36 protein-coding genes and 1 other RNA gene (1 of these 37 running past the window's edge) are annotated in these 44,100 nt (G+C 61.6%); 19 read left to right on the top strand and 18 right to left on the bottom strand.

The genetic code is table 11. From position 1 onward, the window contains the following. Nucleotides 1-197: 197 nt before the first annotated feature. Both ald and JNK74_11405 read right to left on the bottom strand, forming a co-directional pair. Complete coding sequence (gene ald, locus JNK74_11410) at nt 198-1,301, bottom strand: alanine dehydrogenase (protein ID MBL7646786.1); 1,104 nt, start codon at nt 1,299-1,301, stop codon at nt 198-200. A gap of 45 nt (nt 1,302-1,346) precedes the next feature. Beyond that, entirely contained in the window at nt 1,347-1,733 is a 387-nt protein-coding gene (locus tag JNK74_11405; GenBank protein ID MBL7646785.1) for a diacylglycerol kinase, read from the bottom strand. A 205-nt stretch (nt 1,734-1,938) separates the two neighbouring features. On the opposite strand from JNK74_11405, the gene JNK74_11400 reads away from it, so the two are divergent. The 9 genes from JNK74_11400 to JNK74_11360 all read left to right on the top strand — a co-directional run bounded on the left by JNK74_11400 (nt 1,939) and on the right by JNK74_11360 (nt 10,858). Beyond that, nucleotides 1,939-2,334: a type II secretion system protein GspG gene (locus JNK74_11400; protein MBL7646784.1), complete on the top strand. Its 396-nt coding sequence runs from the start codon at nt 1,939-1,941 to the stop codon at nt 2,332-2,334. Nucleotides 2,335-2,336: 2 nt separating this feature from the next. Then, nucleotides 2,337-2,849: a type II secretion system protein gene (locus JNK74_11395; protein ID MBL7646783.1), complete on the top strand. Its 513-nt coding sequence runs from the start codon at nt 2,337-2,339 to the stop codon at nt 2,847-2,849. Continuing rightward, nucleotides 2,846-3,310 (top strand): hypothetical protein, encoded by a 465-nt coding sequence (locus tag JNK74_11390; GenBank protein ID MBL7646782.1) that lies wholly within the window; start codon nt 2,846-2,848, stop codon nt 3,308-3,310. Before JNK74_11395 ends, JNK74_11390 begins: the two co-directional genes overlap by 4 nt. Further along, complete coding sequence (locus JNK74_11385) at nt 3,307-4,044, top strand: prepilin-type N-terminal cleavage/methylation domain-containing protein (protein MBL7646781.1); 738 nt, start codon at nt 3,307-3,309, stop codon at nt 4,042-4,044. The genes JNK74_11390 and JNK74_11385 overlap by 4 nt, the downstream gene beginning before the upstream one ends. Further along, complete coding sequence (locus tag JNK74_11380) at nt 4,041-5,018, top strand: general secretion pathway protein GspK (GenBank protein ID MBL7646780.1); 978 nt, start codon at nt 4,041-4,043, stop codon at nt 5,016-5,018. The genes JNK74_11385 and JNK74_11380 overlap by 4 nt, the downstream gene beginning before the upstream one ends. Then, nucleotides 5,005-6,471: a hypothetical protein gene (locus JNK74_11375; protein ID MBL7646779.1), complete on the top strand. Its 1,467-nt coding sequence runs from the start codon at nt 5,005-5,007 to the stop codon at nt 6,469-6,471. The genes JNK74_11380 and JNK74_11375 overlap by 14 nt, the downstream gene beginning before the upstream one ends. Next, on the top strand, nt 6,446-7,498 hold the full coding sequence (locus JNK74_11370; protein ID MBL7646778.1) for a hypothetical protein: 1,053 nt from the start codon (nt 6,446-6,448) through the stop codon (nt 7,496-7,498). The genes JNK74_11375 and JNK74_11370 overlap by 26 nt, the downstream gene beginning before the upstream one ends. Next, a complete protein-coding gene (locus JNK74_11365; GenBank protein MBL7646777.1) occupies nt 7,488-7,988 on the top strand; it encodes a hypothetical protein in 501 nt (166 codons plus the stop codon). The genes JNK74_11370 and JNK74_11365 overlap by 11 nt, the downstream gene beginning before the upstream one ends. Nucleotides 7,989-8,125: 137 nt before the next feature. Next, on the top strand, nt 8,126-10,858 hold the full coding sequence (locus JNK74_11360) for a hypothetical protein (GenBank protein ID MBL7646776.1): 2,733 nt from the start codon (nt 8,126-8,128) through the stop codon (nt 10,856-10,858). Between the two features lie 159 nt (nt 10,859-11,017). Here the strand turns inward: JNK74_11360 and rpmB are convergent, their stop codons facing one another. Further along, nucleotides 11,018-11,290, bottom strand: coding sequence for a 50S ribosomal protein L28 (gene rpmB / locus JNK74_11355; protein ID MBL7646775.1), 273 nt, complete (start codon nt 11,288-11,290; stop codon nt 11,018-11,020). Nucleotides 11,291-11,588: 298 nt separating this feature from the next. Between rpmB and JNK74_11350 the strand changes: the two genes are divergently transcribed. The 4 genes from JNK74_11350 (at nt 11,589) to JNK74_11335 (ending at nt 14,606) form a co-directional block, all read left to right on the top strand. Continuing rightward, on the top strand, nt 11,589-12,443 hold the full coding sequence (locus JNK74_11350; GenBank protein ID MBL7646774.1) for a hypothetical protein: 855 nt from the start codon (nt 11,589-11,591) through the stop codon (nt 12,441-12,443). After that, nucleotides 12,440-13,468 carry a 23S rRNA (adenine(2503)-C(2))-methyltransferase RlmN gene (gene rlmN, locus JNK74_11345; GenBank protein ID MBL7646773.1) on the top strand — a complete coding sequence of 343 codons (1,029 nt, stop codon included), beginning with the start codon at nt 12,440-12,442 and terminating at the stop codon, nt 13,466-13,468. Before JNK74_11350 ends, rlmN begins: the two co-directional genes overlap by 4 nt. Nucleotides 13,469-13,635: 167 nt before the next feature. Next, on the top strand, nt 13,636-14,175 hold the full coding sequence (locus JNK74_11340) for a hypothetical protein (protein ID MBL7646772.1): 540 nt from the start codon (nt 13,636-13,638) through the stop codon (nt 14,173-14,175). Between the two features lie 56 nt (nt 14,176-14,231). Beyond that, nucleotides 14,232-14,606, top strand: coding sequence for a hypothetical protein (locus tag JNK74_11335; GenBank protein ID MBL7646771.1), 375 nt, complete (start codon nt 14,232-14,234; stop codon nt 14,604-14,606). 238 nt (nt 14,607-14,844) lie between these two features. Here the strand turns inward: JNK74_11335 and JNK74_11330 are convergent, their stop codons facing one another. The 6 genes from JNK74_11330 to JNK74_11305 form a co-directional block, all read right to left on the bottom strand. Further along, nucleotides 14,845-17,178: a family 78 glycoside hydrolase catalytic domain gene (locus tag JNK74_11330; GenBank protein ID MBL7646770.1), complete on the bottom strand. Its 2,334-nt coding sequence runs from the start codon at nt 17,176-17,178 to the stop codon at nt 14,845-14,847. 77 nt (nt 17,179-17,255) lie between these two features. After that, entirely contained in the window at nt 17,256-18,674 is a 1,419-nt protein-coding gene (locus JNK74_11325) for an L-fucose/L-arabinose isomerase family protein (protein ID MBL7646769.1), read from the bottom strand. Nucleotides 18,675-18,693: 19 nt separating this feature from the next. After that, nucleotides 18,694-19,740, bottom strand: a complete 1,047-nt coding sequence (locus JNK74_11320; GenBank protein MBL7646768.1) for an L-rhamnose/proton symporter RhaT — start codon at nt 19,738-19,740, stop codon at nt 18,694-18,696. 231 nt (nt 19,741-19,971) lie between these two features. Continuing rightward, on the bottom strand, nt 19,972-20,331 hold the full coding sequence (locus JNK74_11315) for a hypothetical protein (protein MBL7646767.1): 360 nt from the start codon (nt 20,329-20,331) through the stop codon (nt 19,972-19,974). 307 nt (nt 20,332-20,638) lie between these two features. Beyond that, a complete protein-coding gene (locus JNK74_11310; GenBank protein MBL7646766.1) occupies nt 20,639-21,817 on the bottom strand; it encodes a DUF1016 family protein in 1,179 nt (392 codons plus the stop codon). Between the two features lie 102 nt (nt 21,818-21,919). Continuing rightward, nucleotides 21,920-22,108, bottom strand: coding sequence for a hypothetical protein (locus JNK74_11305; GenBank protein MBL7646765.1), 189 nt, complete (start codon nt 22,106-22,108; stop codon nt 21,920-21,922). A gap of 887 nt (nt 22,109-22,995) precedes the next feature. On the opposite strand from JNK74_11305, the gene JNK74_11300 reads away from it, so the two are divergent. Beyond that, the gene (locus JNK74_11300) at nt 22,996-26,235 is read left to right on the top strand and encodes a glycoside hydrolase family 78 protein (protein MBL7646764.1); all 3,240 of its coding nucleotides are present in this window, start codon (nt 22,996-22,998) and stop codon (nt 26,233-26,235) included. Nucleotides 26,236-26,291: 56 nt separating this feature from the next. Here JNK74_11300 and JNK74_11295 read toward each other — a convergent pair whose 3' ends face one another. The 7 genes from JNK74_11295 to recA all read right to left on the bottom strand — a co-directional run bounded on the left by JNK74_11295 (nt 26,292) and on the right by recA (nt 35,507). Next, entirely contained in the window at nt 26,292-27,416 is a 1,125-nt protein-coding gene (locus JNK74_11295; protein ID MBL7646763.1) for a DUF5009 domain-containing protein, read from the bottom strand. Between the two features lie 205 nt (nt 27,417-27,621). Next, nucleotides 27,622-28,329, bottom strand: coding sequence for a lysophospholipid acyltransferase family protein (locus JNK74_11290; GenBank protein ID MBL7646762.1), 708 nt, complete (start codon nt 28,327-28,329; stop codon nt 27,622-27,624). After that, entirely contained in the window at nt 28,326-29,204 is an 879-nt protein-coding gene (locus tag JNK74_11285) for a 2-dehydropantoate 2-reductase (protein MBL7646761.1), read from the bottom strand. Before JNK74_11285 ends, JNK74_11290 begins: the two co-directional genes overlap by 4 nt. Nucleotides 29,205-29,321: 117 nt before the next feature. Then, nucleotides 29,322-30,395, bottom strand: coding sequence for an SPOR domain-containing protein (locus JNK74_11280; GenBank protein ID MBL7646760.1), 1,074 nt, complete (start codon nt 30,393-30,395; stop codon nt 29,322-29,324). Next, nucleotides 30,382-31,182, bottom strand: coding sequence for a hypothetical protein (locus tag JNK74_11275; protein MBL7646759.1), 801 nt, complete (start codon nt 31,180-31,182; stop codon nt 30,382-30,384). The genes JNK74_11280 and JNK74_11275 overlap by 14 nt, the downstream gene beginning before the upstream one ends. Nucleotides 31,183-31,402: 220 nt before the next feature. Next, nucleotides 31,403-34,453, bottom strand: a complete 3,051-nt coding sequence (locus JNK74_11270; protein MBL7646758.1) for a hypothetical protein — start codon at nt 34,451-34,453, stop codon at nt 31,403-31,405. Continuing rightward, entirely contained in the window at nt 34,440-35,507 is a 1,068-nt protein-coding gene (recA, locus tag JNK74_11265; GenBank protein MBL7646757.1) for a recombinase RecA, read from the bottom strand. Before recA ends, JNK74_11270 begins: the two co-directional genes overlap by 14 nt. Before the next feature lie 321 nt (nt 35,508-35,828). Here recA and ssrA point away from each other — a divergent pair. The 3 genes from ssrA (at nt 35,829) to JNK74_11250 (ending at nt 40,146) form a co-directional block, all read left to right on the top strand. Then, nucleotides 35,829-36,186, top strand: a transfer-messenger RNA (tmRNA) gene (gene ssrA / locus JNK74_11260). Between the two features lie 277 nt (nt 36,187-36,463). Then, entirely contained in the window at nt 36,464-36,892 is a 429-nt protein-coding gene (locus JNK74_11255; protein ID MBL7646756.1) for a nuclear transport factor 2 family protein, read from the top strand. Between the two features lie 869 nt (nt 36,893-37,761). Then, nucleotides 37,762-40,146 (top strand): phospholipase C, phosphocholine-specific, encoded by a 2,385-nt coding sequence (locus tag JNK74_11250; GenBank protein ID MBL7646755.1) that lies wholly within the window; start codon nt 37,762-37,764, stop codon nt 40,144-40,146. A 63-nt stretch (nt 40,147-40,209) separates the two neighbouring features. On the opposite strand, the gene JNK74_11245 is transcribed toward JNK74_11250, so the two are convergent. Next, nucleotides 40,210-41,265 carry an NAD(P)-dependent alcohol dehydrogenase gene (locus JNK74_11245; protein ID MBL7646754.1) on the bottom strand — a complete coding sequence of 352 codons (1,056 nt, stop codon included), beginning with the start codon at nt 41,263-41,265 and terminating at the stop codon, nt 40,210-40,212. Between the two features lie 251 nt (nt 41,266-41,516). On the opposite strand from JNK74_11245, the gene JNK74_11240 reads away from it, so the two are divergent. After that, complete coding sequence (locus tag JNK74_11240) at nt 41,517-42,467, top strand: AraC family transcriptional regulator (protein MBL7646753.1); 951 nt, start codon at nt 41,517-41,519, stop codon at nt 42,465-42,467. Then, nucleotides 42,464-43,726, top strand: a complete 1,263-nt coding sequence (locus tag JNK74_11235; protein MBL7646752.1) for a hypothetical protein — start codon at nt 42,464-42,466, stop codon at nt 43,724-43,726. Before JNK74_11240 ends, JNK74_11235 begins: the two co-directional genes overlap by 4 nt. 32 nt (nt 43,727-43,758) lie before the next feature. On the opposite strand, the gene JNK74_11230 is transcribed toward JNK74_11235, so the two are convergent. Next, nucleotides 43,759-44,100, bottom strand: the final stretch of a protein-coding gene (locus tag JNK74_11230; GenBank protein ID MBL7646751.1) for a hypothetical protein. It continues 1,401 nt past the right edge of the window; only the last 342 of its 1,743 coding nucleotides appear in the window; the start codon falls outside the window, past its right edge; its stop codon occupies nt 43,759-43,761.

Raw genomic sequence — 44,100 nt, 5'->3', positions numbered from 1 at the left:
CTGGATCGCGTTTGCAGTATCTCCTATGTCACCCCTTGCGGGATTAGTCAATCCTCGTTCCCTATCCCAGGACTCGCTTCGCTCGCCCCTGGGCTACGATATGCCGTCCCTGCGGGACTAAAATCAACGTGACCTTACATTCAATCCACCGCGGCCCCTTTCAGGGGCCTTCCTCATACCACCGGTTCTACCGGTGGTTACTGATTTCCGTGGCATTCCATCCCAAAAGTCGCCGCCACTGCGGGATGCGTCACCTTCCCGTCACAGGTATTCAAACCAAGCGCGAGGGCCGGATCCTTTGCGATGGCCTTTTCAACGCCCTGGTCGGCGAGCACGAGACCGTAGTTCAGCGTCGCGTTGGTCAGGGCGTAAGTCGCCGTCTTCGGTACTGCCCCGGGCATGTTGGCAACGCAGTAATGGACCACGTCGTGGACGATAAACGTGGGGTCCTGGTGCGTGGTGGGGCGGGAGGTTTCGCAGCAGCCGCCCTGGTCGATGGCGATGTCCACAATCGCGGAGCCGGGGCGCATCTCGCGGATGAGTTTCTTGCTGATGAGCTTCGGCGCGAGCGCCCCAGGGCGGAGGGCCGCCGTGATGACGAGATCGGCCTGCACCACCTCCTCGGCGATGTTGGCCGTATTGGCCATGACGGTGGTGACGTGCCCGCCCATGATGTCGTGGATGTAGCGGAGGCGCGCGGGATTGATGTCGAGGATAGACACCTGAGCCCCCATGCCCACCGCCACCTGGCAGGCGTTGCACCCGGCGATGCCCGCGCCCAGGATAACCACACTGGCGGGGCGCACCCCGGAAACGCCGCTGAGGAGCATGCCCTGGCCGCCGGAGCCCGCTTCAAGGCAATGGGCGCCTTTTTGCACGGAAAGTCGCCCGGCCACTTCGCTCATGGGGATCAGGAGTGGGAGAGAGCCGTCTTCCAGTTGAATGGTCTCATACCCAATCGCCGTGACCTTCTTCTTCAGCAGGGCGCGGGTGAGGGCTTCGTTCGATGCGAGGTGGAGATAGGTGTAAATGATTTGACCCGCGCGCATCCAGTCGAGTTCGGGGCCGAGGGGCTCTTTCACCTTGACGATCATATCCGCGCGCGCCCAGATGGCGGCCGCACTCCTCACAAGGCGTGCCCCAGCCTTTCGATAGGCCCCATCGTCGATGCCGCTGCCCCGTCCCGCTCCGTGCTCCACCAGTACCGTGTGTCCGTGCTGCACGAAAGCGGCCACGCCGGAGGGGACCAGGGCCACACGATTTTCGTTGGATTTTATCTCCCTTGGAACACCGATGATCATGGGTGTGCTGCCTTTCGTCTCGTGATTGTTTTCCTTCGCGGCCTGCTAGCCCGCGCTTTGAAAAAACTGGACCAGTTCGGCGGCCAGGACGATGACCCAGACGACGATACTGATTCCCGCCGCCGCCGCCGCGATATCCTTGATGGCGCCGATGCGTTTGTCCTCCCGTGGCTCGATGAAGTCGCAGAGGGCCTCCGTGGTCGTGTTGAACATTTCGGCGATGAGCATCAGGGCCGTGGCCACGAAGACGATGAGGAAATCGACCCACTGATACAGGTAGCCGAAGAGGCCGAGGACGGCCAGGGAGAGGCCGAGTTTCCAGGCGACGCTGAAGTCGTAAAATACGGCATAGCGCAGGCCGGACACGCAGACCCGTAACTTTCGGATGGGGCTATAGCCGTGTTCGCCCGTGCCCAGAAACTTGTTTCGCATAGGAGGCCTCACATCGCGTAATTGCGTTCCAGTAGATTCTGCGCGACCCGCATTCGCGGGTCAAGTTGACCGGGAAATTTCTCCGCCCGCCCGGGCTTCGCGCGTTGTCTCCTTTTTCACCGGGGCGTGCGTATACTATAATGACGATTCAGGCGTTGTTCGCCTCCATTACAGGGCGACGCCCGGTCGGAGAGGGAAGAGGTTCATGCAGCAAAACAGTGGTTTTACGTTGATCGAACTCATTCTGGTGACCGTTATCATCGGCATACTGGCGGGCATGGTCGTGGTCACCTTTGGCGGGCGCGTCCAGGAGTCCCAGGTCCGTGCGGCCAAGGGCGACATCGCCAATTATTCGACCGCCGTGAGTCTTTACGCCCTGGATCACAACGACACCTACCCGGCCACCTTGGAGGGGTTGATGGTCAGTGGCGGAGCCGATCGGAACTATCTGAAAGAGTTTCGACCGGATCCCTGGGGCAATCCCTACAATTACAAGCCGGCCACCAGCGCCAAGCTGGCGGACTTTTCGATATGGTCATCGGGTCCCGACGGCGTTTCGGGCAACGAAGATGACGTGACCAGCACTTCCGCGACGGAGTGACCATGGGCTCGCCGAACGCCAGGCAGGGCGGCTTCACGTTCATTGAGATGATCGTGGTGATGACCGCGCTCGCGATTCTCACGGCGGTTGTCGTTCCCGTCTACGGCAAGTCCATCAGCGCAATGAAAGCCCGGACCGCCCGGGGAGACTTCGTGGCCGTGCTCCTCTTTGCCCAGGAGTTGGCGGTCCGGGAATCCCGGGAGATCCGACTCTGCCTGGATGAGGACGAAGGCACGTACTGGGTCGAGGGCTGGGTCTCGGGCTTCGGTGAGGACAAGCGGTTCGAGCCGTTGGTCGATGGGGCCCAGTCCGGCGTCCGCCAGTTCCCCGAATCGATCGAATTGGCGCGGGTGCGCGCGCGGGAAGATAGAAAGCGCGATGTCCATTTCATCGCCTGTTTCCCCAATGGCGCCTGTGATCGGGCCCAGCTCACGCTGAAGCGGGACGGGCGGGGCGAAGCGGACATTAGCATCGCCACAACCGGTAGCCTCGGCGGGGTGGAGGTGGGCACGTGAGACGCACCCGGGGCTATATCCTGGTGGAAGCGGTTACCGCGATGGCGGTGTTGAGCATCACGGCGCTGACCGTGCAGCGCGCCGTGCATACGGCGGTGCTGGCCCGGGGCCTGGCCCAGGACTACACGACGGCCCAGTTTCTTCTGGAGCGCATCGCGGCGGATCAGTCGCTCCAACCGCGGATTGCCGTTGGGGAAGAGCACGTCGGCGCCTTTCCAACACCCCATGATCGCTTTTCCTATCGATGGTCTCTGGAGAAAGTAGACGTTCCAATACCGGAACTCCCTCCCGGCCTGGCGCCAGCGCAGCGGACCGCTCTGAGCTCGGGACTGCTGACTCACATGGGCAGACTGCGCATCGAGGTGCACTGGAATCGGGGTGGCGAACCATTTTCCGCCATTGGAGAAACCCTCCTGGGCCCGGATCGGATTTGGATTGATCCGCAGGCGTCCCCGCCATGAGGATCACGCGCCAATCCAGGTCGGGCTTCACCCTGACGGAAGTACTCGTCGCTTCCATGCTGCTTTCCATCGTGATGACGGCGGTGTACACGCTGTTCTTTTCGGTGATCTCCACGTGGCGCTCGGAAGACAGCGACGAGGGACTCCACCGGCGCGCCCGCAGCCTGCTTGCCCTTCTGGAGCGGGACTATGGCAATCTGCACGCGGGCGGGAGCTACCTGTTCGCGGGGGAGAAGGACGAATTAACTTTGTATGTCGTAGCGCCTCCCATGGATGTGGAAGCGGGCGAGGGACGTCGTCTGATGCGGGTCCGCTATCGCTTTGACGCGGAGCAAGGCACCGTAACTCGGGCCGAAGCCGAGGTGGACGGCATGCTGCCCTCCACCGTCAACGCCGCCGGCGCCGGCGCGCCGATCGCGAGTCGAGTCCAAGTCGGGGAAGAGGCCGCTTTCGTCCTGGCGACGGGGGTGACGAAGTTTCAGATGAAGTACCTTTGGATTCAGCGTCCGGAGGGCGCCTACTGGCGGAGCAAGCCGGAGGCCGTGGTTCCCGTTTCACTGAATTATCATCGGTCCGGCTGGGGGCTGCCGCAGGCGCTGGAGGTGAATCTGACCTTGGCGGGAAGTGAACCGTCCCGGTCCCCGGTGGACGTTTCCGCGCGCTATCCCACCCGGGGTTTGAACCGCCAGCGGGATGCCTGGGAGCTGGCCCGCATGATGGAGAGCGGGCAATGAATCGCGCGCGCGAAGGATTCGTGCTCGTCAGCGTGCTCTGGGTTGTGGCGCTCCTGACGGTGATTACCCTTTCCTATCACCATAGGGCGCGGCTCGAAGTCCAGGCATCGCGCTACAGCCTGGATTCGAGCCAGGCGATGCTGGCGGCCCGCGGCGCGGTGGAGCGGGGTATTCTGGATTTGCGAAACAAATCTCTGCTTGATCAACTGGCCGCCCGCCCCGGCATGCCCGAAGGGGCCCCCCTGGTGTCGCTGGGGCAGCCCTGGGCGCGGGGCGGCGAACTCTACGGTGAGGATGGGCTGCTGGAGGCCGGGGAGACTTTTCGCGAAGATTCCGTGGGCTACACGATTAAAGATCTCGAGCGTTTCGTGAACATCAACACCGCCCCGGAGGCCGTGTTGGAAAAACTGCCGGGCATCAGCCGACCCGTGGCCCGCCAGATACAATTTCGCCGCAGTGGCGCGGATGACGCCGGGGCGCCATCCGGGGCCGGTCGCGTGTCTTTCCAGGATATCGCGGAGCTCAGGGGCTTACGCGGCATCAGCGACGAGGACTGGCTCGGCGGCGGGCGCGACGGGGCACTGCGGGACCTGATAACGACCTTTGGCGATGGCCGGGTCAACGTGAACACGGCGTCTCGTGACGTGCTCCGCGTATTGCCGGATGTCGACGAGAAGGCCGTGGAGGCGCTCGTGGCGGTGCGCAACGGGACCGATGGCCAGGCGGGGACGGCGGATGATCGGGGCTGGAGTGACTGGGATTCCTTTGCCACCGAGACGGGTATTCAAGGAGGGGCCCTCCAGTCCCTCAAGCAACTTTGCAAGTTCGATTCATCCTACTTTAAGATCGAAGGGGTGGCGACCCGGCGCGGGGGCAGGATCCGGTCGGCCTGTGCCGCGGTGGTTCACGTCACCGGTGAATCCGGTGTCGCAACGCTTATTTCCTGGACGGAGGAACCCCTTGGCGCGCAGTGAGTCAACCATCAGCGTTCTTCAACTCGAAGAGCACGCCGCGCGGCACGCGCGTTTCGCGGCGGATGAGGGCCTGCCCCGCCTTGAGCGGTCTTGCGCCTCCGAAATTCGGGACAAGGCGGCCCTGGTCGCCTTTGCCGGCGATTCGGAGTTGCCCAATCGGGACTTCGTCACAATCATCCCGCGCCATCAGGCCACCCTCAGAATTCTTACGCTGCCGTCGCGCGATCCCGCCGAAATTGCCTCCATGGTTTCCCTGGCCTCGGAAGAACTCGCCCCCTATCCCCGAGAGCAGCTTGTGGTGCGGCATCGCATCCTGGGCGCGATCGACACCGGGGAGTCGCGGGTGCTGGTGGCGCTGGTCCATCGGGACGTCATCGAGCAGCATGTGGAACGGCTTGGCGCGGCCGGCCTGGAGCCACGACACATATTTCTCAGTACCGCCTGCCTCCACGCCGCGGCATGCGCCTCGCCCGATGCGCCCGCCGGTTCCTATGCGCTCGCCTGCGTCTCCCCGGACGCCCTGGAGGTGCTCGTCATCCACCATGGCCTTCTGGCCTTCAGCCGGGGTGTGGCCCACCACGGCCCCTGGAACCTGGACGAGGCCGGCGACCGTGATGCGCTGGGCTACGAGATTCGCGACGCCCTGGCGGCCTGGCGCCGCGAGTCCGACACAGGCGAGGCCCTCGATCAGCTCTACGTGGTGGGAGACGGACTCGACGGTGATGCGCTGGCCACCACATTGAGTCCGGTCACCGGAAAGTCCTGTCGTCCCGCGCAGTTCCTTGCGGTATTCCCAGGAAATCGCCCGAATCAGGCGGGGGGGCCGGAAGACGCCGTCATTGCTTGCGGCGCGGCGTTGTGTGCGTGGGGTCGGGCCTCCCTGTCTTTCGATTTTCTCCCGCCCGCCATCGCGCAGTCGCGATCCGTGCGCGAGGTCCAGGCGGGAGTGCGCCGCGTTGCGGTCCTCGCGTGCGTGGTGCTGGGCCTGGCGCTGGCGGCCTTCGGCCAGTCGGTTTACCAGCGTCTGGCGCTCATCCATGAGCTTCGCGCACAGTTGGAATCCCTTTCGCCCGGTGAGGAGGATACAGCGGCGAGGCAGCGTGGGCTTCAGGCCATCGCGCGGCAACTGGAGCAGGGCGGGAACTTTCTGGCCCTGCTGGCCGCCGTGGCCGAGGCGGCTCCGGAAGAGGGACTTAACATCACGCGGGTGGAGTATGACCGGGAGACCGGCATGAACGTCTGGGGCCGCGCGCGCACGAAAGACCTGGTGCTCGGCGATTTCCTCGGTCGCTTGAGACAGATGGGCGAGGGCAGCCTGGCTCAACTGGCCCAGGCCCACAGCCAGTACGAGACGGCGGGCGAGGAACGGGGCCAGCAGATTGTGAATTACCATATCGCCATACCGGCGCTTTCCGAGGAGCCGTCCCGTGACGTTTCTTCACCGGCTCGTTGATGCGTGGTCGCGGCGCACCCCGCGCGAGCGCCGCCTGGCCGTGGCGGTGGCCGCTCTTGGGTGCGTCCTGAGCGGTGCGCTGGCGTGGAAAGCCGCCGCCGGGCTGCTGGACCGTCTGGATCGCGAAATAGGCCAATTGAGCAATGAGATCCTCAATGCTTCCCACCAGCAAGCGATTCGAGGGCGGGTTGAGGCGCGTTTCGCGCAGGTGGCCAACCAGCATTCCAGCGCCTGGACAGCGTCGGAGATCCGGGACCGGCTGCGCCAGGAGATTTATCGGCTGAGCAATCTGGAACCTCCGGCGCTCGATGCCGCGGGGATCCCCGCGAGCACGAACAACGAAAGCGGCTTTCTCGTGGAGGTGCCCGAGTTGGGCGCCGGGCGCTTGATCGACGGGGGCGAAGGCTATCGGGAGTATCAGATTGAGTTCTCCATTCCGCCGGTGCCCGTTCAGGACCTGACCGCCTATCTGGAGCGCCTGCTGGAGAGCCCCCAATCCCTGCGGATTGACCGTATCGACCTGCGCCGAGATCCGGGGCGCAGCGTATTCGCCTCCGATTTGGTCATCACCCGAACGGTGGTGGACGATCCGGGGGGCCTCGGTGCGACGGATGTGGTACTCAAGCCCGACGAATGGCGTTGTGACGGATGCACCGCGCAACTTGAGGAGCACCCGGGCGCGGAAACCGTGCTCGTGTTGACGGGCGGAAGCGGTGGGGGGAAGGCCACCCTGCCGCAGACGCTTCCCGCGCCCGGTCGTATCGACGTGGCGCTCGATCTCGCCTCAACGTCGGCGGGGCAACTCGGCGTGGCGGTCGATGGCGGGCCCCTGCCCGGCACGGGCGAAACGGCGCTGAAGGACGACGGACATTTCTATCGCTATCGTTTCCAGCTTGCCTTGCCGGCCGCTTCGGGCGGGCGTGCGGCGGTGTCGCTTCCCGTGCTCACCTGGACCCGGCCCGAAGGCGTCCTGCGAATCCGGCGCATGCGGGTGACGCCCGCGTCAGGGGGTGACCATGGTCGCTAAGCTGACCCGCGTGACCCTCGCCCTGTGCGCGCTCATCGTGCTGCGAATACTCTTTCAGTCTTTCGCGAACCCCATGGACGAAATTCGCGCCGATCTCGCGCGGGAGCTGGCCCAGGCCCCAGCGGGACTCGGGAGCGGGGGCGAAGGCCAGGACTTCGCCGCACTGCAGAACCGCATCGCCCGGCGCGCGTCGCTCTGGCGGGAACTGATTGCCGCGCCCGCCGAGCCGCAGAAAGCGCCCGAGGCCCCCGCGGGGCCCAAAGCGCCGAATCTAGCGGAACGATTGAAGGAGGTGTCAATAGGGCGGGGCCAGATCGGGACAAACAAGATTCGCGTTCATACGCCCGAAGCGCCCGATGGCCAGTGGATGGCGATTGGCGCGGCGATCAACGGGTGCACGCTGGAATCCTTCACGCGGGACGAGGCGATCTTCACGTATGATTGGAAAGCGGGCGGTAAGAAGTTGTCCATCGCCCTGCCGCGCCCCTGATTGCGCGGGTCGGATATTTGTGTTCCGGCCCCTGTGCCCATGTGTGTTAGAATCCCGAATCGAATCGGGTGGTTGGAGCGAGCCGGAATCGACCGTCGGGAGAGTGGCTCTTTGGTTGTGGAATCCCTATGAGTGTGATGCGCATTCGAATCGCGATGTGGGTGCTTGTTGGCGCGTTGTCTTGCGTCGGCGGGATTTCGGCCCAGGAACAATCCCCCACATCGCCCCGCCCGCGTCCGGGCATCCCCCTGGATGAGAATCTGGTGGAGACAGGCGCCACTCGTCCGGATGACGAATCAACCTCGCGGTTCGGCAACGATGGGGGCCGCTTCGGCTCGACACGGGATAAGAACTCCACCAGGGACGCGCAGCAGGACGGAAAGACGCCTGCAATTCGCCACACCCGCGAGAGCGAGACGGAGGTCCAGCCCGCGCCAGGAAAACGGGTGGTCACCGGACGAGCCCAAGCCGAGAAAGCCGCGCCGCGGGGGATCGTGAGCGGCGGCCCGAGCGCCACGCCGGCCAGTGGGGTTGCCCCCGAGGAGCTTTCGAGGCCGAAGGTCCCCGCAGGCAACCCGGCCGAACCCGCCACCGCCTTCGAACCCATCCTGGAACGCGAAGTCGAGTACGGGCCACTGCCCGAGGGCGGCGAAGTTCTGCTGGACCTGATGGGCCCCAAGACGGTTCCCGAATTCATGGAGGACATCCGAGTCGCCACGCTCTGGAACATCCTGATTTCGGAAGAAGTCCGGGAGAAGACCCTCGAGTTCTGGATCACCGAAGCGACGCCGCAGCAGGCCATGGAAATCCTTAAGTTCCACGATATTTACTACGAGTACGATCCTGAATCGAAGTATCTCTACATCATGTCCGTGGAAGAGTGGCAGCGCAAGCAGTTCGGCAAGGTCGAAGAACACAAGTTCGTCCTCGAGCACGCGGAGAACGCCACCATCGAGCCCCTGTTGGCGGCGATGCTTTCAAGCGCGGGAAGGCTCGTGGCGGATGCGCGGACGCGTCACATCTACGTGTGGGACACCCCGGACAACCTGGCGCTGATGGAAAAGGCGGTGGCCGAGCTGGACGTGCCCCTGCAGAAGCGTGAATATAAGGTTTCCTTCGCCGAATTCGCCGATCTGGAGGCGGCCTTCACATCCATGCTCAGCCCGGCCGGCAGCCTGCTCCCCGACAGCCGTACCAACACGATCATCGTCTGGGATCAGTCCAACGTCCTGGAGCGCATGGACGGAGCGCTCGAATCACTGGATGTGCCTGTGGCGTCGAAGACCTTCTATATGAACCATGTTCATGCGGACGATATGCTGGATTATCTCGAAGTGATGGTTTCCGATCGGGGCGTCATCCAGGTGGACCCCCGTTACAACGCGATTATCGTGAGCGATCTTCCGGGGCGTCTGGAGAAGATCGCGGAAACGCTTAAGACGCTGGATCAGGCCCTCGATACGCGTACCTGGGTCATCGACTATGCCGATCTGGAGTTCCTCGCGGAGCAGATCGAATCTAAGATCCCGGCGGAAATGGGGGAGATTGTGGTGCAGGAAGACGTGCACCAGATCACCGTTACCGGTATACCTTCGCGTCTGGACGAGATCGACAAGCTTATCACCGCGTGGGACGTGCAGCGTAAGCAAGTGCAGATCGAGGCCTTTATCGTGGAAGTGGGCAGCGATGTGGAGCGCGAGTTCAATATCAACTGGTCCTACTTCGGCTCGAATGGTCAGTCGCCCATCTTCTACGATGGCGGCGACGGCTTCAATCCCGAAGGGGGCAACCTGAATATCGGCCAATTGCCTTACACCGTGCCGCTCTATGGCGCGCTGGAGCTTGACGACAACGGCCAGATTGTGCGGCCGATTGTGACCAATACGGAAGGGGAGAACGTCATCGATCGGGTGGCGGGCAACAACCTCGCCGTCACGCTTGAATATCTCGATAAGCAGAACAAGGCGACCGTACTTTCGTCGCCCCGAGTCGCCGTGCAGGACGGCGAAGAAGCCTCCTTCGAAAACAAGACCGAAGTGCCCTTCGTCTCCGCCACGACATTCTTCAGCAGCAACTCCCTGAACAATTTCGGGAACACGAACAACACGAACCGCGTCGAGTTTATCGATGTGGGCACCATACTCCGGGTGCTGCCGCGCATTACCACGAAGGACAATATCCTCCTCGATATCAGCGCGGAGGACAGCACCTTTGTCGAAGTGCGCGTGCTGGCGAACGATCAGGAGTCCACCGTGCCGCAGAAGACCCTGCGCAAGGCCGAGACCCAGTTGCGCATTCAGTCGGGCGACACCGTGGTGCTTGGTGGCCTCCGCCGCGATCGCTCGGGAAAAACCGAGACCCGCACGCCCATCCTGGGTGACCTCCCGGGCATCGGGCGCATTTTCCGCTATCCCAACAAGAAATCCGAGAAGAGTTCGCTGCTCATCTTTATCACCCCCACCATCGTGGACGAGTTTACCGATCCCCAGGCGTCTATCCTGGCCTCGGTCGAAGAGTCCATCGCCGAAGAGCACCGCCACAACCAGAAAGACCTCTGGGGCCGGATCGCGGACACCGTTTCTAAAAAGGAAAATGAATTGATCATCGCCGTCGGTCAGAGTGGCGACATGCGGGTCGAAGGAGAACGGGCAACCGTGGAAGACCTGCGCACCCTCTTCGCAGAGGCCCCTGCGGATGTCACGGTGGTACTGCGCCGCCATCCCCGTGCGCCCGCCGAAATCACCACCGCAATCCGGGAACTCGCCCTTGAAATGGAGCGAAAGCTGGAAGACGATGACAACTTCATCCCCCTCGTGCCCCGCTATCCGGAGGAAACGAAGGAGTCAAACCTGGTCGGTGCAACGCCATAGGAAGGGTGGAGAATCCCCCCCTTTTTTCACCATAGAAATACACGTGATATCACGGGAGATTCCAGAAGAGCGAATCGGCTTACCACCAAATGCAACGCGCCCGGTATCTCCGAAGAGGTACCGGGCGCTGAATGTTTTCTACGTATCGGATTCCGCGGTTCAGGAACCGGAAGCGGCCAGAGCGGCCTTGCGGCTGCCACGGGGATACTTGGTGAACTTGCCGGCCTTGATGTAGCGCGCGCAAACCTTCACCTTGTGTACCCGGCCATTCTCATCGACCACGCGGATCGTCTGAAGATTCGGCTTCCAGCGGCGCTTGGAGATGCCGGTCACGTTAAGACCGATACCGCCGCCCTTCTTCGCCTTACCGCGACGGACGACCGTGTTGCCCGTGTGGGGGCGCTTTCCGCTGTATTCACAAACTCGTGCCATTGTTTTCTCCTTCTTGAACATGCTCCGCAGGTCAGTCTCGCCCTCGAAGGCGCTGTGCTGAGCCCGGATGTTCATGCACTGCGTCACACAGCGCGGTTTCAATACTCGTAAGAGCCCGTGCAGGACACGGCATACCCTGCACAGACCTGCAACTTTCGTAAATGCGTTGGGATTACCCCAATGGGCGTGGTATACTGCGCCCATCAAACCGGCACACTATACCATATGGCCCGGGGGATTTCAAACCTCGCGCGGCCTTTCCCATCCTGTCTATTTCCAACACGATAAAGAGCGGCGCATGCGTTCCATTATACTGCTTTTAATTCTAATTCTGCCGATTGCAGGCTGTGTTCACACCCGGCAGGGCGCCACCCAGGCCGCGCTACCGCCCGGTGCGCCCCAGCTGGAATCCATCCTGAAAGATCTGCAGGCGCCGGACCGCCATTTCGCCAACCTGGCCAGCAATGGCGAAATTCGCATGCGTCTGCCCGGCGAAGCCGGCATCCAGCGCTTCACTCAGGGCCGCCTGCACTTCGTCGAGCCTGCGCAGTTTTTCGCCCAGGGCCGAAAAGGGGCCGTGGTCCGGATCTACTGTGAAGGGGGACGTTTTCTTCTCGAACTGCCCTCGGAAAAGACCTTCTACCATGGGGCGGAGGGTGACCACTTCGAAGACATCGCCCTGGATATCGCCCCGTCCCAAATCTTCCGTGAACTCTTCCTTATCGGCCTCCTCGATGGCATCGCTCCTGAACGCATCGTTCTGGAGTCCTACGATTCCGGGACAGCCCAGGCGGTGCTGGCGGTGCACGGCGAGGGGCGTCGCAGGAAGGTGGAGCGCAGGCTGGTCGTCGCGCAATTGCCCGAAGGATGGTGCGTGATGGAAAGCCAGCTCTTCGACGACCAGGAGTCCCTGATCGGCCGCACAACCTGCGAGGCCTACCAGCGGCTGGGGGGGATCATCCTGCCGACGCGGTCCACGGTGACCTTCCCGGCCTACGAGGCCGAGATGAGTTTCTACATGAGCCCGCCCTCGGTCAAAGTGAATCAGGCGACCCCACCCGCGATGGAAAGTATCGACGCGAAGCGGGCGGAGTTGCTGGCGGCGGGTTTCAATGAAGTCAATGGAACGAAACAGAAAGCAGGTGTGGAATGAAACTGGCCCTCAGCGATCTTAGCAAGGCCGAACTGGCGGAACGCCTTGGCCTGAAACCCTTCCAGGGACGCCAGCTCTTTCAATGGATCCACCAGAAGCGGGTCTTCGACTTTGCCGCCATGACCAACCTCTCCAAGGAACTGCGCGAACGACTGGAGGCCGAAGCCGTCGCCTCCCAGTTGGAGCTCGTGGAGATGCAGGTCTCCAAATTGACCGGCACGAAAAAAGCCCTCTTCCGCCTCCACGACGGCGAGACCATCGAGTCCGTGCTTATCCGCGATAGAAAGCGCGCCACCATCTGCGTGTCGTCGCAGGTGGGCTGCGCCCTCAAGTGCGACTTCTGCGCCACGGGCCTCGCCGGCTTCACGCGCAACCTCAGCCCCGGCGAGATCGCCGAGCAGGTCCTCTACATGCTCCGCGACGAAAATATAGAAGAGCGCACGCCCAACATCGTTTACATGGGCATGGGCGAGCCCATGCGCAACTACGACAACGTGACCGCCAGTATTCGACTGCTCATGGACGAAGACGGCGTGGGCATCGGCGCGCGCAAGATCACCGTCTCCACCGCGGGCGAAGTGAAAGAGATCGAGCGCTTCACCGGCGAAGACTGGCAGGTCCGCCTCAGCGTGTCGCTCCATGCCGCCAACAACGAACTCCGTTCCCGCCTCGTTCCCCTCAACCGCAAATACCCTTTGGAACGGCTCCATCAGGCCCTGCGCACCTACACCGAGCGCGCCGAGCGCCAACTGACCTTCGAATGGACCATGCTTAATGGCGTCAATGATACCCCCGAATGCGCCCGCGAACTCCTCGAATACTGCATGGGGATCAAAGTTTCCATCAACCTCATTCCCTGGAACCCTGTCTCCGGACTGCCCTACACACCCTCGCCCATGGCCGCCTGCCTGCGCTTCCAGAAGATTCTGGAGCACGGCGGACTTACCGTCACGGTCCGCCGCGAAAAAGGTCAGGACATCGATGCCGCCTGCGGCCAACTCAGAAGAACCCACGGGGCGGCGTAGCACGCACGGGGACGGTCCAGTGCCAGACCTCCGCCCCGCGAAAGCGCAGCCAACGGGAATCGTATTGTGGCTCCAGTCGGCGACGGGCCGATAGGACTTTTCTTTCACGGGACGGTCCCTTTTCGGTCCTTTGGGGTGTACAATTCCAGAAGCTGGAGGGCTGTATCGTGTATCGTCCGAGTCGATCCTTCGTAAAGATAAGCGTTCTCCTTGCGGCGTTGATGCTTGTGGCGCTCTGGCTCTTCCGAATCGAACTGCAGCTTGGCGTATCCATTCCTGTCGCCGCAGTGAGGTGCTATGTGGAGATAGAAAACCAATCGGATTCAGAGCTTTTTCTCAGCGTCAGCCACGTCAACGACGTTACCTTTGGCACCTATAGTGCGCGCCAGGAATATGGGCGGCGAGTGCGTGGCTGGGTCCGCCGAACGGAGAAGATTCTGGCGCCGGGCGAAAAATGGCTGGCATGCCTGTTGTCGGAGAACGAGACAACGACCGGCATGATTCAGGTCGTGGCCTGCACAAGACTCCGAGAAGACGAGGAGCAAAAGATCGCGATGTGCCTGCTTCCGTGGAGTGCGGCACACTTTCTGGGAAGAAGCCATGTGGGCGCACCGCCCCAATTTTCAGCATTGAAAATTGATGATGCGGACTTGGGGCCAGGCAACTTGAGCGAGATTAAGAAGATCAGTATCGAGGCGTTGCCTTAAATCGCGTTCCGGCCTGTGTAACCGGCGAGGCAGTACATTACTGGGAGCGGCCGCAAATGAATGCAAAATGGGTAGGCGTGTTTATCCTGCTGGCCATAGTGCTTTTAAGCATCGTTGGCGGCGTGATGGCGATTGGCGCCCGCTGGCGAGCCAACATCCGTACCGCCGTTAATGCCACCATCGAATGTGCGAACAGGACAGAATGTGGTCTTACTGCGAAGGTGGCGGGGGCGGAGAGCCTGATCGGGTTTACGCCGGAGCAGATTCAGTCGGTCGATTTTTCCAATCCATACCGAATTATTGTGAATACGGATTCGGCGACTTTCTATTTGTTCGAGTTCCACTCTTCGGAGTCAAGCGCCGCATACCGATTTGATCGCGTCGAAAAGCACCGATGGGTCGGCGCAGAGAAGGGGGGCTTGTATGAATGAGTTATCCGATGGACGGTGTCCAGTCAAGCGGATTCAATGGGACTCAGGCATTCCTGCCTGAGAGATGGGCTACCCTAAAGTAGCCGCTATTCCTCCCGCCTCATCACCGATTCCAAAAGCGCGGGACGGTCCCGAACGCGCGGCGTGCCTCGACGTGTCTCGTCGATCTTTTGAATGCGAAGCTTCATTCCCGCCGTCAGCGTGACTCTGCGTTCAGGACAGTCCCGTAGTTCCGCATTCACTGGGTTCCACAGTCGATTGTATAATGGCCCGGTCCGGCGGAGAACACATTCGATGCGTTTTCAGTCCTTCGCGGGAGCTCGGGCGTGATGCCCGGCGCACCGAGGTGCTGGGGGATGATGAGATCGGCAGTGGTGTTTGGTGGAATCGTTACTTCCAGCAGGAAATGTCCGGGACTCCGCTCCCATCGCACATCGATGCGGCCTCGGGGTCCGTCGAAGTAGCCTTCGGCGTGGGCAAGATCGCCCACGGGGTTCGGGGCGATGCGCAGGTGCTCGAACCCGACGCTGGTGTCGGCCTGGCGGATGCCTAGGAGATGGCCCTGGAACCATTCCTGTACCTGGCCGAACATGCAGTGGTTGAGGGATTCGCCGGGCTTGTCCCAACGCTCGGAGAGGGTCTTCAGGTTGTATTTACGCAGCATGACGCCATAGCCCGGCGGGTCCGTGCGATTGAGAATCTTGAACAGCACATCGGAGCGCCCGCCCTCGGCCAGGCTCTGGACGAGGAAGCGAAAACTTACTTCGCCGATGGTGGGCCGGTACGCCATAGACTCCACCGCCGCGACGAGGTTATTCAACACGGCGGGCCGATCCTCGTCGGGCACCAGTCGAAAGAAGAGCCCCACGGCCAGCGCGGTCTGGCTGCCGGTCGATACGGAGTGGGTGGCGCTGTCGTAATACGCGGCCAGGAAATCCCGCCTCACTTCATTCGCGAGGGCGTTGAATTCGTCGGCGACATCGGGTCTGTCAAGCTGCGTCGCCACCGTCGCCATGATGCGCGCGTCGTCGAAAAGCATGGCCGTCGCAGTCAGTTCCGGCGGCGTCAGTTGGGCGGGACCCACGTGGCCCTTCTCCGGGGTCCAGTCGTACCAGTCGCCCAGGCCGGCCTTGGCGAGCCCTTTCCCGTCTCGGGTGCTCGCGAGATAGCGGGTGTAGCGAAGCATGGTGTCAAACTGCCGCGCCAGGATCTCCCGGTCGCCGTACCAGCGATAGAGGAACCAGGGCAGTTGCACCGAGGCGCTGCCCCATTCAGCGGACTCAAAGAATCCGCCTTGGAAGCGCGTGTATTCCGGCGCGATGTCCGGTACCAGGCCATTGTCGAGCTGGGACTCGGTGGTGTCGCGGCATATCTTGCGGTACAGCGCCGCGATGTCGAAATGGTAGGCGATGGAAGGCCCCATCAGGTGGGATACTTCGAGCCAGCCGAGTTTTTCGCGGTGGGGACAGTCGGTGAGCACGCTCTGGAGGTTGCTGCGGACCGACCGGTTGATCATGGATTCGATATCGTTCAAGAGCGCGTTGTCGCACTGAAACGCACCCACGGGCCGCGCCGAACTGGTGACGAAGTCCGCGCCGATATCGAGCAATATCGGTCGCGCGCCAGGCTCGGTAACCTCCTCTGTTCGATCGGCGCCCGAGACAAAGAGGTACTGAAAGCCGAAGTAGGTAAAGCGCGGCGCAAAGAACTCTTCCCCACCGCCTTTCAGGGTGTAGGTGTAGGCGTGGCCCTTCCAGGGGGCATCGGGAAGTTCGGAAACCTGAATGGTGACGGATTGCCCCGCCGCGCCTTTCACCCTCAAGATCGGACGGGCGGAGAGATTCTCGCCCAGATCGACAACATACTCGCCGGGGCTCTTGCGCGTGACGGTCACCGGCTTCAGCGTGCGCGCCACCTTGACGGGCGGGAAGTCCTGTTCGCGCAGTACCCCGCCGGGCCCTTCCACCACGCGGACCGCTTTCCAAGTTGCGTCGTCGAAGTCCGCTGTACTCCAGCCGGATTGTTCAAGGCGCGCGTCATAGTCCTCGCCGCCGTAAATGCAACTGAAGGTGATGGGGCTCGGCGCGCTCCGCCAGGTCGCATCGGATTGGAAGGTGTCGGCGCTCCCGTCCTCGTACTCCACTTTCAACTGGAGCATGAGTTTGGGCTCGCCGAAGGAACCGGTGAACTTCGTGTAGCGTCCGCCGGTGACGTTGTACATGCCGTTGCCCAGCATGACGCCAAGGGCATTGGCGCCCGGTTTCAGCAGCGCCGTGACATCGAAAGGCACGTAGAGACAGGTCTTCCGGTAGTTGGTCCAGCCGGGGTCCAGGAAGTGGTCGCCGCATTTCTGCCCGTTCAGGTAAAGCTCGAATTGGCCCAGCCCGCAGACCCACGCGGTCGCCCGGACAGTTTTCTTGTCCCGGATCTCGAAGGGTTTGCGCAGCAGAGGCAGTTCCGTGCCCGCGCCCGCGATCCATTGGCCCGTCCACTCGACCGGTGTAGTCTCGGCGGCCGGGGCGAACTGGGTCAAAAGCATCAAAGCGAGAATGCATTTGAAAAGGGTGGACATGGGCGAAACCTCCAGACGATGTTTTCCCCCGGATTTAACAATGCTTGAGCGGCCGTTGAGTCAACCGCGACGCCGGGTCAGCAGACCTGGTGGCAGTCCAGATTCAGGAGTCCCGCGAGTTTTTTCAGCCGTGGGGCGATGTGTCCCGTCCCGATGGCCATGTGGTGGGCCGGACCCTGCTCCGCCCAGGCATTCACGAAGGCTTTCGCGCCCAGGCTGAATCGGTAGCGGCTGTTGGTGTTGCCAATCTGCAGCACGGGGCCGGGCACGCTTTCGCCCTCGGCGATCAGCAGCCGCGCGCTTCCGCCCCGACCCTGCACAATAGAGAGTAGCGTCACGGGGCCATGTTTCACCGTCATCTGGATGGACAGGCCCGTCCCGGGCTTGCCGTGATACACCGGCAGGGGCACCAGGGCAACGCGGCCCTCGGCGATGGCGGGGTGGGCCGGGCCGTCGTGGCCGAGCAGGACGATATCATCGTCGAAGTCCATGGCGTAGAATTCGGAGAAGCTGCCGCCGGTGCCAAAGAGGTCCATGATCTTCATGGCGAGGGCGTTCTTGATTTCGCACTCGCCGGCCACGGGCACGCCGTGCATGGTCAGGAGCGTATTGCCCGCAATGACGGAGGTGACGATGTTCTCGTACTCGTTCGCCGGTTGGCCTTCGTAGTAGTAGGCCATGGCGTCGAGGCGATTGTGCATGACGAGGGCGTCGAGCGCCACGGAGGTCCGGGCCGCCCGCTCCAGTTCTACGGCGTTGCACGCGGGCTCCACATCAAAATCCCGCTGGAACTGATCCAGCTTGCTTTGAATCGCCGCGCCGTCCGCCGCTTCACGGTGGCGTCGCAGTTCGCACATCTCCAGCAGTTCGAAGTGAACGCCAAAGTCCACGGCCAACTGGGTCATGTCGGAGTAAACATCGAGCATGCCGCAGTAATAATGGCCCAGCACGCCCACGCGCGCATTACGCAGTCGTGAGGCGACTTTCGCCGCGGCGACCCAGTCCAGGATTTCCGTCCACGCTTCCGGATCGTCGAGGGTGCCGGTCACCAGGTGGTAGTCGATGCCGGCCCGGTTGAAGACCGAGGCGATCTCCGGCGCGGAGCAGGCCTGGCAGTGGGCGAGCCACTCGCCCGTCATTTTGCCGCGATCACCCAGGGCGTTGAAGGACGCATAGTCGATAGCGCGCACGGGCTGCAGATTCAGCACCAGGACCGGCACTTTCGCGCGCTGCACCACAGGCAGCACCGTGGAACTGAGGGCATAGGTGGAGACGTAGAGGAGGATGATTTCCACGCCTTCGCGGGCGAGCATGTCGCCCACCTCGCGGGCCCGATCGGGATTATCCACTACGCCGGTATTCACGACATCGAGTTCGGAGTCCGCGCTCGTCAGGCGCTCGGCGATGCCGCGCTGATAGCCCTGGAGTCGCTCAAAGAGCCCTTCAAACTGGGCCCAGTAGGTGTCCAGACCAATTCCGTACAATCCAATTTTCATGGGGAAGTCCGCTCCCTGATCAGCCGGCCAGATAGTTGCCCACGCCGACCACGATGGTGGACAGCACCAGCACGGCGATACCCGTCGCCAGAGTGACCCGGGTCGGCCGCTGGGTGCCCTTCCACTCGCCAAAGAGGAGGCCCCAGGCATTGCTGAAGGCAATGATAAAGGCCATGTGGATGGTCCAGCTTGAAAAGTCGTAGGCGCCCATCATCGTGGTCGCCATGCCATAGAAGAAGAACTGTAGATACCAGGTGCAACCTGCGATGGCGGAGAAAAGGTAGTTCCACAGAATCGGTGCGTCTCCGGCATTTCCGTAGTCGCGGTAACTCTGGTTGCGAACATTCAGGTAGATGCACCACACCAGATTCGTGGTGAGGCCGCCGCCGAGGGACACAATGAGCACGGGCAGGTTGACGAAGGTGGGGGAGACGCCCGAAGCCAAAGCGGCATCGGAAATGGGTTTGCCCGCAGCGAAGGCAAAGGCCATGCAGGCGCTCATGACACCGGCGAACACCGCCACCCAGAGGCCATGGATCAGATTAAACTCGACGGCGCCTTCTTCCTTCTTGCCCAGGTCCACTTCACGTTCGCGGCGGATGCCGGCTCGGCCGCAGACGGCAATACCCGCCAGGCAGACGATCACACCGAAGAGGGTGGTGAGCCCGGACGAGGTGACGATGAGATCCATGAAGGTGCCGAGAAAAAGAGGTGGGATGACCGTACCGAAGGCGGCGCAGAAACCCAGCGCCACGGCGTAGCCCAGGGAGAGGCCCAGATAGCGCACGGACAGGCCGAAGGTGAGTCCGCCAATGCCCCACAGGAGGCCAAAGAGATAGGTGCGGAAGATCGCTCCGCCCGGCGCATTCAGTAGCGCGTCAAAGCCGGAAGGCGCCAGGATGGCCACGCCAATCAGGGGCGCAATGAGCCAACTGAAGATTCCCCCCACAAGCCAATAGGACTCCCATTGCCAGTTGCGCACCCGCGTATACGGGATATAAAAACTGGCGGCGGCAAGTCCGCCCACGGCGTGTAACAACACCCCTGATGCTGGATTCGGTTCCATCGTTCCCCATTTCCAACCCCGCGTAGTATGGCGCAATGAACGCGACCGTTACAAGGGGAAAAGTGAGCCGCCCGATCACACTAAACCCCAATGGGATTTTCGGAGTATCGAGCGGGGACTTTCCAGCCCCCGTATGGTGCAGGCCGAACCACGGACAAAGCAGGCACATTTTCTTATGATCAAGAGGAATACACCGATATGGTTGTGGTCATCGTCCCCCAATGACCTTCCCTACATGCCCCTGTCTATGGATAGGATGAGCTTCAGGATACGTGCGGCGTCGTGGAAGTCGTGCTTAATGAGTTTTGCCACCTTCGCATAAGCATGCGTCGATTTGACGAACAAGGCGAAAAAATACGGATCGACTTGCTCGGGGAGCAGTGGGCAGGTGAAGGGTGCTTCGACCACCTGGCCCGTAACCAGGTTCTCGAACAGGCGATGCTCTCCGTGTTCGTCGGTTGACCAATCTCGCGATAGGGTTCCGTCCGAGTACTTTCGTTGGAGGGACGTGCATGTTTCGATGTACGCGTCCACGGCAAGTTTGGCGTCCTGCGTGTGCGATAACACCAGCGATGTGTCGACAACCGGCATCACCGTAACCCAGTCAGTGGCTTGGTCTGATCCACTGCAAAACACGGAACACTCGGACATCGCCGTAGTGAGTTCGCCAATGATTCTCTGCGTGTCTGCGCTACGAAGTCTGGGGAATTGCAACACGAGGTGGTGGTCGGAGCTGAGTATTTCCCGAATCTTCGGGATTGATGGTATCTCCGTCCGACTCGCGCAGTTGATCCTGATCGGCTTCGTCATAGAGAGCCCGTGCTCCGACAGCTTGAAGTACAAATTCAATTATCAATTGACCCTTGCGGACTTCTCAAGTCGTACAGAAGGCGGGTATTTACGCGTAGTACTTCGCCCGTTCTTCTAAGGCCCGCTCGATCTGTTTGCGCTCGCGCTGAAGCTCGAGGCGCAGTTCTTCTTCGCTGGGGAGAAATTGCAAATACTGCGAAGCAAAGAGGTGGCGGCCTTCGCTCAGCACGGAGTATTTTGCCACGGCCTCGCTCTTGTCGGAGCATAGGATGAGGCCGATGGTCGGGTTGTCTCCGGGCGTCTTGAAGCGATCCTCGAAGAGGCGCACGTAGCCGTCCATCTGCCCCACATCGCGGTGGGTCAGTTTGCCGTTCTTCAGGTCGATGAGTAGAAAGCACTTGAGGATATAATTGTAAAACACGAGGTCGATGTAGAAATCCTCGCCGTCGAATCGGATGCGACGCTGGCGCGCGACGAAGGCGAAGCCTTTGCCCAACTCCAAGAGAAAGGATTGGAGGTTGTCGATGATAGCCTGTTCGACATCGCTCTCGTGGAGTTCCGGTTTGTCGGGCAGGCCGAGGAATTCGAGGACATAGGGGGACTTCAGCACGTCGGCGGCGTTGAGGGGTTCGCCGGGGAGGCGTTCGCGATTCTTGGAGTCCGTTCCCACCGTGCCGCGATGGGCGACGATGCGCTGGTAGTAGGCGGTGTGGATCTGGCGCTCGAGCTGGACCTTGCTCCAGCCGCATTCGGCGGCTTCGCGCTCGTAGAAGTCGCGCGCGGCGGGGTCGTCCACGCGCATCAGGGCGCGGTAGTGGGACCAGGAGAGTTCCGGTAGAAAACCGCTGCCGGATTTAGTACCCGACGGGTACCGAATTCCAGCGGGAGCCAATTCCCTCCCCGGATGGGAGAGTCTTGCATCAATGGCCAATTCGTCACCCGTCGGGTGACGAATTCTAGCCATCCGGTCCGGGTAGGCCTGGTAGAACAGGCGAAAATATTTCAGATTTGTGGTGGAGAAGCCCTTCCCATAGCGCTTCGTCAGGCGTTCCGAGAGGGTATCTATGACCTGCTGGCCGTACTCCGCGCGCTCGGCGCCGCCCTGGAGTTCGTTCACGATCTCCCGCCCGATGAGCCAATAGGCGGTGACCATGCCTGTGTTGACCGCCCGGACGATGTTTCTCCGCGCCTCTTCGAGGATCGTGACGATGCGGTCGAATAGGGCATCGGGTTGTGTCGTCGGGCCGGGTGGTTTTCGCTTGCCCATAGCTCGCCTCCCTTAGTTGGATTTCAGGTTGGCGGGGGTTGTTAGATTCGTGCCAGCCCCATGAGTATAGAGGTATGGGGTAGCTTGATCAATGGTCCGGCGCTACTCCGCCACGACAGAATTCGGCGACTGCCCCAGAAAGGTCCTCGGATTATCCCACGTCAGCTTCCGGATGGTGGCTTCGCTGTGGCCGCGTCGCTTGTGTTCGATGCGGGCTTTGGGGACGGCGAGGGGATCGCTGATGCTCCGGTCGCAGGCGGAGTTCACCCAGAGGCGTTCGGTGCCGTACATTTCGATGATGTCGGTGGCGCGCTGGCGGGTGCATTCAGCAGCGCGACAAAGCCGGAAGGCGCCAGGATGGCCACGCCAATCAGGGGCGCAATGAACCAACTGAAGATTCCCCCCACAAGCCCGTAGGACATACGGTATATTAAAACTGGCGGCGGCAAGTCCGCCCATGGCGTGTAACAACACCCCTGATGCTGGATTCGGTTCCATGGTTCCCCATTTCCAACCCTGAGTAGTATGGCGCAACGAATGCGGCGGTTACAAGGGGAAAAGTTCGCTCGTGTCGCAGAATCGAATCGCGGGACAGGGCTTTCTGATCCAATTTCATGAAAATGAGATGATTACATGACATCCTGCCTGTTTGGCCGCAAAAGAAACAGGTCTCCAGAAGTCGGACCGGTGTTTCGTGATTGAAACTTCAAGGCGAGTCCCCTGAAAGATCTGAGAGAATCTGTGAAGATCTGTGTGGAATCATTTTCGTTGTTCCATGCAAACAGGCGTGATGTGGCATTGTCCGACGAGAATGACTTCCCACGGAACTCCACAGATTCTCACAGATGGAACGCTTTAAGCATCCTGAATCAAGAGCATTTCAAGGTGCCATAGTGCGAGAAAGATCGAAAAGAGAATCAATCGGTGCAATCCGACACGCTTATTCGTGTGGATTTGTGTCCATTCGTGGTTCAGCGTTTTGAGCATCATACGGCCATGGTCGTAGAAGACTTGGATGGGAAAGCCCGGATGCGCGGGAGAAATTCTTGCGAAACGCCCCGCGATCGGCGCAGTCTAAAGGGTGACGCGGCCGACTGGACCGAGTGCCTGGGTGGAAGGCACACACACTGCTGCGGTGTGGCTCCGGCATGGACCGCGCATTCTTGGGGAATGACGCCATGCGCCTCGCTACCATCCTGTTTCTGGGAATCCTGACCTGTTTCGGGGCCGTTTCCGCGCCCCTTTCCGTGGATTCGCTTCGTTGCGAATATCTTAACGACCCGTTGGGGATCGACGTGCCCGCGCCACGCCTGAGCTGGGTACTTTCCTCTGCAGCGCGGGGCGCGCACCAGTCGGCCTGGCAGGTGCTCGTGGCGTCCACGCCGGATCTGCTTGCACGGGATCAGGGCGACCTGTGGGACTCGGGCAAGGTGCCCACGGACCAGTCCAATCAAGTGTCCTATGGCGGAAAGGCGTTGCACACCGGACAGCGGTGCCACTGGAAAGTACGGGCGTGGAACGGGGCGGATGAAGTCTCCCCCTGGAGCGCGCCGGCTTTCTGGTCCATGGGTCTCCTCAACGAAGCAGACTGGAAGGGCTCCTGGATCGGGATGAAGGCGGGCGCACAAGCGCCGACGCTTCAGGCCGAGGCCCTTAAACACGCCAACTGGATCTGGTACCCCGGCGACGAGCCCGTGGTGTCGCCGCCACCCGGCGAACGCTACTTTCGCGCGAACTTTCAGGTGCCGGATCCCGCCGCGATTGAATCGGTAAACGCCTGGTTCACGGCGGATAACCGCGCGGAGCTTTATCTGAACGGTGAGGCCGCGGCGTCCATCGAGACCTACAACGAAGTGCGTGCCGTGGACCTGACGGGCCGCGTGCGGGCTGGTGAGAATGTTGTCGCCATCGCCGCCCGAAACAACGGTGCCGCGCCCAATCCAGCGGGACTGCTTGCGGCGGTCGAAGTCCGTTTCAAGGACGGCACAATCCTCGTGAAGGGCACCGACGCCACCTGGCGAAGTTCCGCGCAGACGGAGGAGGGCTGGATGTCGCCGGGCTTCGCCGACAGCGCCTGGAAGGCGGCGCACGTGCTCGGGCCCCTGGGTTGCGAACCCTGGCCCGGTGTCGGTTTCTCCGACAAGCGGCGCCTGGCGGCGCGTATGCTGCGCAAGGATTTCGCAGTGGATGCGCGTCCGATTCGCGCCACGGCCTATGTGTCCGGGCTGGGTCTCTTTGCGCTCCATATCAACGGGCAACGCATCGGCGATGAAGTGCTGGCGCCGGGCCTGACGGAGTACAACAAGCGCGCGTTCTACCGTACCTTCGACGTGACGGACCAGTTGCAAGATGGCGCCAACGCCGTGGGCGTTGTGTTGGGCAATGGGCGTTACTTCGCGCCGCGTGGCCTGGTGCCCACGCGCACGACAACCTACGGGCTGCCCTCGCTGCGTTTTCAGCTTGAACTAAACTATGCCGATGGCAGGGTCGAGCACATCGTGTCGGACAAGACGTGGAAGGTAACGGATCAGGGACCGATTCTGGCCAATAACGAATACGACGGTGAGCACTATGACGCGCGCCGGGAGATGTCGGGCTGGAGCGCGTCGGGCTTTGATGCGAGTACGTGGTCGCCGGTGGATGCGATGGCGGCGCCTGGCGGTGTGTTGTCGGCCCAGATGGCCGAGCCCATCCGCGTGACCGGCAAGGTGTCCCCGAAAATCATCAGCCAGCCGAAACCGGGCATGTACGTTTTCGACATGGGACAGAATATGGTGGGCTGGTGTCGCCTGAAGGTGAAAGGACCCGCCGGCAGCACCGTCAAACTGCGCTTTGCCGAAACCCTGAAGGAGGATGGCACACTCTATCTGGCCAATATCCGGGGCGCCGAAGTGACCGACGTGTACACGCTCAAGGGTGACGGCGTGGAATCCTGGGCGCCCGAGTTCACCTACCATGGCTTTCGCTACGTGGAAATGACGGGCTACCCCGGCGAGCCTTCGCTGGACGCGCTCGAAGGGGAACTGGTCAACGACGACATGGCGCCATCGGGCGCCTTTACCTGCTCGAATCCCCTGCTGAACCAGATCTACAAAAACATCGAGTGGGGCGTTCGGGGCAACTACCGCAGCGTGCCCACAGACTGTCCCCAGCGCGACGAGCGCCAGGGCTGGCTGGGCGATCGATCCGCGGAATGTACGGGCGAAAGCTATCTCTACGACGTGGCCGCGTTCTACGCCAAGTGGACGACCGACATCGCAGACGCGCAGCGGGACGACGGCAGCGTATCGGATGTATGCCCGTCTTACTGGCCGATGTACAACGACAACGTCACGTGGCCCAGTACCCTCCTTATGGCGCCCCACATGCTCCTGACCCAGTATGGCGACACGCGGAGCATTGAAGCGCACTACGACGGCATGCGGCGATGGATTGCCCACATGGAGCAATACATTCAGGATGGCCTTATGCCGAAAGACAACTACGGCGACTGGTGCGTGCCACCGGAGGAAGAGCACCTGATTCACTCGAACGATGAGTCGCGCAAGACTTCGGGCGAGGTGCTGGGCACGACCTACTTCATCTACGACCTGAAGCTCATGGCGAAATACGCCACCATGCTCGGCCACGGGGATGACGCTGCGCGTTACACGGCCCAGGCCAAGGCCATGACGGAGGCCTTCAACAAGAAATACTGGAACGCGGAAAAGGGTTACTACGCGAACGGCTCCCAGACCGCCCAGGTACTGCCCCTGTATTTCGGCATCGCTCCGGCGGAGGCGGAGGGACCGGCCTTTGACCATCTGGTGAACAAGATCATGGTTGAGGGCAAGGGCCACATCGGCACCGGGCTCGTGGGCGGTCAGTGGCTCATGCGCACCCTCTCCGATCGCGGTCGCGCGGACGTGGCCTACACGATCGCGACGCAGACGGACTACCCGAGCTGGGGCTACATGATCGGCCAGGGCGCCACCACCATTTGGGAGTTGTGGAATGGCAATACGGCCGACCCCGCCATGAACTCCCACAACCATGTGATGCTCGTGGGCGACCTGTGCATCTGGTTTCACGAGTATCTTGCGGGGATCCGCCCCGATCCGGAAGCGCCCGGCTTCAAGCACATCCTCATGAAGCCCCACGTGGTGGGCGACCTGACCCACGTCTCCGCCACCCACCGATCCCTTTATGGCGACATAAAAAGCGCGTGGAAAGTGGCCGATGGCGCACTCGTGTGGGAAGTGACCATCCCGCCCAACACGACCGCCACGGTAAGTGTACCGGTGAAGGATGGTGGGGTGGTCAGCGAAGGCCAGGTTCGTGCGGAGTCGGCCGAGGGGGTGAAACTGCTGGCTGCGGAGAGCGGCTATATCCGCTACGAAGCTGGCGCGGGTACCTACCGGTTCAGCACCGCGTGGTGACGTAAGAGCAAAAAAGGGGCCATCCCGTCCGCGGGATGGCCCCATTCATTGAACGGCTAGATCCGCAGGAAGATCTTCCGGCGATACATCCAGAAGAGCATCAACCACATCACCAGAAGTATCGCGATGCCGTGCATCAGCGGTTCGTAGCCCGCGCCGGCAAAGGCAAAGAAATTCTGGCCAAGATGCGTCTTGAGATTGTTGCCAACGAAGCCGCGCAAGGTCTCGGTGATGAAGTAGGCGGCGATAGAGTTCATGCCGATGACTTTGAGTGGGAAGATCCAGCCCTTTACATTCGCCATGTCGATGATCGCGTAGAAGGCCGCGAGCAGCAGAATGCACCAGCCGCCGCTGAAGAGCACCCAGCTCGGCGTCCAGATCTTCTTGACCACGGGGCAGATGCCCAGCGCGCCCAGAAGCCATCCGGAAAAGAGGCAGGCCACGCCGGCGATGGCGAGCCACTGAACTTTTTGTTTTGGCGTTCTGTCGCTCCGGAGTACTTCGCCGGCGATGAGCCCGAGAATCATGGTGCCCAGCGTGGGAATGAAACTGAGGGTGGAGTAGCCGCCCCGGTTGAAGAGAAAGGGCGTCTCGCGCGGGAAGAGATTGAGGAACCAGGTGTCGAAGGCCCAGGCGAAATTGGTGTTGAGGTTCCAGTGCGCGGCGAAGCCCGTCAGGTTGTGCTCGTACGCGGCGGTAATGCCGATGCTCGCCCAGTCGAAGTCGGCGCCCGGCAGGGGATAGAGCGCGAAGGCAAGCCAGTAGCCCACGAGGATCGTCGCCAGGGCGCCCCATTGGACGCGCATGGATCCGAATCCAATGAGGAACAGAAAACCGTAGCCGAGACCAATCTGAGAAAGGGTGTCCTCAAAGGTCCACTTGGTCATTTCCTGGCCCGTCGAACGCAGGAAGACGCCCAGAAGTATCAGGAGCAGAGCGCGCCAGAAGGCGTGGAGAGAGAGGCGCGTTCGAGATTGTCCCTTTCCCATGCGGGCGGCGATGGAAAAGGGCAGGGCCACGCCCACGATGAAAGAGAACGAGGGCTGGATGAGGTCGTGGAGGCTGCAGCCGACCCACTTGACGTGACTCTGTTGCTGGTGAAGAAAAGCCCAGAATCCGCTTTCAGGAAAAGCCTCGGCGACACTACCGAATCGGAGTACTTCGGCCATGAGCAGAAACATGACCAGGCCGCGATAGGCGTCGAGGGAGGCGAGACGTTGGGGCAGCGTCGGGGTGGGGGAGAGTGGCGTAGTAGTCATGGTGTACTTTCCGGGGGCGGGTGGAAATTCGACCGGGGCCGCCAAACCGTCTGTCTTTCCGACGGAGGGCGGACCACAATTTCGAAGAGTCTACCAGAGTGCGCCGGAGGGTTCCATCGAAAAGTCCCTAAACGGACTGCACGTCGCCGACTTCTTCTTCCAGACGCTCGTGGAGCCGGTTCAGACTCTCCTGGATCTCCAGGCGCTTCGCCTCGATGGCCTCGCGTTCGGTGCTTTCGGCTGGCGCGATGGGCGGCGCATAGCCGTAGACGAGACGGGCGAAGGGCTTGGGCACGGCCATGCGGTCCCAGGTGCGCAGGCGCCAGCTCTTGCCAATCGCGAAGGCGATGGGGACTACGGGAATGCCCGAGCGCGCGGACAGAATTGCCAGCCCCGGCTGGGCCTGGCGCCGGGGGCCTCGGGGACCGTCCATGGTCAGACCGACGCATCCGACGAGCTTCAGGGCTTTCTCCAGCTCCCTCAGGACTTCCGCGCCACCGCGCGAACTGGATCCGCGGACGCACTCCACGTTGAACTGATGGGTGAGGCGGGCGGCAAGTTCGCCGTCAAAGCTGTAGCTGGAGGCGGCATGAAAATTGGAGCCCGAGTGCTTGTAGAGGGCGTAGGCCGTGGCTTCGTGCCAGAGTGCGATTATGGCGTGGCCGTGGGTGGCTACGGTGTCGTCAAGAAAATGCTGATCGCGGGTTTCACGGGGGCAGGTGAACAGGATCGCGCGAAGAAGGCCAACAATGACTGGCGGCAAAACGGCAAGCTGAAGCTTTTGCTTGCGGGTGAAGGTGTTGGGGGAAGTGTAGTTCAGTTCCGGCAGCTTCACCGACGCTCAAGCCCCCGGACGAGCTGGTAAATTACTCGGGTGCGGGGCGTGGGGAGCGAGGCGATCTGCGCACGGCGCAAGACTTCCCCGCTGATCGCCTCAATCTCGGTGCGTTTGCCGGCGCGAATGTCCTGCAGCATGCTGGACACATTTTCGCTCGTGGCCTCGCACATGGACTCGGCGATTTCAACCAGGCTGTGCTCGAAGCGGTACCCTTCGGTGGCGGCGACTTTCACGGCCTCCACGACGAGGTCGCGCATGAGCTGGCGCGTTTCCTTGTTGTGGAGGAGCTGGCCGTTGTTCACGTTGAGAATGGCCGTGAGCGGATTGATGGCGGCGCTGATGGCGAGCTTTTCCCAAAGGAGCTGGCCCGGCGATTCCGTCACGGCAACTTCGAAACCGGCCACCGCGAGGGCTTCCCGGGCCGCACCGGTGGCGCAGGAGGTCCAGGACCCGAGTCGCGTGATTCCGGCGGCGACATGGCGGGTGCGGCCTTCACCCAGCAGGGTGGCGGCCTCCGCGGTGGTGCCGGCGAGTACTCGGGCGCTTCCCACGAGGGCGCAGAGCATTTCCACGTTGCCGAGCCCGTTCTGGAGGGTGAGCACGGGGGATTCCGGCGGTAATTTCAGGTCGCCGGTGCTGTGGGACTTCGTGAGGACCAGGATCAGATCCTGGCCCGCGGGAATCTTGGTGGCGATGGTCGGGTGGACCGTGACGGACTCCTCCTGGCGCTCAACCGTGATCCCGCTTTTGGAGAGTCGCTCCGCCCGCTTCAGATCGTAGTCCACCAAGTGGGTTTTTACGCCGCCCTGAACGAGCCGCGCCGCAAATAGGCACCCCAGCGCACCTGGGCCAACCACGGCAACCTTCATCATAATAGACTCCCGCGCCGTCCCTGGGACTTGCGCCTGTACCTTGCCTTGTTCCCATTCGGCGCAACGCCGAACCGGGAAAACTCACTCGATCGGGAAACTTCGGGGGGACGGCGCCGTTCAGGGCAGGCGCACGACCCACGCGCCCTCCAGTCCGGGCTTGCTCTTCATTTTTTCGCAGGCCGCCTTGGCTTCCTCGCGGGTATCGAAGCCGGACACGACCACTTTATGGTAGGTGCCGTCGGCCGCCACGATGATTTCGGCGTTCTGCTGTGCTTTGGCTTTCAGGCTGCGCTGGAATTCTTTGGCCTGGGTGCTGCGCTGGGGGCCATCGAACGAGGCAACCTGAATTCCGAAGGATCCTTTAGTCGCGGTGGGCGCCGCGGGCTTCTCCGCAGGGGCGGGCGTCTTCGGCGGCGCCGCCTGCGTTTTCGGCGGTGTGACGGCTTCCGCCGTTTTCATGGGCTTCTCCGGTTCCTTTTCTTTCGGGGGAGCCGTGGTCTCGGGCCTGCCTGTGGGCGGGATAATCTCCGGAGTCGTTCCCGAGGGCGGGGTTGCCGCCGTCGTGTTCTTGGCTACGGTGGTCGGCGCCTGTACCGTGGCGGGCGGCGTAATACCGGGGACGGCGGCCATTTCGTCAGGCTCTACGGGCTCGATTTTGGGCGTGGGGGCCTTGTTCATGTCGACCGGCGTACGAACCATGGGGGTGGGACCTCCCGGTTCGGGCAGGGCATTGACCGGCGTGGAACGCAAACCGGTGCGGACCACGGTGTCCGACGGCTTCTCGGGGGCCGGGGTATTTTCCGGGGCCTTGATCGCCGCCGCGGTCGGGCCGGGCGCCGCTGCCGGTGCCGCTGCGGAGGCTGCCGCATTCGGGCCGGGAACCGCCGAGGGCGCCGTCGTGTTCGTGGCGGCCGGTGCGGGGGGCGGCGTCTGCGGTGAGGCAGGCGCGGGCGCGGGCGCGGGGGCTTCGGTCGCGCCCGCCGGGGCAGGCGCGGGCATAGGCTCCACCGGTGCGTTCGAAGCCACCGGTTCCAGCGGATTGTCGTTCAGGGCTATGACGTACCCCGCGGCAAAACAGATTACCCCGAAGCCAATGGCCACGGCGATGCCGATTATAAGCTGGCTTGAACTCCAGTCGTTGCCGACGGGTTCCAGACCATGATTGGATCGATATGAACTATGCCTGGGCATGAAGTGCCTCCTCGTTTGCGAAAGCCACATAGCCCGCGGCGTACCCACGGGTGCTTCCACTGCCAGCCAAGGCGGATTCCATGACTTTCACTTCCCTATCCTCATCATCAGCGGCTTCGTCCAAGTCCTCGTCGCCATCTTCGTCCTCATCATCTTCGTCGTCAAATTCGTCATCATCATCATCGTCGTCGTCAAATTCGTCTTCTTCATCATCGTCCTCATCATCATCGTCGTCAAATTCGTCTTCATCATCTTCGTCGTCAAATTCATCTTCGTCATCATCATCATCATCATCGTCAAACTCGTCTTCTTCGTCTTCCGCCGAGGAATCCAACGGTTCCCCTTCATTCTCCGGAGTGGTGGTGGCAGAGTCAGGCATCTCGGAAGATTCGGGGCTATCCTCGTCAAGCGGATTGGTCGCGGCGGGAGCCTCGACCTCCGCGGTTGCGGGCGGCGGCGCGGCGGCCTGCTCCAGCACCTGCAGGCGCTCGATCAGCAGCGTTCGGGCCTTATCCATTTCCGCATAGGTAAATTGTGGATCGGGCACCTCAATCAGCCGGTTGCCGATGCGATCGGTATAGAGCGTGATCCGCACCTCGCCATCGGATTCGTCCGACTCTTTGATAAGCCGAAACACCTTCTGGCGACGCAACAGGCCCGCCGCGAGAAAGGCCTTGGCCATCTCGATACGGGACTGCTCTTCCGCCGCTTCATAGAAAAGCTGGCGCAGGGGAGAAAAGACCTCGGCCGGCTCCTGGTTTTCAATTTTCGGGTCATGATAGACCATGGACCACACCGAGTAGGCGTCTTTGCTTTGCTCGGAGTTCCAGCAGTCCCGACAGAAATCCTGCCGGTGCAGGACGCCCTCGGCGACCTTGACGGTGGAGGTAAGTTCCTGCTCGTGCTGAAAGTCATTGCCGCAGGCCGCGCAGGAATGGGAGTTCTTACTGATCTTAATATTCATTTAATGGATACGATTCGCCTGGGGTTGAACACATCTGCTCACTTTACTCGTTTGGCGCCTTCTTGCCCCCTGCGCCAACGATTCCACCCCCAATCTTAAACAGATCGAGGAGGATTTGTCTAGGCAGGTCGACCACTTTCATCACATCGCTGGTGACTTCGACCGCGCCGCTTACAATGGTGTCCCCCATGGAAGGCATTCCATCGAGCTCCATTTTCGGGTTAAAGGTGGGGCCGAAGATATGAAAGGCGATCTGGAGGTTGGTTTGGCTCCGCTTGAGACCGTCCAGATTGAAATAGGTCCGCAGCGCGGGAATCCCCTTGGCCGTGTCGGGCGGGAGCGAGAATTTGAGGTGGAAGTCCATATCGCCGGAGAGCACAAACTGGCCATCGCCCGAGATGGTGACGGCTTCGGATTCCAGGATCATGTTGGTGGCCTTGACCACATCGCCCTCCAGGGTGAGGTCGGAGGCGAAGCGCGAGAAGCGCAGCGAAGGGGGAATGCTCACCGTGCCTTGCTCGATCTGCTGCTGAAACTTGGAGAAGAGGTAGTCGGCGCTGAACTGGCCGTCCACCACATCGAAATAACCCGTGCCCGCGAGGGTCCCACTGTCGTCCTGGTCGATGGAGTACTGTATGCCGCCGGTCATAGTGCCGGTAAATATCTCCGGAAGCTTCAAATGTTCCAGCAGGTGGGAGGCGGGCACATCATCCCAACTGGCGTTCAGCCGATTGATGTTGTCGGGATTTGAAGAGGAGTAGACCCCGCCGATTTTGCCGTTGTCCACCGTGGCCTCGAATCGTTCAAAGCCGCTCTCGTGCTTGCGGGTGTAGGCCCTGCCGGTGAAGGCGCTGCCGCGCCAGGGGGGATAGACGAGGGTGTCGGCCGAAAGCGTGTAGGTCCAGTCGCGATCCAGCGGCGGATAGGTTTTCAGGGAGGGATCGTCTTCGGCGCGGGGGGGCAACAGCCAGCGGGTGCCGAAGGGGGGGAGTTCCGCCGACGTGGTATGGAGGGTGAGGAGACCCGTGCGCTCCTCGCCGGCCTTTACGACCGTGGTATCGACGCGTACATTTTTTCCGGTGATGGGCTGACGGGAACCTTCGGGCAACAGGGCGAGTTCGTCCACCAGGCCGCCGATGGTTAATTCGATCACTTCGGGGCTCTGCGATTTCTTGACCCAGTGAAGGTAGGCCTCCGTTCCCGTGCCGCCGGAGATGGCATAGGGGAAAACCAGGACCTTGTTGGCGGTTCCCATGCTCACATTGGGGGAAGTCGCCTTCAGGTCGTCCAGCGCCCATTTTCCACCCCGGTGGGTGAGGGAAGCCCTGGTGTCAATCTCGATGGTATCGAGGGCGGCCAGCATGGAGAGTGTGGCGGACTTTCCCGGCTTGAGGTCGAAGTGGAGTTTTTCCAGGCGCGCTCCGATTCCGGGGGCCTTCTTGAACCACCACTCCCACTCGATGCCGGTACGAGTGAGGTCCACCGTGGCGTCGTAGGTGTGATGTCCGGGGGCGATGGTGCCGGTGAGGGCGTCCAGGGCGAGAGGCCCATAGAGGTTCAGGCTGCGACTGGACTTGAAGAACTCCAGTTCCTCTACCGTACCGAGATTACCGGCGATGGAAAAATTCAGGGTTTTCTCGGCAAGCTGGTAGTGGGCGCTTCCCATGACGGTGTTGCCCGCGATACGGGCGACCATGGGGTCGAAAACCAGCCCGTCGCTGCCGAGCTGAAAATTGCCGGAGATGTCCTCGGCGTGCAGCTTGGAAGGGCCATGCTCGATGGAGCCGCCGCTGAGGGAGAGGGTGCCCGTGGGGAAGGACTGTTCGGAATTCCAGGCCACGCTCATAAGGCTGAATTTGAGATCGGCCCTGGGCAGGGCGGGGTCGGTCGGCGCAAAGCGCAGCGCCCCGTTGCCCAGTTGCGCTTCGACCCCCAGGCGGGCGTTGTTGGCCTGACCATTCAGGGTGACGAAAAATTTGTAGGGCTTCGGCGCGTCGATTTCGAGGCTGCCGTACTGGGCGAGCCACTCCTTCATTACAAAGTCAAGCACATCGTTCACCGGGAGCTGCTGCACCTCCACCTTGAGATCGAGATCGGGCAGGTCCTGGGCGAGGGAAACGGTGCCTTCGACCCGGCCCTCGAAGTCCGGCGAAAGGGTCTTGGCGGAGTTCAGGGTCAGCAGGCGCGTGTTCACGTCGTAGCTCGCCAGGGCGGTCAGCAGGCCCTCGGAAGGTACGGGGAATCGCTGGGGCGTGGCGAGGGCCACATTGTTGAAGGGGAGCTCCAGCGAGACCACCATGGCCTTGCGGGGGTAGCCCGCAACGCGCAGGCTCGGCCGTACACTGCCGGACGTGAACAGATCGGTCGCGGTGGGGAGGAAGGCGGCGACATCCTGGGCCGTCAGGCCGTCGCTCTGCAGGCGCAGGTCGAAATCTTCGAGGGAGGCATAGCGCGCGAAAACCTCGAAGGCGCTCCGAGAGGCCTGGTCCAGGCGTCCGTCCACATTCGCGATGATGTGGGGGGAGTCGGAGAGCCGGTTCAGATCGAAGTTCACGTGCTCCACCCGGAAGGTGGACTCGCCCACGATCCGGTCAATTTCGAGGGTGCAGTTCCGGCCCAGGGCCCTGAAGGGGATATTGCTGGTAAGGGCGGAGCGGCTGGTGAGCTCGTCCGTGATCCACTTGTGATCCACCGGGCGCGACAGGCGGACATGGGCGTTGTCGAGTTGAAGGCGATCCAGCACCACGGAGCCCCGGAGCAATTCGAGCAGGCTCACATGGAGGAGGGCCTCCGGCACGGCAATGTCGATGGCGGGGCCCGCGGGGGCCGCATAGGCCAGGTGGAGCTCCTGAAGGCGGAGGCCGGCAACGCCGTGGACCTGCACGCCGGTCGTTTCGAGCTGGATACCGGTGCGCTCTTCGATTGCGGTCTGGACACGGCCCCGCAGCACGGCGAGCTGGTACTTGGCGAGCAGCAGCCCGCCCGCCAGGAGCGCCGTCAACATGAGGAGAGCCAGCAGCCACAGACGTGTCTTGCGGCCCCGGCTCTCCCGTGGTTTTCGGTCATTCAGACCGGTCGTTTCAGTCGCCTGCACTCGCTTCCCGTACTACCTCTTCAACCTCGGGCGCGGCACCGCCCCATTGCAAGCCGCGGGCCTGAATAATCTGCTCGCGCAACTGCTCGGTGACGGCCGGATTGTCTTTCAGGTACTGGCGCGTGGCTTCCCGGCCCTGGCCCAGATTCTCGCCGTTCAGCGAGAACCACGCGCCACTCTTGCGGATGAGCTTTTCGTCCACCGCCAGATCCAGGATGTTGCCTTCCTTGGAAATACCTTCATTGAAGAGAATTTCGAACTCGGCATCGCGGAAGGGGGCCGCGAGCTTGTTTTTCACCACCTTCACCTTGACCCGGTTCCCCACATTCTCCTCTTTTTCCTTGATGGCCGCAATGCGCCGGATGTCCAGGCGGATGCTGGAGTAGAATTTCAGCGCGCGACCGCCCGTGGTCGTTTCCGGGCTGCCGAACATGACACCAATCTTGTCGCGGATCTGGTTGATGAAAATCACCAGCGTGTTCGAGCGGCTGATGATGGCCGTGAGCTTGCGCAAGGCCTGAGACATAAGCCGCGCCTGAAGGCCCATGTGGCTGTCGCCCATGTCGCCTTCCACTTCCGCCTTGGGAACGAGGGCCGCCACCGAGTCGATGACGATCACGTTCACCGCATTGCTGCGGACCAGGCTCTCGCAGATCTCCAGCGCCTGCTCCGCCGTATCCGGCTGCGACACGAGGAGGTTGTCGATGTCCACGCCAATCTTCGCGGCAAAACCGGGATCCAGGGCGTGTTCCGCGTCAATAAAGCAGGCAATGCCGCCGTTGCGCTGGGAATTGGCCACCACATGGAGGGCCAGGGTCGTCTTACCGGAGGATTCCGGGCCGAAAATCTCCACCACACGCCCCACGGGCAGACCGCCAATGCCCGTGGCCAGATCCAGGGTCAGCGCCCCGGTGGAAATCGCCTCCACCTTCTGGCTCATGCTGTCGTCGCCCAGGCGGACCAGGGTCCCCCGGCCAAATTGTTTCTCAAGTTGGGCCAGCGCGATATCGAGCGCTTTGACCTTTTCCGTGTCCGCGGTTGGTTTGGCAGCCATTCGTCTTTCCTCCAGTTGCACTGAATAAACATTCACCATGCGCGTATCTTGCCAGAATACTGAAAGGATGTCAAGTAAAAGTTTTCAGAAAAATTTCTTGGTAAATTTTGCCAAATTACAGGGACATCAGGGACGGCAGCGACGAATGCAAAAGCCTGCCGTCGCTGATGTCCCTGTCGTCCCTGCAACCTCGTGGGGCCATTATGCAGAATCCAAATCCACGGCGGCAAGCGCGCTGGACCAATGCGCATATCCTGTGGCATAATCAGTAATGCACGGCGTAAATAGAAGGACGCCGCGCAACGTTTACCCAGACTTCGTGGGGGCGACATGGTCTCGACGGGGGTGGATGAAACGTTGGTTGCGTGCCGAGGACTCCGGTGGCCTCGTAAAAAACCGGAACCCAATTAACTGCGAACGATCAACACGATTTCGCAATGGCTGCTTAATTGCCGCCTCGTCTTACCCTTGACCACCTGCTAAGGGGCTAAGACGCACGACAGCGGGTCTCGCGTCGGAACGTCGGTGGAACGTCCGATAGAGTAGGTTTCCCCCTAGCGGCCCTGGATAGCGAGCCTCACGCGATCCCGGGTGGCGAATCTTAAAAGACGGGCTATGCACGTAGACGCCTTCGTGGACACACTTTCGGACGCGGGTTCGATTCCCGCCGCCTCCACCATTAGAGAATACCCGCAGTCCGCTGGCCAAATGGTCGGCGGGCTTTTTGCATTCAAGGTGCGCTGACGGCGTAGTATGAACCAAATGAATTGCTTCATCCGGTTCGAACACCGGTTTTCTTATCTGTGTTTATCTGAGTCCATCTGTGGGAAACTTATCGCCCACTATTCTCGACGTGCCTTCGACTGCCTGCAGGAAGCAGGCGACCTTTTCCCACAGATGGACTCAGATAAACACAGATAAGTCGAGATGAAAAACACAAACAAAGGGCTGGAAACATGAGCAGCTTGACACCATCTCTCACCACCGAGACCGCAGCCCTGAAAGAAGCCTACACGGCCCTCAACCGGGGCGATATCCCTTCCTTCGTCAAAGACTTCGACGAGAACATCGAGTGGATCGAGTTTGCGGAGTCTCCGGGCGGCGGGACGTATACGGGACGCGCCGCGATAGAGGCGCACGCAACGCAGGCGCGGGGGACCTGGGCCGAGGGACGCTGCGAGCCGGAGCGGTTCATCGTCGCAGGGGACAAGATTGTTGTATTTGTCCACGTGCGGGTGCGTCTGAAAAGCGAAACGGAATGGCGGGAAGGGCGGATCGCCGATGTCTACACCTTTCGCAAGGGCAAGGCCGTTCACGTGCGCCTGTTCCTGGATCGTCGGCAGGCGCTCGAATGGGCCGGTGCGGAACTTTCAGAGTCAGATTAATCCGTTAGCTCCGTCTCGTGTCTGAATTAATCGACGCTACCGCTAGTTCGGCACGTTTTGCAATTCTGCCACGTATCGCCCCTCACGCTTGGCGGTTGCACTGGTAATTTTGGAGCACGCCAACGTGGGTTAGGCGTCCCGCCTGACCACATTGCCTATTACGATTGAGTACTGCGATGATGTTTTTTCGAGGGATATGCCGCACGTGCGAACAGCCAGGCAATGTTTGGGACGCGATGGTCAGGCGGGACGCCCAACCCACGTTGGTGTGCGAAACATGACTAAAATAACCGGTCTGTTTCTTATGTCCTCCCGATGGCGTACGCGGCGTGCGGCGCATTGTGCAATTCTGATACCCCAAGTGTGTTGTGCTTGAAGAAACCACTGGAAAATTGGGGGCAGGCCAACGTGGGTTAGGCGTCCCGCCTGACCCCATAGCCTCGGTCTGAATATTACGCTTGAGTGGTGTAATGACGTGGACGGGAACCATGCCGTACGTGCTTATTGCCAGGCGATGATTGGGGCACGATGGTCAGGCGGGACGCCCAACCCACGCTGGTATGCGAAGCAGGACGTAGATAACGAGGCTGTTTCTGATGCCCTCCCGATAACAATTCTAGTCCAGGCGAAGTAGTGGATTTAGCAAAACTTGCCTGTTCATACGCTGTTTAGTTTGCGGCCGCATACATTCGTGGCAAGAGTCATATGCGCGTGCTAACAGAAAATTGACGCGACTCGCCTTGATCAATTAATCCTCAGGTCGTAGAATCTGCGCGGCACACACATCGCCCCGTCCTCAGTCACGACCTGCTTTCGGGGCTTACCGATTCAAACCTTCTGCGCGGGTGCCGCGCAACGACAGGTGAACCATGCAATCTCGACGTGAATTTCTTAAGGCCGCCGCCGCCCTGGGTTCGGCCTCCGTGGTGTGGAGCGGCATGCCCGAGGCCATTGCTGCTGCGGCGGCGATCAACCCCGCGCCCGGATCGACCTTTCACGACGCGGAGCACGTGGTGATCCTCATGCAGGAGAACCGCTCCTTCGATCACGCCTACGGATCGCTGCGCGGCGTGCGGGGCTATCGCGATCCACGAGCGCATCGCCAGCCCAATGGGATGCCGGTCTGGTTTCAGCCGGACACCGACGGCACGATCATCCCGCCGTTTCGCATGGACATGGAGGGCTCGAAGGTCACCTGGATGGGCGGCACGCCCCACTCCTGGCAGGATCAAGTGGATGCGCGCAATGGCGGCCGCTACGATCAATGGCTTCCGGCCAAGCGGCGCGACGACGGCTTCCCCATGACCATGGGCTTTTTTACACGGGAGGACATTCCCTTCTACTATGCCCTGGCCGATGCATTCACGGTGTTTGACCACGCCTTCTGCTCTTCGCTGACGGGCACAACGCCAAACCGGCTGCACCTCTGGAGCGGCACGATTCGCGAGGATGCGGCCCATCCCGCGCGGGTGCAGAACGGCGACACGGACTACGATGCCGAAGCGGCCTGGACCACCTACCCGGAGCGCCTGGAAGACGCGGGAGTCTCGTGGAAGATTTACCAGAACGAGATATCGCTGGATACCGGGCTCGTCGGCGAAGAGGACGCGTGGCTTTCCAATTTCACCGACAACCCCATCGAGTGGTTCAGCCAGTTTCGCGTTCGTTATTCAAAGCAGCGCAGGGCCCACCTTCCGAAGCTCATCGAAATCCTCGGAGTGAAACTGAAAGAAGCGTCCGAAGCGCTGGCCAGCGGTACCCTGTCCGCCGAGGCATCGGCAAAGCTCGCAAAAGATCGCGCGCGAGGGGAGCAGATTCTTGAGAGTGCCCGAAAGGAATTGACCGAGTACACGGACGCGGGCTGGAACAGCCTGGACGCCAAAGCAAAGGCGCTCCACGAGAAAGCCTTCTGCACGAACGAGGGCGATCCCGATTATCGCACGCTCGTAGAGCACCACTACGATGACGAAGGCCAGGCCCGCACGATCCAAGTGCCCAAAGGCGATGTGCTCCACCAATTCCGCAAGGACGTCGACGGCGGCACGCTTCCGGCGGTTTCCTGGCTCGTCGCGCCCGAGCGCTTTTCCGATCACCCCGGCTCCGCCTGGTTTGGCGCGTGGTACTTGAGCGAAGTGCTCAACATCCTCACGCGCGATCCCGAAGTGTGGAAGAAGACCGTCTTTATTCTGTGCTACGACGAGAACGATGGGCTCTTCGATCATCTTCCTCCCTTTGTGGCGCCCCATCCAGGGCGCCCCGAAACGGGCAAGTGCTCCGAAGGGCTCGACACCGCCCTCGATGTTTCCGACGCGCACGAGCGCGATCATTCCATCGGTCTGGGTTATCGCTGTCCGCTGGTTATCGCGTCCCCGTGGACTCGGGGTGGTTGTGTGAACTCGCAAGTCAGCGACCACACGTCCATCCTCATGTTCCTTGAGCAATGGCTCGCGGGCAAAGGCACACCCGTGAAAGAGACCAATATCAGCCCCTGGCGTCGTACGGTCTGCGGCGATCTCACCTCCGCTTTTAAACCCTGGAACGGAGAAGAGTACCCGTTGCCGGAATACCTCGACCGGGACGCCTATGTGGAGCGTATTCACAAGGCCAGCTTTACCGAAGCCCCGAAGGCCGCCGCACCGTTGAAACCGGGCGAGGTCGAGACCTTTGAGGTGGCGGCTTTCCAGGAACGCGGCGGGCGACCGTCTTGTCCCTTGCCCTATGAGCTGGAGGCGAATTTCCAGCCCGCGAAGGACGGCGTGACGATTCGCCTCGAAGCGGGCAACGCGCGCAACCAGGAACGGGCGGCGGGCGGCGCCTTCAATGCATACGTGTATGGCAAGGAAATGATCTGCCGGTCCTATGCGGTTGTGCCGGGTGATGCGATAGAAGACACGCTTCCGGTCGCGGGTGAATGCGATGTACGAATCGACGGACCCAACGGCTTCATGCGCGCACTTAAGAGCGCGGGAGCGCCCGTGTTCAACGCTGAAATTCGAAGTGACGGGGCGAGCCTTTCACTCGCCCTCGTCAACCTGACTGAACAGCCCATCGAAGTGGCGCTGGCCGACGAATCCTACGGGGATCGACTTCAGCCCGTTTCCCTGAAGCCAGGGCAGAAGCAGACGATTTCCATCGAGACCAACGCCGGAAAGCAGTGGTACGATCTTTCGGCGCGAGCCGGGGAGACCGCGTTAAGATTTGCGGGGCGGGTGGAGACCGGGGAATGGTCGATATCCGATCCGGCCATGGGGTGAGTATCTTCAGCCTTTTACAAACGCGCCCGCCGGGGATGTCTCCCGGCGGGCGCTTCCATTCGGCTATGCCTTGAGCGAGGCCATGTCGATGGAGAATCGATACTTCACGTCCGACTTCAGCAGGCGCTCGTAGGCCTCGTTGATCTGCTGGATTGCGATAACCTCCACATCCGCGGTGATGTTGTGTGCGCCGCAGAAGTCGAGCATTTCCTGGGTCTCGGCGATACCGCCGATGGGGGAACCCGACAGGCTGCGGCGTCCGAAGATGAGGTTAAAGGCGGACACGGCCATGGGCTTCTCCGGCGCGCCGACGAGCGTGATGGTGCCGTCACGGCGGAGAAGATTGAGATAGGCATTGACGTCGTGGTCCGCGGAGACGGCGTCAAGGATGAAGTCGAAGCTGCCGGCGTGCTGCTGCATTTCGTTGGCGTCTTTCGAGAGGACAACTTCGTCCGCGCCCAGGCGCAAGGCGTCTTCCACCTTGCCGGGGGAAGTGGTAAACACGACCACGTGGGCGCCGAGGGCGTGGGCAAATTTCACCCCCATGTGGCCCAGCCCACCCAGGCCGACAATGCCGACTTTCTTGCCGGGGCCGGCGCCCCAGTGGCGCATGGGCGAATAGGTGGTGATGCCCGCGCAAAGGAGGGGTGCGGTGCCCGCGAGATCGAGGTTTTCCGGGACGCGCAGGACATAGCGTTCATCCACCACGATGCTGTCGGAATAGCCGCCATAGGTAACCCCGCCGAGGTGTTTGTCCGGCGAGTTGTAGGTCAGCGTCATATTGCCGCAGAACTGCTCGAAGCCCGCTTGGCAATCGGGGCAGGTGCGGTCCGAGTCCACCAGGCAGCCGACGGCCGCCAGGTCGCCGACGTTGAAGCCCTTCACATGACTACCGACGCTGGTGACGCGGCCGACGATCTCATGGCCAGGGACGCAGGGGTAGACCGTGGGCATGACGCTTTTCCACTCGTCGCGCACCTGATGGAGATCGGAGTGGCAGACGCCGCAGAACAGAATCTCGATCTGAACGTCGTGCTCCAGGGGATCGCGGCGTGGAATCTGGTCGCCCGCAAGGGGGGAGGTGGCGCTGGCGGCGGAGAAGGCTTTGACGTTTTTCATGGTGTAACTCCTGTTTGTTGGGTATTTGGACTGCCGGCGGAATGACTTCGACTTGTCCGCATAATCGGCTTCGCTTGGACGGGTGAACGTAGGACAAGATTCCAAACGCTTCGGCCGCTCTACGCGTGAGGTCTATCGGACCTGCACAAATTCTACAACCAATTCTTAAGAATTGAGTATCACGATCCTCGGATATGCTGGTACAATCCTCCAAGGTTTAGCTTTATATCCGATTCAAGTGGGATGGAAGCATGGAGCGATTCATGAAGGCATCAATTGATCGCGAGATCCGCCGGCGGCAGGCCGACCTGGAAGAACTGGCCCAGCGCATCGCGCGGGTGGCCCGGCGCGATGGCGGCGTCGAGATTCAGCCCGGCCTTCACTTCCGCCGCGGTTCGGACACGACCGAACGCGTACACGGCGTCAGCGAGCCCTCCTTCTGCGTCATCGCCCAGGGAAGCAAGGAAGTCATGGTGGGTGAGGAGCGCCTGCGCTACGATCCCGCGCAATATCTCATCACCACGGTCGATCTCCCGCTGACGGGCCAGGTGGTCGATGCGTCACCCGAGAAGCCCTATCTCGGTTTTCGACTCGTCCTCGATCCTTCGGTCGTCACCGCCGTGATGCTCGATTTGGACGGCGAGCCACAGCGCGGCGACGGCGGCGGCGTGAAGTCCATCGACGTCAGTCCGCTCGATACCGATCTGCTGGATGCCACCCTGCGTCTCGCTCGGCTGGCCGAGAGCCCCGCGGACTATCGCGCCCTCGCGCCGCTGGTCATCCGCGAGATTGTTTATCGTCTCCTGACAGGCGCGCAGAGCAGCCGCATGCGCCATCTTGCGACCATCGGCGGCCAGGCGCACCGGATGGCGCGCGCGGTCAGAAAGCTGAGCGAGCGCTTCGACAAACCCTTTCGCGCCGAAGACATGGCGCGCGAACTCGGCATGAGCGTTTCGGGCTTCCACGCCCATTTCAAAGCGGTCACGGCCATGAGTCCGCTCCAGTTTCAGAAACAATTGCGCCTGCAGGAAGCCCGGCGACTCATGCTCAGCGAAGGGTTGGACGCATCGGAGGCGGGGTATCGCGTCGGGTACCGCGATCCGTCCTTTTTCAGTCGGGAGTACAAGCGCCAGTTTGGCGATGCGCCCACGAGAGATGTGGGGCGCCTGCGGGAACTGGCGGCCGCGGACATCGCGTCATGAGCCTGTTCCCCAGGGTCGTGACCGTGATTGCCTGTCTTTCCTATTCCCTGGTCGCCCTTGCCGCGTCGGGGGATCCCCGCTATATCTTTCTCAACGTGGCCTATGGTTCTGGCGAGCAGCGGGGCGAGAGCGAGGCGGATTTTCGAGCAACACTGACAGAAATTTCGAGAACCATCGGCGCATCGGAGCGGGAGGACATGCGCGTGGGCGTGAGCTGGATCTTCTCCGTGCTCAATTCGCCCATGGAACAGCAAACGCGCGCCTTGCACGATTTGTTGCGCGCCAGCGAGGCCACGGGAGTGCCCGTGCTGATTGTGCTCGACGGGCAGAACTGGTGGGAGAACCGCCCCGAGCTGTGGAACTGGTGGGATCCCGCGCGACCAGGCTATGACCCGGCGAACGTGCAGAACGTGGAGTGGTGCACCTGGGATCCCAGCGGTGCGGTGAAGATCGGATGGCGCAACTGGGGACGTCAATTGCGCGTGGCCCCAGCGCAGAACATCATGAGTCCCAAAGTGCTCAACGCGACGCTTGAGCCGATGAAGACACTACTCGGAATCGTGGAAGAATGGCGCCGGGCTCTCCCGCCTGCGCGCGCCCACCTCTTTGGCGGCGTGAAGCTGGGTTGGGAGGCCAGCATCGGCTACAACGCTTTCTACTATCCCGATGGGAATCAGTTCGCGGAGAAGTGGCCCGCCGAAGAAACGCACGATCCTGTCTATGGCCTGGACGCGACCAAAGGGCTGAGTGGCGGTCTGGCCCAGCTTGGCTACGCGGCGGTGAAAAGCGCCGGCATCAAGTCCGAGGGCGTGTTGACTCGCGACGACCTCGGCGAAGTGGTCCGGCGCTATCTCGGGTTGCTCGCAAAGACCGCCGCGGATGCCGGGTTGCCGCCCGAGAAGGTCTACGTCCACGAGGGCGGAACCTTGGAACCCTTCGAACGTCATATTCCCTTTTCCGCCGCGTTCAACGAATGGTCCACGCCGGGCTGGAGCATTTACTGGAAGGGCCCGGCGGATATGGCCCCGATAGAAGAGGCGATGGCGCACGCGGGTCGGACCCGCTGGGCCGCTGTGGAATGGCTGTGGCCCGGACAGGACCGCGCGGCCTGGGCGGAGCACTTTGTGAAGACCTTTCAGTTTCGCGATTGCCGCCATATTACCGTCTACAACTGGGAAGGCATCGAAAGCGACCTTGGCGCGCTGGAGGCCATCCAGCAGGTGGTGGGGGAATGGAAGGAACCGCCCGGGGCGCGCTGACGCCAACGCGCCCCGGTGTTCGTGAGACTACATTATTTTCTCCCCGCACGGTCCACCGCCTGGCGAAGTCGAGGCCGGACACGGTGGTGGTAGGGGTCGTCCGTTTCCAACTGGCAGTGGTAAATCTCCACCAGGCGCAAGAGCGCGGCTTCAGCGGTGGGACTCTCCAGCCCCGCGCCGGCAAAGCGCTCGCGGTCGAGCAGGGCGCGCAAATGGAGAATCTCCCAGCGCCAGCTCGTGCGCGCCCACTCCGGCAGCCGGGCGTGAACACCCTCCGCCAGCGCGAAGGCGCGTTCGACGGCCTCTTTGTCGGCAGGTTCCTTTCGGAAAGCGCGGCCGACGGCGCTCTCCAAGAGCTCCACCAACGCCAGCAC

This window comes from Candidatus Hydrogenedentota bacterium (genome assembly GCA_016791475.1).
In the GTDB taxonomy this organism is placed as follows: Bacteria; Hydrogenedentota; Hydrogenedentia; order Hydrogenedentales; family JAEUWI01; genus JAEUWI01.
Note: the sequence above shows the minus strand (reverse complement) of the source record. Positions and strands in the feature narration are given on the sequence as shown.

What these genes read in the sequence shown, in the direction of transcription:
- rpmB (MBL7646775.1), bottom strand. Translation starts at nt 11,290, where the DNA reads ATGGCACGAGTTTGTGAATACAGCGGAAAGCGCCCCCACACGGGCAAC.
- recA (MBL7646757.1), bottom strand. Translation starts at nt 35,507, where the DNA reads ATGGCTGCCAAACCAACCGCGGACACGGAAAAGGTCAAAGCGCTCGAT.
- JNK74_11395 (MBL7646783.1), top strand. Translation starts at nt 2,337, where the DNA reads ATGGGCTCGCCGAACGCCAGGCAGGGCGGCTTCACGTTCATTGAGATG.
- JNK74_11320 (MBL7646768.1), bottom strand. Translation starts at nt 19,740, where the DNA reads ATGGAACCGAATCCAGCATCAGGGGTGTTGTTACACGCCGTGGGCGGA.
- JNK74_11295 (MBL7646763.1), bottom strand. Translation starts at nt 27,416, where the DNA reads ATGTTTCTGCTCATGGCCGAAGTACTCCGATTCGGTAGTGTCGCCGAG.
- JNK74_11350 (MBL7646774.1), top strand. Translation starts at nt 11,589, where the DNA reads ATGCGTTCCATTATACTGCTTTTAATTCTAATTCTGCCGATTGCAGGC.
- JNK74_11335 (MBL7646771.1), top strand. Translation starts at nt 14,232, where the DNA reads ATGAATGCAAAATGGGTAGGCGTGTTTATCCTGCTGGCCATAGTGCTT.
- JNK74_11360 (MBL7646776.1), top strand. Translation starts at nt 8,126, where the DNA reads ATGCGCATTCGAATCGCGATGTGGGTGCTTGTTGGCGCGTTGTCTTGC.
- JNK74_11385 (MBL7646781.1), top strand. Translation starts at nt 3,307, where the DNA reads ATGAGGATCACGCGCCAATCCAGGTCGGGCTTCACCCTGACGGAAGTA.
- JNK74_11240 (MBL7646753.1), top strand. Translation starts at nt 41,517, where the DNA reads ATGGAGCGATTCATGAAGGCATCAATTGATCGCGAGATCCGCCGGCGG.
- JNK74_11380 (MBL7646780.1), top strand. Translation starts at nt 4,041, where the DNA reads ATGAATCGCGCGCGCGAAGGATTCGTGCTCGTCAGCGTGCTCTGGGTT.
- JNK74_11275 (MBL7646759.1), bottom strand. Translation starts at nt 31,182, where the DNA reads ATGGTCTATCATGACCCGAAAATTGAAAACCAGGAGCCGGCCGAGGTC.
- JNK74_11405 (MBL7646785.1), bottom strand. Translation starts at nt 1,733, where the DNA reads ATGCGAAACAAGTTTCTGGGCACGGGCGAACACGGCTATAGCCCCATC.
- JNK74_11255 (MBL7646756.1), top strand. Translation starts at nt 36,464, where the DNA reads ATGAGCAGCTTGACACCATCTCTCACCACCGAGACCGCAGCCCTGAAA.
- rlmN (MBL7646773.1), top strand. Translation starts at nt 12,440, where the DNA reads ATGAAACTGGCCCTCAGCGATCTTAGCAAGGCCGAACTGGCGGAACGC.
- JNK74_11365 (MBL7646777.1), top strand. Translation starts at nt 7,488, where the DNA reads ATGGTCGCTAAGCTGACCCGCGTGACCCTCGCCCTGTGCGCGCTCATC.
- ald (MBL7646786.1), bottom strand. Translation starts at nt 1,301, where the DNA reads ATGATCATCGGTGTTCCAAGGGAGATAAAATCCAACGAAAATCGTGTG.
- JNK74_11285 (MBL7646761.1), bottom strand. Translation starts at nt 29,204, where the DNA reads ATGATGAAGGTTGCCGTGGTTGGCCCAGGTGCGCTGGGGTGCCTATTT.
- JNK74_11235 (MBL7646752.1), top strand. Translation starts at nt 42,464, where the DNA reads ATGAGCCTGTTCCCCAGGGTCGTGACCGTGATTGCCTGTCTTTCCTAT.
- JNK74_11325 (MBL7646769.1), bottom strand. Translation starts at nt 18,674, where the DNA reads ATGAAAATTGGATTGTACGGAATTGGTCTGGACACCTACTGGGCCCAG.
- JNK74_11400 (MBL7646784.1), top strand. Translation starts at nt 1,939, where the DNA reads ATGCAGCAAAACAGTGGTTTTACGTTGATCGAACTCATTCTGGTGACC.
- JNK74_11305 (MBL7646765.1), bottom strand. Translation starts at nt 22,108, where the DNA reads ATGTACGGCACCGAACGCCTCTGGGTGAACTCCGCCTGCGACCGGAGC.
- JNK74_11245 (MBL7646754.1), bottom strand. Translation starts at nt 41,265, where the DNA reads ATGAAAAACGTCAAAGCCTTCTCCGCCGCCAGCGCCACCTCCCCCCTT.
- JNK74_11330 (MBL7646770.1), bottom strand. Translation starts at nt 17,178, where the DNA reads ATGTCCACCCTTTTCAAATGCATTCTCGCTTTGATGCTTTTGACCCAG.
- JNK74_11300 (MBL7646764.1), top strand. Translation starts at nt 22,996, where the DNA reads ATGCGCCTCGCTACCATCCTGTTTCTGGGAATCCTGACCTGTTTCGGG.
- JNK74_11280 (MBL7646760.1), bottom strand. Translation starts at nt 30,395, where the DNA reads ATGCCCAGGCATAGTTCATATCGATCCAATCATGGTCTGGAACCCGTC.
- JNK74_11315 (MBL7646767.1), bottom strand. Translation starts at nt 20,331, where the DNA reads ATGCCGGTTGTCGACACATCGCTGGTGTTATCGCACACGCAGGACGCC.
- JNK74_11250 (MBL7646755.1), top strand. Translation starts at nt 37,762, where the DNA reads ATGCAATCTCGACGTGAATTTCTTAAGGCCGCCGCCGCCCTGGGTTCG.
- JNK74_11310 (MBL7646766.1), bottom strand. Translation starts at nt 21,817, where the DNA reads ATGGGCAAGCGAAAACCACCCGGCCCGACGACACAACCCGATGCCCTA.